Origin of the sequence: Kitasatospora sp. NPDC047058 (genome assembly GCF_040643935.1) — a bacterium.
Taxonomy (GTDB): domain Bacteria; phylum Actinomycetota; class Actinomycetes; order Streptomycetales; family Streptomycetaceae; genus Kitasatospora.
In genome coordinates this window covers 1-51,873 of the sequence record NZ_JBEYVJ010000019.1, presented here as the reverse complement: position 1 = coordinate 51,873, position 51,873 = coordinate 1, and the positions used below count along the sequence as shown (strand labels likewise).

General features: G+C 74.6%; 47 protein-coding genes, 1 tRNA gene and 1 pseudogene. 19 read left to right on the top strand and 30 right to left on the bottom strand.

Going from position 1 to position 51,873, the window contains the following annotated elements; all coding sequences use genetic code 11:
* From ABZ885_RS05020 to ABZ885_RS05010, 3 genes are all read right to left on the bottom strand, one after another.
* Nucleotides 1-1,932 (bottom strand): prolyl oligopeptidase family serine peptidase (locus ABZ885_RS05020; protein ID WP_360183468.1); only part of this gene is annotated, 1,932 nt, incomplete at its 3' end.
* A 143-nt stretch (nt 1,933-2,075) separates the two neighbouring features.
* Nucleotides 2,076-3,506: an MFS transporter gene (locus ABZ885_RS05015; protein WP_360183466.1), complete on the bottom strand. Its 1,431-nt coding sequence runs from the start codon at nt 3,504-3,506 to the stop codon at nt 2,076-2,078.
* A gap of 159 nt (nt 3,507-3,665) precedes the next feature.
* Nucleotides 3,666-4,058: a nuclear transport factor 2 family protein gene (locus ABZ885_RS05010; RefSeq protein WP_360183464.1), complete on the bottom strand. Its 393-nt coding sequence runs from the start codon at nt 4,056-4,058 to the stop codon at nt 3,666-3,668.
* Nucleotides 4,059-4,215: 157 nt separating this feature from the next.
* Between ABZ885_RS05010 and ABZ885_RS05005 the strand changes: the two genes are divergently transcribed.
* The gene (locus ABZ885_RS05005; protein ID WP_360183462.1) at nt 4,216-7,050 is read left to right on the top strand and encodes an AAA family ATPase; all 2,835 of its coding nucleotides are present in this window, start codon (nt 4,216-4,218) and stop codon (nt 7,048-7,050) included.
* Nucleotides 7,051-7,381: 331 nt separating this feature from the next.
* On the top strand, nt 7,382-8,692 hold the full coding sequence (locus ABZ885_RS05000) for a hypothetical protein (protein ID WP_360183461.1): 1,311 nt from the start codon (nt 7,382-7,384) through the stop codon (nt 8,690-8,692).
* A 221-nt stretch (nt 8,693-8,913) separates the two neighbouring features.
* Here ABZ885_RS05000 and ABZ885_RS04995 read toward each other — a convergent pair.
* From ABZ885_RS04995 to ABZ885_RS04980, 4 genes are all read right to left on the bottom strand, one after another.
* Nucleotides 8,914-8,987 (bottom strand) — tRNA-Pro (locus ABZ885_RS04995).
* Nucleotides 8,988-9,087: 100 nt separating this feature from the next.
* Nucleotides 9,088-10,029, bottom strand: coding sequence for a metallophosphoesterase (locus ABZ885_RS04990; RefSeq protein WP_360183459.1), 942 nt, complete (start codon nt 10,027-10,029; stop codon nt 9,088-9,090).
* Nucleotides 10,030-10,152: 123 nt separating this feature from the next.
* Complete coding sequence (locus tag ABZ885_RS04985) at nt 10,153-10,584, bottom strand: SRPBCC domain-containing protein (RefSeq protein ID WP_360183457.1); 432 nt, start codon at nt 10,582-10,584, stop codon at nt 10,153-10,155.
* Nucleotides 10,585-10,589: 5 nt separating this feature from the next.
* Nucleotides 10,590-11,321 (bottom strand): CGNR zinc finger domain-containing protein, encoded by a 732-nt coding sequence (locus tag ABZ885_RS04980; protein ID WP_360183455.1) that lies wholly within the window; start codon nt 11,319-11,321, stop codon nt 10,590-10,592.
* Nucleotides 11,322-11,410: 89 nt separating this feature from the next.
* On the opposite strand from ABZ885_RS04980, the gene ABZ885_RS04975 reads away from it, so the two are divergent.
* The gene (locus tag ABZ885_RS04975; protein WP_360183453.1) at nt 11,411-11,866 is read left to right on the top strand and encodes a GatB/YqeY domain-containing protein; all 456 of its coding nucleotides are present in this window, start codon (nt 11,411-11,413) and stop codon (nt 11,864-11,866) included.
* A gap of 147 nt (nt 11,867-12,013) precedes the next feature.
* On the opposite strand, the gene ABZ885_RS04970 is transcribed toward ABZ885_RS04975, so the two are convergent.
* Nucleotides 12,014-14,233, bottom strand: a complete 2,220-nt coding sequence (locus tag ABZ885_RS04970) for a transglycosylase domain-containing protein (RefSeq protein ID WP_360183451.1) — start codon at nt 14,231-14,233, stop codon at nt 12,014-12,016.
* A 522-nt stretch (nt 14,234-14,755) separates the two neighbouring features.
* On the opposite strand from ABZ885_RS04970, the gene ABZ885_RS04965 reads away from it, so the two are divergent.
* Complete coding sequence (locus tag ABZ885_RS04965; RefSeq protein ID WP_030240986.1) at nt 14,756-15,079, top strand: WhiB family transcriptional regulator; 324 nt, start codon at nt 14,756-14,758, stop codon at nt 15,077-15,079.
* Between the two features lie 170 nt (nt 15,080-15,249).
* Here ABZ885_RS04965 and ABZ885_RS04960 read toward each other — a convergent pair whose 3' ends face one another.
* Both ABZ885_RS04960 and ABZ885_RS04955 read right to left on the bottom strand, forming a co-directional pair.
* The gene (locus ABZ885_RS04960) at nt 15,250-16,431 is read right to left on the bottom strand and encodes an ArsA family ATPase (protein ID WP_360183470.1); all 1,182 of its coding nucleotides are present in this window, start codon (nt 16,429-16,431) and stop codon (nt 15,250-15,252) included.
* Between the two features lie 26 nt (nt 16,432-16,457).
* A complete protein-coding gene (locus ABZ885_RS04955) occupies nt 16,458-17,588 on the bottom strand; it encodes an ArsA-related P-loop ATPase (RefSeq protein ID WP_360183449.1) in 1,131 nt (376 codons plus the stop codon).
* A 233-nt stretch (nt 17,589-17,821) separates the two neighbouring features.
* Here ABZ885_RS04955 and ABZ885_RS04950 point away from each other — a divergent pair, with 233 nt between their 5' ends.
* The 5 genes from ABZ885_RS04950 to ABZ885_RS04930 all read left to right on the top strand — a co-directional run bounded on the left by ABZ885_RS04950 (nt 17,822) and on the right by ABZ885_RS04930 (nt 20,541).
* Nucleotides 17,822-17,980 (top strand): DUF4177 domain-containing protein, encoded by a 159-nt coding sequence (locus tag ABZ885_RS04950; RefSeq protein WP_094743074.1) that lies wholly within the window; start codon nt 17,822-17,824, stop codon nt 17,978-17,980.
* Complete coding sequence (locus ABZ885_RS04945) at nt 17,977-18,447, top strand: RidA family protein (protein ID WP_360183447.1); 471 nt, start codon at nt 17,977-17,979, stop codon at nt 18,445-18,447. Before ABZ885_RS04950 ends, ABZ885_RS04945 begins: the two co-directional genes overlap by 4 nt.
* Before the next feature lie 116 nt (nt 18,448-18,563).
* Nucleotides 18,564-19,430, top strand: a complete 867-nt coding sequence (locus ABZ885_RS04940; protein WP_360183445.1) for an NUDIX hydrolase — start codon at nt 18,564-18,566, stop codon at nt 19,428-19,430.
* A 116-nt stretch (nt 19,431-19,546) separates the two neighbouring features.
* A complete protein-coding gene (locus ABZ885_RS04935; RefSeq protein WP_360183443.1) occupies nt 19,547-19,723 on the top strand; it encodes a hypothetical protein in 177 nt (58 codons plus the stop codon).
* Nucleotides 19,720-20,541 (top strand): MBL fold metallo-hydrolase, encoded by an 822-nt coding sequence (locus tag ABZ885_RS04930; protein ID WP_360183441.1) that lies wholly within the window; start codon nt 19,720-19,722, stop codon nt 20,539-20,541. Before ABZ885_RS04935 ends, ABZ885_RS04930 begins: the two co-directional genes overlap by 4 nt.
* Nucleotides 20,542-20,645: 104 nt before the next feature.
* Here ABZ885_RS04930 and ABZ885_RS04925 read toward each other — a convergent pair whose 3' ends face one another.
* Nucleotides 20,646-21,320 (bottom strand): Crp/Fnr family transcriptional regulator, encoded by a 675-nt coding sequence (locus ABZ885_RS04925; protein ID WP_030240972.1) that lies wholly within the window; start codon nt 21,318-21,320, stop codon nt 20,646-20,648.
* Between the two features lie 198 nt (nt 21,321-21,518).
* Nucleotides 21,519-22,538 (bottom strand): DUF5937 family protein, encoded by a 1,020-nt coding sequence (locus ABZ885_RS04920; RefSeq protein ID WP_360183439.1) that lies wholly within the window; start codon nt 22,536-22,538, stop codon nt 21,519-21,521.
* A gap of 240 nt (nt 22,539-22,778) precedes the next feature.
* Here ABZ885_RS04920 and ABZ885_RS04915 point away from each other — a divergent pair, with 240 nt between their 5' ends.
* Nucleotides 22,779-23,663 carry an isocitrate lyase/phosphoenolpyruvate mutase family protein gene (locus tag ABZ885_RS04915; protein WP_360183437.1) on the top strand — a complete coding sequence of 295 codons (885 nt, stop codon included), beginning with the start codon at nt 22,779-22,781 and terminating at the stop codon, nt 23,661-23,663.
* Nucleotides 23,664-23,748: 85 nt separating this feature from the next.
* On the opposite strand, the gene ABZ885_RS04910 is transcribed toward ABZ885_RS04915, so the two are convergent.
* Nucleotides 23,749-24,414 carry a TetR/AcrR family transcriptional regulator gene (locus tag ABZ885_RS04910; RefSeq protein ID WP_360183435.1) on the bottom strand — a complete coding sequence of 222 codons (666 nt, stop codon included), beginning with the start codon at nt 24,412-24,414 and terminating at the stop codon, nt 23,749-23,751.
* Between the two features lie 92 nt (nt 24,415-24,506).
* Here ABZ885_RS04910 and ABZ885_RS04905 point away from each other — a divergent pair, with 92 nt between their 5' ends.
* Nucleotides 24,507-25,448 carry a beta-ketoacyl-ACP synthase III gene (locus ABZ885_RS04905; protein WP_360183433.1) on the top strand — a complete coding sequence of 314 codons (942 nt, stop codon included), beginning with the start codon at nt 24,507-24,509 and terminating at the stop codon, nt 25,446-25,448.
* Between the two features lie 73 nt (nt 25,449-25,521).
* Here ABZ885_RS04905 and ABZ885_RS04900 read toward each other — a convergent pair whose 3' ends face one another.
* The 13 genes from ABZ885_RS04900 to ABZ885_RS04840 form a co-directional block, all read right to left on the bottom strand.
* The gene (locus ABZ885_RS04900) at nt 25,522-26,478 is read right to left on the bottom strand and encodes a DUF2332 domain-containing protein (RefSeq protein WP_360183431.1); all 957 of its coding nucleotides are present in this window, start codon (nt 26,476-26,478) and stop codon (nt 25,522-25,524) included.
* 114 nt (nt 26,479-26,592) lie between these two features.
* Nucleotides 26,593-27,900 carry an ATP-grasp domain-containing protein gene (locus tag ABZ885_RS04895; RefSeq protein ID WP_360183429.1) on the bottom strand — a complete coding sequence of 436 codons (1,308 nt, stop codon included), beginning with the start codon at nt 27,898-27,900 and terminating at the stop codon, nt 26,593-26,595.
* Nucleotides 27,901-27,996: 96 nt separating this feature from the next.
* Nucleotides 27,997-28,827, bottom strand: coding sequence for a phytanoyl-CoA dioxygenase family protein (locus ABZ885_RS04890; RefSeq protein ID WP_360183427.1), 831 nt, complete (start codon nt 28,825-28,827; stop codon nt 27,997-27,999).
* An 18-nt stretch (nt 28,828-28,845) separates the two neighbouring features.
* Entirely contained in the window at nt 28,846-30,099 is a 1,254-nt protein-coding gene (locus ABZ885_RS04885; RefSeq protein ID WP_360183425.1) for a hypothetical protein, read from the bottom strand.
* A gap of 102 nt (nt 30,100-30,201) precedes the next feature.
* Complete coding sequence (locus ABZ885_RS04880) at nt 30,202-31,170, bottom strand: peptidogalycan biosysnthesis protein (RefSeq protein ID WP_360183423.1); 969 nt, start codon at nt 31,168-31,170, stop codon at nt 30,202-30,204.
* The gene (locus ABZ885_RS04875; RefSeq protein WP_360183421.1) at nt 31,167-32,396 is read right to left on the bottom strand and encodes an MFS transporter; all 1,230 of its coding nucleotides are present in this window, start codon (nt 32,394-32,396) and stop codon (nt 31,167-31,169) included. The genes ABZ885_RS04880 and ABZ885_RS04875 overlap by 4 nt, the downstream gene beginning before the upstream one ends.
* Nucleotides 32,397-32,504: 108 nt before the next feature.
* Nucleotides 32,505-33,599: a Gfo/Idh/MocA family oxidoreductase gene (locus tag ABZ885_RS04870; protein ID WP_360183419.1), complete on the bottom strand. Its 1,095-nt coding sequence runs from the start codon at nt 33,597-33,599 to the stop codon at nt 32,505-32,507.
* A gap of 1 nt (nt 33,600) precedes the next feature.
* On the bottom strand, nt 33,601-34,581 hold the full coding sequence (locus ABZ885_RS04865) for an aldo/keto reductase (protein ID WP_360183417.1): 981 nt from the start codon (nt 34,579-34,581) through the stop codon (nt 33,601-33,603).
* Nucleotides 34,578-35,402: an SDR family oxidoreductase gene (locus ABZ885_RS04860; protein ID WP_360183415.1), complete on the bottom strand. Its 825-nt coding sequence runs from the start codon at nt 35,400-35,402 to the stop codon at nt 34,578-34,580. The genes ABZ885_RS04865 and ABZ885_RS04860 overlap by 4 nt, the downstream gene beginning before the upstream one ends.
* On the bottom strand, nt 35,389-36,072 hold the full coding sequence (locus tag ABZ885_RS04855) for a hypothetical protein (RefSeq protein WP_360183413.1): 684 nt from the start codon (nt 36,070-36,072) through the stop codon (nt 35,389-35,391). The genes ABZ885_RS04860 and ABZ885_RS04855 overlap by 14 nt, the downstream gene beginning before the upstream one ends.
* Before the next feature lie 170 nt (nt 36,073-36,242).
* Nucleotides 36,243-37,682: an aldehyde dehydrogenase family protein gene (locus ABZ885_RS04850; RefSeq protein ID WP_360183411.1), complete on the bottom strand. Its 1,440-nt coding sequence runs from the start codon at nt 37,680-37,682 to the stop codon at nt 36,243-36,245.
* Between the two features lie 69 nt (nt 37,683-37,751).
* The gene (locus tag ABZ885_RS04845) at nt 37,752-37,925 is read right to left on the bottom strand and encodes a hypothetical protein (RefSeq protein WP_360183409.1); all 174 of its coding nucleotides are present in this window, start codon (nt 37,923-37,925) and stop codon (nt 37,752-37,754) included.
* Between the two features lie 253 nt (nt 37,926-38,178).
* The gene (locus ABZ885_RS04840) at nt 38,179-39,318 is read right to left on the bottom strand and encodes a helix-turn-helix transcriptional regulator (RefSeq protein ID WP_360183407.1); all 1,140 of its coding nucleotides are present in this window, start codon (nt 39,316-39,318) and stop codon (nt 38,179-38,181) included.
* Nucleotides 39,319-39,545: 227 nt separating this feature from the next.
* Between ABZ885_RS04840 and ABZ885_RS04835 the strand changes: the two genes are divergently transcribed.
* The 7 genes from ABZ885_RS04835 (at nt 39,546) to ABZ885_RS04805 (ending at nt 47,272) form a co-directional block, all read left to right on the top strand.
* The gene (locus ABZ885_RS04835; RefSeq protein ID WP_360183405.1) at nt 39,546-40,847 is read left to right on the top strand and encodes a DUF4147 domain-containing protein; all 1,302 of its coding nucleotides are present in this window, start codon (nt 39,546-39,548) and stop codon (nt 40,845-40,847) included.
* A complete protein-coding gene (locus ABZ885_RS04830) occupies nt 40,844-41,761 on the top strand; it encodes an ornithine cyclodeaminase family protein (protein ID WP_360183403.1) in 918 nt (305 codons plus the stop codon). Before ABZ885_RS04835 ends, ABZ885_RS04830 begins: the two co-directional genes overlap by 4 nt.
* The gene (locus tag ABZ885_RS04825; protein WP_360183401.1) at nt 41,758-42,810 is read left to right on the top strand and encodes an HAD-IIA family hydrolase; all 1,053 of its coding nucleotides are present in this window, start codon (nt 41,758-41,760) and stop codon (nt 42,808-42,810) included. Before ABZ885_RS04830 ends, ABZ885_RS04825 begins: the two co-directional genes overlap by 4 nt.
* 117 nt (nt 42,811-42,927) lie before the next feature.
* The gene (locus ABZ885_RS04820; protein ID WP_360183399.1) at nt 42,928-44,055 is read left to right on the top strand and encodes a citrate synthase 2; all 1,128 of its coding nucleotides are present in this window, start codon (nt 42,928-42,930) and stop codon (nt 44,053-44,055) included.
* Nucleotides 44,056-44,182: 127 nt separating this feature from the next.
* A complete protein-coding gene (nth, locus tag ABZ885_RS04815; RefSeq protein ID WP_360183397.1) occupies nt 44,183-45,160 on the top strand; it encodes an endonuclease III in 978 nt (325 codons plus the stop codon).
* A complete protein-coding gene (locus ABZ885_RS04810) occupies nt 45,157-45,891 on the top strand; it encodes a CoA pyrophosphatase (RefSeq protein ID WP_360183395.1) in 735 nt (244 codons plus the stop codon). The genes nth and ABZ885_RS04810 overlap by 4 nt, the downstream gene beginning before the upstream one ends.
* Nucleotides 45,892-46,087: 196 nt before the next feature.
* Nucleotides 46,088-47,272 carry a MarP family serine protease gene (locus ABZ885_RS04805; RefSeq protein ID WP_360183394.1) on the top strand — a complete coding sequence of 395 codons (1,185 nt, stop codon included), beginning with the start codon at nt 46,088-46,090 and terminating at the stop codon, nt 47,270-47,272.
* Nucleotides 47,273-47,405: 133 nt separating this feature from the next.
* Here the strand turns inward: ABZ885_RS04805 and ABZ885_RS04800 are convergent, their stop codons facing one another.
* The 4 genes from ABZ885_RS04800 to nhaA form a co-directional block, all read right to left on the bottom strand.
* Nucleotides 47,406-47,615 (bottom strand): hypothetical protein, encoded by a 210-nt coding sequence (locus ABZ885_RS04800; protein WP_360183392.1) that lies wholly within the window; start codon nt 47,613-47,615, stop codon nt 47,406-47,408.
* Between the two features lie 213 nt (nt 47,616-47,828).
* Nucleotides 47,829-48,893: an alpha/beta hydrolase gene (locus tag ABZ885_RS04795; RefSeq protein ID WP_360183390.1), complete on the bottom strand. Its 1,065-nt coding sequence runs from the start codon at nt 48,891-48,893 to the stop codon at nt 47,829-47,831.
* Nucleotides 48,894-49,093: 200 nt separating this feature from the next.
* Complete coding sequence (locus ABZ885_RS04790) at nt 49,094-49,570, bottom strand: phage holin family protein (protein ID WP_360183388.1); 477 nt, start codon at nt 49,568-49,570, stop codon at nt 49,094-49,096.
* A gap of 184 nt (nt 49,571-49,754) precedes the next feature.
* Nucleotides 49,755-51,155 carry a Na+/H+ antiporter NhaA gene (nhaA, locus tag ABZ885_RS04785; protein WP_360183386.1) on the bottom strand — a complete coding sequence of 467 codons (1,401 nt, stop codon included), beginning with the start codon at nt 51,153-51,155 and terminating at the stop codon, nt 49,755-49,757.
* 311 nt (nt 51,156-51,466) lie between these two features.
* Here nhaA and ABZ885_RS04780 point away from each other — a divergent pair.
* Nucleotides 51,467-51,873 (top strand): annotated as a pseudogene (locus tag ABZ885_RS04780) (hypothetical protein); the annotation flags it as partial.

The window sequence follows — 51,873 nt, the reverse complement described above, 5'->3', positions numbered from 1 at the left end:
GCCCGTTCCGGTCACCGGGTCACTCGCCGTCGTCACCATGATCCGCTTCGCCCTCCCCGTCGAACGCTCCGTGCCGAGCGCCGCGTCGTACGCCCCGCCGCCGCCCGTACCGAGGTGCCGCCGGACGAAGTCGATCTCCAGCCGGAGCTGCTTGATCCGCTCCTCCACCACCAGCGAGCCGTGCCCCGCGTCGTAGCGGTAGACCTCGTGCGGCTTGCCGAGCCGCTCCAGCCGCTCGACGTAGTTCTCGATCTGCCGGATCGGGCAGCGCGGGTCGTTGACGCCGGCGCTGATGTACACCGGCACCCGCACCCGCTCGACGTAGGTGAGCGGCGAGGAGGCGGTCCAGCGCTCGGGCACCTCCTCGGGCGTGCCGCCGAAGAGCGTGCGGTCGAGCGACTTCAGCGCCTCCATCTCGTCGTCGTACGCGGTCAGGTAGTCCGCGACGGGGACGGCGGCGACGCCGAGCGTCCAGTGCTCCGGCTGCACGCCGACGCCGAGCAGGGTGAGGTAGCCGCCCCAGGAGCCGCCGGTGAGGACCAGCCGGTCCGGGTCGGCCAGGCCGCTCGCCACCGCCCACTCCCGGACCGCGCCGATGTCCTCCAGCTCGATCAGGCCGACGCGTTCGCGCAGCGCGTCCGTCCAGGCCTGCCCGTAGCCGGTGGAGCCGCGGTAGTTCACCCGGACCACCGCGAAGCCGTGGTCGAGCCAGGCGGCCGGGCCGGCGGCGAAGGAGTCGCTGTCGTGGTGGGTCGGCCCGCCGTGGATCTCGAAGACGGTCGGGAACGGCCCGTCGCCGGCCGGCCGCTGGACCAGCGCGTGCACCCGCCCGCCGGGGCCGTCCACCCAGACGTCCTCGACCGGCACCGAGCCCGGCGGCACCGTGCCGGGGGCCCGCAGCACCACCGTGCCGGCGGTGGAGCGGACGGCGGACGGCTCGGCGGCGGAGGACCAGAGGAACTCCACGGTGCCGTCCGGGCGGGCGGTCGCGCCGCCGACGGTGCCGCGCGGGGTGTCCAGCCGGGTCAGCACGCCCGTGTCCAGCGCGTACGAGAACAGCTCGCTGCGCGCCTCGTACTCGTGCTCGACCAGCAGTGCCCGGGCGCCGGGACGCCACTGCGCCGAGACGTCGCCGGGCAGTTCGCGGCCCTGCTCGTCGCGGAGCGGCAGCGCGGTCTCGGCACCGGTGGCGACGTCCCAGATCATCGGCTCCCAGCGGCCGGTGCGTTGGTGGGCGACCAGCAGCCGGGTGTCGCCGTCGACCGGGGCGAAGCCCAGGCAGGCGACGCCGCGCGGCTCGGCGCAGCCGGTGACCTCGTCCAGCTCGGCGACGGTCGCGCCGTCCGAGAGCCGGACGACCCGGATCGCCGCGTGCATCGCGTCGCCGTGCTCGGTGTGGTCGACGGCGAGCAGCGTGCTGTCGTAGCTGAGGTCGCCGACGCCGCCGTACTCCTCGTGCCGGTAGATCTCCACGGCCTCGTCCGCGCCCGCGCGGCGCAGGTGGAGGGTGGTGCCGTGCTCGTCGGTGGAGCGGCCGACCACCACCGTGCCGTCCCGGCCGAGGGCCAGGCCCGCCGAGTAGGAGGGGGCGAGGCCGGGCACGGCCTCCTCGTCGGGGCCCTCGGCGCCGTCGGGCCGGCCGGCGAAGGGCTGGCGGCGCCAGACGCCGAACTCGTCGCCGTCGTTGTCGTCGAACCACCAGACCCAGGCGCCGTCCGGGGACAGCTCGGCGTCGGTGGTGCCGTTCGGGCGGTCGGTGACCCGGCGGTGGGTGTCGTCGGCGCGGTCCCAGGCGTACACCTCGTAGGTGCCGGTCGCGTTGGACACGTACAGCGCCCGGTCGGGGGCGTCCTCCGCCCAGTCCGGCAGCGAAACGCGTGCCGCCCGGAACCGCTGCTCCCACGCCGGTACGGCGCTCTTCTCCTCGCTCATCCACCCATCCAACCCGATCGGGGGGAGCGAGCGGAACGGGCGGGTGGGGGCCGACCCCCACCCGCCCGTCCCGCCCGGTGCGGGAACCCGTCCCCGAGCCCCGCGCCCCGGTCCCCGCGCCCCTGCCGGGCCGGCTCCGGCGCTCAGCCCCGGGCCGCCCGGCGGGGCAGCAGCTGCACCAGACCCACCAGCAGCAGCTCCAGCACCGCCAGTACCACGACGCTCCGGCCGAACGCGGACACCGGGTCGGCGGCGCCGTAGTAGACGATGCCGATCAGCGCGATCCCGAGCGCCCCGGCGACCTGCTGGACGGTGGCCAGCAGCCCGGCCGCCGAACCGACCAGCTGCGGCCTGACCCCGGCCAGGACCACGGAGGTCACCGGCGCGATCACCAGGCCCATGCCGAGCCCGTCCACGAAGAGGCCCGGGGCCAGCCACCAGACGCTGCCCGCCGTCCCGGCCGCGTGCACGGCGAGGCCGAGCAGGCCCAGCCCGGCCGCCATCAGCAGCCCGCCGAGCGCGACCACCTGCCGGCCCAGCCGCTCGGCGAAGCGGTGCGCGGTGGTGGAGGTGAGCAGGTAGCCGAGGCCGATCGCGGTGAAGACCAGGCCGGCGCCGAGCGCGTCCAGCCCGCGGCCCAGCTGCAGGTGCAGGGCGAGCACCAGGAAGAAGGAGGCCTGGCCGAGCCAGAAGGCGAGCTGGGCGAGCAGGCCGGTGGCGAAGGCCCGGTCCCGGAACAGCCGGGTGTCGACCAGCGGCGAGCCGGTGGCGCGGGTGCGGTGCTGGTGCACGAGGAAGCCGGCGAGCAGCGTGACCGAGCCGGCCAGGCAGAGCCAGGTCCAGAGCGGCCAGCCCTGCTCGCGGCCCTGGATCAGCGGCAGCACCAGGCCGGTCAGTGCGACGGTGACCAGCAGGACGCCCACCGGGTCCAGGCCGGGCCGCTGCGGAGCGCGGGACTCCGGCAGGCAGCGGCGGACCAGCGCCAGGGCGGCCAGGCCGACCGGCAGGTTGATCAGGAAGCAGCTGCGCCAGTCCAGCCCGAACAGGTCGGCGCGGATCAGCACGCCGCCGATCAGCTGGCCGAACACCGCGCCGACGCCCATGGTCAGCCCGTACATCGAGAACGCCCGGGCCTGCGCCGCACCGCTGAACGCCGTCCGCAGGATCGCCAGCACCTGCGGGCCCATCAGGGCCGCCCCGGCGCCCTGCGCGACCCGTGCGCCGATCAGGGCGGCGGCCGTCGGGGCCAGGCCGCAGCCGGCCGAGGCGAGCGTGAACAGGCCCAGGCCGAGGGCGAACACCCGGCGGCGGCCGTAGCGGTCGCCGAGCCGGCCGGCGGTGACCAGGCCGACGGCGAGCGCCAGGCCGAAGCCGGCGATCACCCACTGGACGGCGGACGGTCCGGCTCTGAGGTCGGCCTGGACGGAGGGGACGGCGACGTTGACGACGAAGACGTCGAGCGAGGTCATGAAGGTCGCGGCCAGGATGATCGACAGCAGGCCCCGGGTACCGGGTTCCGAGGGCTCGGTGTCCGCTGCCACCGGGGCCGGGCGGGTGCGCAGGGCGGTGCTCATCTCGGGTTCCTCCGGGGAGTCGCTGGGGTGCGGGGCGAGGTGGGGCGGGGCGGGTGCGAGGGGCGCGCGCGGTGCGAGGTGGCGTGGGGCGGTGCGGAGTGGGGCGGGGCGGAGTGGGGGCGGGCCCGGTCGGCCCGCCCCCGGGTCGTGCGGGTGGGCTCAGGCGCCCGGGACGCGGTCCAGGAAGCCGTACACCGAGGCGATCCGCCCGTCCGGGCCCGCCACCAGCACGTCGAAGCCGACCACCAGCGGCTCCGCGCCGGCCGGGCCGAGGTTCCACGTGAAGCGGGCGATGTCGTGGTGCGCGTCGACCGCGCCGAGGGTGAACTCCAGCCCGGGGAACTGCGCCTGGGCCGCGCCGATCAGGGCGTCCACGCCCTCCCGGCCGGTGACCGCGGCCAGCGGGTCGGTGTAGCTGCCGTCCTCGGCCCACGCCTCGTCGATCAGCTTGCGGCGGGCGGCCGGGTCCGTCTCGTTCCAGGCGGCGAGGTAGCGCTCGGCGAGCTGCTGGAGGTCGGCCGGCAGGAGGTTGGTCGGCTGGATCTCGGTCATCGTCTTCTCCCTTGTGGTGAAAGGTGGTTGGCGGTACTTCCGCGCTTCGTCCCGGCGGCTCGTTCCCGCTGCTCATGAAGGTACGGATCGCGCGCGGCGGGCGAATCCGTCACGGATAGGTAGGGGTGTACGTAGCCCCGCCGGTTAGGGTCGGGGGATGGGGATGCTCTACGGGCGGGAACAGGAGCAGGCCGCCGTCGGCGCACTGCTCGACGGGGCGAGGGACGGCCGCAGCGGGGTGCTGGTGCTGCGCGGCGAGCCCGGGATCGGCAAGACGGCGCTGCTGGACCACGCCGCGGCCGCGGCCGCCGGGTTCCGGGTGGTGCGGGCGACCGGGGTCGAGTACGAGGCCGAACTCCCTTTCGCCGGGCTCAGCCTGCTGCTCGCCCCCGGCCTGGACCGGCTCGCGGCTCTGCCCGGGCCGCAACGGCGGGCCCTGGAGGCCGCGTTCGGGCTCGGCGAGGAGCCGGCCGGGGCATCCGCCGCCACGTCCGCCGCAGCGCCCGCCGACCGGCTGCTCACCGGTCTCGCCGTGCTCGGCCTGCTCGCCGAACTGGCCTCGGAACAGCCGTTGTTGTGCATCGTGGACGACATCCAGTGGCTCGACCGGGCCTCGCTGGACGCGCTGCTGATCGCCGCCCGCCGGCTCCAGGCGGAGGGCGTCGCCCTGGTGCTCGGCCTCCGGGACGCCGGCCCGTCCGGAGGTGCCGGCCCGTCCGGCGGCGCCGGCCCGTCCGGCGGCGCCGGGGAGGGCCTGCCGCTCGCCGGCCTCCCCGAACTCCGGCTGGCCGGACTCGCCGAGCCGGACGCCGCCCGGCTCCTCGACGCCCGCGCCGCCGCGGGGCTCGCCGGTGACGTCCGCCGCCGGCTGCTCACCGAGGCGGCCGGCAACCCGCTGGCGCTCACCGAGCTGCCGGTCTCGGCCGGGCGGCCCGCCGACGAGGCCGCCGCCGCACCCGGCGTCCTGCCGCTCACCAGTCGCCTGCAGATCGCCTTCCACGGCCAGGTCACCGGCCTGCCGCCGGCCACCCAGAACCTGCTGCTGGTCGCCGCCGCCGAGGAGAACGGCGACCTCGACGTCGTCCTCGCGGCCGCCGCCGCCCTCGGCGCCGCCGCCGAACACCTCACCCCCGCCGAGGAGTCGGGCCTGGTCACCGTCGACGCGGACCGCCGGATCGCGTTCCGGCACCCGCTGCTCCGGGCCGCCATCCTGCAACGGGCTCCCCTGCAGCAGCGGTTGGCGGTCCACCGGGCGATCGGCGGGGCGCTGGACGACGGCGACCGCCGCACCTGGCACCTGGCCCTCGCCGCCACCGCTCCCGACGCCGCACTCGCCGACGCCCTGGAACGCACCGCCGTCCGCGCCGAGGCCCGCGGCGGCCACGGGGGCGCCGCCGCCGCGTACGAACGCGCCGCCCGGCTCACCCCCGACCGCGACGGCGCCACCCGCCGGCTCGTCCTGGCCGCCGAAGCCGCCACCGAGGAGGGCAAGCTGGCGCAGGCCGAAGCGCTCGCCGAACGGGCCGGCGCCCGGACCGACAGCGTCTTCGTGCACGCGCTGCTCGACCACGTCCGGGCCACCGCGCACTTCTGGCGCGGCTCCTACCCGGCCGCGTACCGCCTGCTGCTGGACGCCGCGGCCACGGACATCGAGGCGCCGCACGCCGCCCGGATGCTGCTCCAGGCCTTCCACGCCGCCTGGTACGCGGGCGAGGAGCCGGTGGTCGCCGTCCTGGACCGGCTTGCCGAGGTCCTGGCCGCGCTGCCCGAGGGCGACCCGCTCACCCCGCTGGCCCGGCACCTGCCGGCCGCCGTCCTGCCCGCCCTCGGCCACCCGGCCCCGCCGCTGCCCGCCGCCCGGGACACCGCGGCGGCGGCCCGCCGGGCGGGCGCCGACACCCCGCGCGACCTGGTCCAGCTCTGCGGCGCGACGCTGATCCTCGGGCGGGACGCCGAAACCGTCGAACTGGCCGCCGAACTCGCCGCCGAGGCCCGGGCCAAGGGCGCCGTCGGCGTGCTGCCCACCGTGCAGTTCTTCCTCGCCGAGGCGGAGCTGTTCCACGGCCGCCACCGCGACGCCGAGGTCACCGCCACCGAGGCCCTCGCCCTCGCCCGCGACACCGGGCAGCACCAGTGGGTGAGCCAGCTCAGCGCGCTGCTCGCCTGCCTGGCCGCGCTCGCCGGCGACACGGAGCAGGTCGCGGCGTTCACCACGACGGCCCGCACGGCGACGGCGCTGACCGGCGGACCGTCGGGCGCACCCGCCCCCGCCCCCGGCGAGCCCTGGACGCAGTGGGCGCTCGGCCTGCTCGACCTCGGCCACGGCCGCGTCGCCGACGCCGCCGACCGCCTCCAGGCCCTCGCCACCGGCCCCTACCGGCACCACGTCAGCGGAACCCGGGCGATCCCCGACCTGGTCGAGGCCGCCGTCCGCCTCGGCACCCCCGAGCGGGCCGCCGAACCGTACGAACGGTTCGACCGCTGGGCCCGCGCCGCCGCCGTGCCGTGGGCCGAGGCCGTGCGGCTGCGCTGCCAGGCCCTGCTCGGCCCCGACGAGCTCGCCGAAGCCGCCTACCGCACCGCCCTCGGCCTCCACGACGGCACCCACCGCCCGTTCGAACAGGCCCGCACGGCCCTCCTCTACGGCGAGTGGCTGCGCCGGGAGCGCCGCCGGACCGACGCCCGCCCCCACCTGCGCGCCGCGCTGGAGACCTTCGAACTGCTCGGCGCCCGCCCCTGGGCCGACCGCGCCCGCACCGAACTCACCGCCACCGGCACCGCCGCGCCCGCCCCGGCCGACGCCCCCGCCGGCGCGCTCACCGCCCTCACCCCGCAGGAGCTCCAGATCGCCCGCCTGGCCGCCCAGGGCCTCACCAACCGGGACATCGCCGCCCAGCTCTTCCTCAGCCCCCGTACCGTGGGCCACCACCTCTACAAGGCCTATCCCAAGCTCGGGATCACCTCCCGGACGGATCTCGTCACCCTCTTCTGACACCCGGCGGGTGCCCGTCCGCGCCCGACGAGGCGGGGCGGGCACCGGCACAGGGCCGGTGACCTGCGGTGGAGCGCTGCGGGTCCCGGCTTGGGCGAGTGGTGCAAAAAGATTTTCGGATCGACCTGCAACCTCGGCGGGTGCCGCACGTCCATGTCAGTGAGGGGCACGGAAGGGGGCCACCTTCCGAAGGCGGGGGGATCCTCCGTCCGTGACCCGGCAGGTTCACGTGCCGTCTCGGCCGCTCACTCGCTCGTCCCGTCGCTTCCCGTGCCGCCGCACAAGGCTGCTATCGGCATGTCCACAACAACACTGTTTCCTGGGGGGAACCATGTCCAGCACCATCCGCATCCGCCGTTCGCGCCGCACCGTCGCCGCCGCTGCCGCCCTCGGCATCCTCGCGCTCGGCGGCTCGCTCGCCCTGCCGGCGCAGGCCGCCCTCGCCGACGGAGGAGGGGAGGGGACGCTGAGCGTCCAGGCGCCGGCGTCGGTCGGCTTCGCCGGGCAGCCGGTCGCGTTCACCGAGACCGTCACCAACACCGGCACCGAGACCACCACCTACTCGCTCGGGCTGGACACCACGACCGAGGTGGGAACGCCGCCGAACGCGATCACGATCGACTACAAGGACCCCGCGAACGGCCGGTGGACGTCGGTGCCGCTGGAGTTCCACGCGGGCGCCGAGTCGGCCACCTACCAGGGCATGGTGCACGGCATCACGGTTGCGCCCGGCAAGAGCGTGAAGGTGGACCTGCGCATCGGCGCCCCGATGGGCCTGCCGCACCAGGGCGCGACCAACGGCGGTTTCCCTTCCATCAACCTGCGGGCCGGTCTGACCGTGCCGGGTTCGTGGGTGAAGCTGGACGAGCACTTCGAGACGATCAAGGTCGAGTCCATCGGCAGCTCGCTCGCCCACGTGCCCGCCACGGCGGTCGCCGGCGGCGATCCGATCGAGTTCGACGCGGTGCTGGCCAACCCCACCCCCTCCGGCTACGTCAACCTCGGCAACGTGCTCTTCACCGACACCCACGCCACCGTCCAGGTCCGCACGGCGGACGGCACGTGGACCACGCTGAAGCAGGTGTCCGGCGGGGCCGAGGACCCGCAGCCCGGCGTCTACCTCCAGGGCCGCAACTCCGCCATCGGCGCCGGGAAGACCAAGGTGACCCGGGTGCGGGTGTCCTACGACGGGACCACGCCGCCGGGGGCGACGAAGATCAACCCGTGCGTCTTCGTCAACGAGGGCGACGCGCCCTTCCGAGGGACCACCATGTGCAGCCAGGGCGCCACCGTCACCGTGGTCGCTCCCGCCGAGACCGCTCCTGCCAAGCCCGCCGCTCCTGCCAAGCCCGTCACTCCTGTCGAGCCGGCCGCAGCGAAGCCCGCCGCCCCCGCCGGGCCGGCCGCAGCGAAGCCCGCCGTGGCGAAGCCCGCCGCCGACGTGCAGCCGGTGGCCGAGGCCGCGCCGGTCACCGAGCCGAAGCCGGTGGCCGCCGCCCCGGTGGCCGTCACCCCGGTGGCGGGCGAACTCGCCGCCACCGGCACCGAGTCCGACGTGGTCCCGGCCGCCGCGGCCGCGGCGCTCGCCACCCTCGGCGCCGGCGTGGTCCTCTTCGCCCGCCGCCTGCGCCGCCGGTCCTGAGGCGCCCGTTTCGCCGGCCCGCCCGGTGACGGCGAAACGGGGAAGGTGAAAAGGGGAAGGCCTCGGAGAGATCGCTCTCCGGGGCCTTCCCGTGCGGCGCCTTGCTGAGGGGCGGTCAGTGGGACCTCGGGGGATCACCCGGACTTCTCCCGAAGCCCCCGGAAAACCAGTCAGGGCCGGTCTCCCTTGCGGGAGACCGGCCCTGAGCTGGTCTTACTGGGTCGGGGTGGCGGGATTTGAACCCACGGCCTCTTCGTCCCGAACGAAGCGCGCTACCAAGCTGCGCCACACCCCGGTCTTTCTGTTTGTCGCTCCGTCTCCTTCGCGACGAGTAGAACTCTACCGGACGCTCGCCGAGAGACGAAATCCGATTCCCGGCGGGCGTCCGATGCAGGTCAGCGGGCGGGGGTGAGGGTGAGGAGGGTGGCCTCGGGAGGGCAGGCGAAGCGGACCGGGGTGTAGCGGTTGGTGCCGCAGCCCGCGGAGACGTGGAGGTAGGAGCGGTGGCCGCCGGCCTGGTGGGTGGAGAGGCCCTTGACCCGCTTGGCGTCGAGGTCGCAGTTGGTGACCAGGGCGCCGTAGAAGGGGATGCAGAGCTGGCCGCCGTGGGTGTGGCCGGCCAGGATCAGCGGGTAGCGGTCGGCGGCGAAGGCGTCCAGGACGCGCAGGTAGGGCGCGTGGACGACGGCGAGCGAGAGGTCGGCGTCGGCGGACGGGCCGCCGGCGACGTCGCTGTAGCGGTCGCGGCGGATGTGCGGGTCGTCCAGGCCGGTGAACTCGATGTCGAGGCCGGCGATGTCCAGCCGGCCCCGGGTGTTGGTGAGGTCCAGCCAGCCGGCCGCGTCGAAGCCGTCGCGCAGCTTCTGCCACGGGTTGTGGACGGCGCCGGTGATGCCGCGCCGCGCGCTGCCGTCGGGATTGTTCATGCCGTGGATGCCGCTGCGCATCGCCTGGAGGTAGCGGGCCGGGTTCTTGCGGGCCGGGCCGTAGTAGTCGTTCGAGCCGAAGACGTAGACGCCGGGGAAGTCCATCAGCGGCCCGAGCGCGTCGAGGGTGGCGGGGACGCCGAGCGGGTCGGAGAGGTTGTCGCCGGTGTTGACCACCAGGTCGGGGCGGAGGCCGGCCAGGCTCTGCAGCCAGCGCTGCTTCTTGCCCTGTCCGCTCACCATGTGGATGTCGGAGACCTGCAGTACCCGGATCGGGCGGGCGCCCCGGGGCAGGACGGGGACGTCGATCCGGCGGAGCCGGAAGGAACGGACCTCGTACCCGGCGGAGTAGGCGAGGCAGGCGGCGCCGGTGGCGGCGATGCCGAGGGGGACGGAGTACAGCGGTCGCATCGCTCCATGCTCTCAGACGGCGGATCAGCTGGTGAACGTCCGGCGGGTGCGCCGGGACACGCCGTCGTACTCCGGGTGCGCACGGTACGGCGGCCCCCGTCCGCCGGCTCCGGTGCGGCGGCCTCAGCGTGTTGCCAGCCCGGCGGCGACGGCGTCCATCACGGCCCGCCAGTGCTCGCGCTGCCGGGAGCGCTCCGCGGGGTCGTCGAGCCGCTCCTGGTGGAACCGGAGCACGGTGCCGCCGTGGCCGGGGGTGACCGTGACCTGCACGGTGGTGGCGCGGTCCCGGCCGGGCGGCTGCCAGGTGAGCCGGATCCGCGAGCCGGGGTGGAGGCTGCGCAGTTCTCCGGAGGAGCCGTCGGCGGCGCTGACCGGTCCGCCGACCCGGTCGGCGAGGCGGGCGCCGGGGCCGAGCCAGAGCGCGGCGCCCTCGGGCGAGGTCAGCAGTGACCAGACGGCCTCCGGAGGATGCGACAGCGTCCGCGAGACGCCGATCTGGAAGCCGGCGTCCCGGGTGAGGCCCACCGGGCGGGGGCCGGAGGTACGGTCGGGCATGGGGATCACTCCTCGGTCGGGGCGTTCTGGCCTGCGGGGCCTGCGGGGCCGTCCGTCCGGTCGCGCCGGGCGCGCAGGGCCCGGACCTTGTGGCGGTTGCCGCACCGCTCCATCGAGCACCACCGCCGCCGTCCGGGGCGCGAGGTGTCCACGAAGAGCAGGGAGCAGTCGTGGGCGCCGCACTCGCGGATCCGGTCCGCGTACGGGCCGGTGAGCAGGGCGATCGCGTCGCGGGCGAGGGTCGAGGCGAGCTGGTCCCCGTCGGCGGGCAGCGGCGGCGCGGCGGCGCCGTCCAGGGCGATCTGCGGTACCAGCGGCGGGTGGGCGGCGGCCCGGTTGAGTACGGCGTAGTCCTCGGCCGCCCCGGCCTCGCCGTGGGCCCGCGCCGCGGTGAGCCGCCAGAGCGCGTCCCTCAGGGTCCGGACGGCGGCCAGCTGGCCGGGGCTGATGCCGATACCGGCCGCACCCGATCCCGATCCCGATCCCGAGCCCGAACCCGGGCCCGCGCCCGTACCGGGGCCCGAGCCGGCGCCGTCGGCGGCGGGCAGCCGCAGCCGGGACTGCCTGAGCCACTCGGCCAGGTCCCCGGGCTCGTGCAGGACCTCGTACCGGGCGTAGTCGCCGGGCCCGCCGGTGGTGAGCAGTTCCAGGCAGAGCGCACCGGGGTCGAAGAGGTACCGCGTCCCCCCGGGCGAGTGCAGGACCAGCCCTGCGGACGGTTCCTCGATGGCGATCATGTAACCACTATAAGAAGTTACCGGTGCCCCGAGAAGCCCCCGGTGTTAATGCCGGGCGGCCGAACGCGCCAGGTGGGAGACTCGGGGCCATGACCACGCTCAAGGCGCAGCTGCAGGAGGACCTCACGGCTGCCATCAAGGACCGGGACGAGCTGCGCTCGTCCACCATCCGGCTCACCCTCGCCGCCGTCACCAGCGAGGAGGTGGCGGGCAAGGAGAAGCGGGAGCTCTCCGACGACGAGGTGCTGAAGGTGCTCGCCCGCGAGGCGAAGAAGCGCCGGGAGGCCGCCGAGGCGTTCGACGGCGCGGGCCGGACCGACCAGGCCGCGCGGGAGCGGGCGGAGGGCGAGGTGCTGGCGGGCTACCTGCCCAAGCAGCTCACCGACGAGGAGCTGACGGCGATCGTGGCCGCCGCCGTCGCCGAGAGCGGTGCGACCGGCCCGCAGGGCATGGGCGCCGTGATGAAGCTGGTGAAGCCGAAGGTGGACGGCCTGGCCGAGGGCGGCCGGGTGGCCGCCGCGGTGAAGGCCGCGCTCGCCGGCTGACCGGACGGCACGCCGGAGGACGCGGCGAGGCCCCGGGAACGGCAAGGCCCGGAAGCGGCAAGGCCCGGGAGCAGCAGGCACGTAAAAGAGGGGCGCCCCCCGAGCAGTCGCTCGGGGGGCGCCCCTTCCGTCCACCGGGTCCGGCTCCTAGTGCCGGCCCCCGTTGCCGTTGCCCTGACCGCGGTCGTTCCCGCCGCCGATGATGCCCGGCGGGAGGGTGAACCCGCCGCCGATCATCCCGCCGGGGTTGCCGCCCGGGTTCCCGCCGGGGTTCCCGCCCGCGGTGGCCGCGTCACCGCCCGGCGGCGTGGCCGGCTGGGTCGCGTTCGGGTCCGGCTTCGGGGCCGGGTCCGGGATGTTCGCGGTCTGGATCGGCTCCTTCGGCGAGCCCTTGAGGGCCTGGTTCATCGCCATCTGCCAGATCGGGCCGGGGCCGTCGGCACCGAACACCTCCTGGTAGTACTTGCCGCCGATGGTGATGTTCTTCATCTTCACGCCGCCGGCCGGGCCGCCGAGCCAGACCGAGGTGGCGAGCGAGGGGGTGTAGCCGCTGAACCAGGCGGCCTTCTTCTCGTCGGTGGTGCCGGTCTTGCCGGCGATCTGCCGGCCGTCGTCGAGGCCGAGCGCGGCCGCGGTGCCCTTCTCGGTCACGTTCAGCAGGACGGTGTTCAGGTTGTCCGCGGTGCTCTCGGAGAAGGCCTGGCTGCAGGACGTCTGCGGGACCTTGACGTCCTTGCCGTCCACCGTGGTGATCTTGTTGATCGCGACCGGGGTGCAGTACTTGCCGCGGGCGGCGAAGGTCGCGTAGACGTTCGCCATGGTCAGCGGGCTGAGCTCCAGGGTGCCGAGGACCATCGAGGGCACCTCCTGGAACGCGTCGCCCTTCGCCGACTGGGTGATGCCGAGCTTGTTGGCCATCTGCTTCATCGCGCAGAGGCCGACCTGCTGCTCCATCTGCACGAAGTAGGTGTTGACCGACAGCGCCATGGCCTGCTTGAGCTCGTACGGTCCGATCTCCTTCTCGGACTCGTTCTTCACCGTGGCCTTGGGCTTGTCGGTGTTCTTCCAGGTGCCCGAGCAGGTGGACATCGACGGGTAGTCGATCTTGTTCTCGGACGGGAACGGCTGGGTGGGCGCCATGCCCGACTCCAGCGCGGCCGCCGCCAGGATCGGCTTGAACGTCGAACCGGTCTGGAAACCGTTGCCGCCGCCCATCGAGGCGTCGACGTTGAGGTTGACCACGGTCTGGTTCTTGTTCGGGTCCAGGCCGTACGGGCGGGTCTGGGCCATCGCGAGGATCTTGCCGGTGCCCGGCTCCATCATGGTGGCGGCGGCCGACACCTGGTCGGTGACCTTCACCTTGCTGGTGACGGCGTTCTGCGCGGCGGCCTGCTTGTCCGGGTCGAGGGTGGTGTAGATGTTCAGACCGCCCTGGTCCCAGAACTTCTTCCGCTCGGCGGCGGTCTTGCCGAAGACCGGGTCCTGCTTGATCACGTGGCGGACGTAGTCGCAGAAGAAGCCCATGCCCGCGTTGGCGGTGATGCAGCCGTTCTGCGGGTCCTTGAACTTCAGGCCCAGCGGGGCGGCCTTGGCCTCCTTGGCCTGGTCCGCGGTGATGTGCTTGGCCTCGAGCATCTTGTCGATCACGACGTTGCGCCGCTTGACCGTGTTCTCGGGGTAGCGCACCGCGTCGTACTGCGACGGGTTCTGCACCATGCCGGCCAGGGTGGCGGCCTCGGCGATGGTCAGGTCCTTGTTGCTCTTGCTGAAGTACCGCTGGGCGGCGGCCTCGACCCCGTAGGCCTGGTGGCCGTAGAAGGTGATGTTCAGGTAGTTGGTGAGGATCTGATCCTTGGTCAGTTCCTCTTCCAGCTTGATCGCGACCTTCAGCTCCTGGATCTTGCGGCCCAGGGTCTTGCGCTGGGCCTCCAGGACGGCGGCCTGGTCGTCGCCGGCCTTCTCCACGTTGACGTTCTTCACGTACTGCTGGGTCAGCGTCGACGCGCCCTGGGCGGCGGTGCCGCTCTCCGCGTTCTTGCCGACCGCGCGCAGCACGCCCTTGAGGTCGACGGCGCCGTGCTCGTAGAAGCGGGCGTCCTCGATGTCGACCTGAGCCTGCCGCATGTACGGCGACATCTGGTCGGCGGCCAGGACGGTGCGGTCGCGCTCGTAGACCTTGGCCATCAGCTGGCCCTTGGCGTCGAAGATCTGGGTCGCCTGGGTCAGCGGCGGCGTCTTGAAGTCGCCGGGGATGTCCTCGAAGCTCTCCGCGGTGTCCTTGGCCGTCAGCCCGATGGCGCCGACGGCGGGCAGCGCGAGACCGGCCAGCAGGACTCCGGAGAGCACGCTGACCCCCAGGAACTTCACTCCGTGTCCCGCCATGTCCAGCGGTGACCCGCGGCGCTGGCCGCGCGGAGCTCCGGTGTTGCCTGGGGGCTGGGGTGCCTGGGGGCGCGTCGGTGCCATGGGGAGAACCCTACGTTGCCGAATCGCCTCCAACGGGGCAGGTGTTCGCCTAGGCTTGTCACAAGCTTGCGACAGCTTCGGTGCGTCAGCATGACTCACTCTTGTGAGTGATGAGGATTGCCCGAATTGCCCCTTTGTGTGGCGTTTTTGAGGTAGCTGTTGCCAGCTGTACCCCTGTTTTTGGTAGCACTCCGTGACGGCTTGCGTGGCGAGAGTGGCGTCCGTGTTCTTGGCAAGGCTTGCGACCTGCGATCACTCCAACGAGTGAGCTGACCGATACCCATAGTCCAATCGGGTCATTCGAGATTGAGCCCGAAGGGGCTGTTGCAAGCTGTCGTTCTTCCGTAACGTCCTCAACTGGCAACGGTGAATATGCCGTTGCCGCCGTGGGGGAGCCTCGATTCGGGAGAGGACGGCGCCGGCATGGGCTGGGTAGACGACTGGAGTGCGCAGGCCGCCTGCCGCACTAGTGATCCGGACGAACTTTTCGTCCAGGGGGCGGCGCAGAACCGCGCCAAGGCGGTGTGCAGCGGGTGCCCCGTACGCACGGAGTGCCTGGCCGACGCGCTGGACAACCGGGTGGAATTCGGGGTCTGGGGCGGGATGACGGAGCGGGAGCGCCGGGCGCTGCTGCGCCGCCGGCCGACGGTGATCTCGTGGCGGCGGCTGCTGGAGACGGCCCGCACCGAGTACGAGGAGTCCCTCGCCACCGGTGTGATACTGACGGACTACGCCCAGGCCGGCTGACCGTCCCGGGCGGTACGACCGCCCCTGGTGCACCGGGCGTCCCACGCACGCCGGGTCGCCCGATGACGGCCGGTACGCCCCACGTCCGGCCGGTGGAACGCAGCACTTCTCCTCAGCGGCACCGCGTCCACGGCACTGCGCCGGACGGCACCGGGCCGGACGGCACCGCGTCAGACGGCACCGTTCCCGCTGAGACGTTCACCGATGGCGCGCAGCCCGTCCAGGTCGTGGACGTCCCCGGGCAGTGCGGCGACCTCGACGATCGGCACGTCCGGGTAGACCGAGACGAAGCGGTCACGGGTACGGCGCTCCCGAGACATGATCTGCATCCGCTCCGCGTGCAGCCGCAGCAGTCCGGCGGCGAGCAGCTCCGCCTCGGGGGACGAGTTCTCCGAGCCGTTCTCCTCCAGGGCCTCGGCCGCCGCCAGCGCCCGCTCCGCGGTGAGCTGCGGCGCGCCCGTCCCGTGCACCCGGTTGAGCACCAGCCCGGCCAGCGGCATCCGGTCGGCCGCCAGCCGGTCGACGAAGTACGCCGCCTCGCGCAGCGCGTCCCGCTCCGGCGCGGCCACCACCAGGAACGCCGTGCCCGGGGCCTTCAGCAGCTGGTACGTCCGGTCGGCGCGCTCGCGGAAGCCACCGAACATCGAGTCCATCGCGCTGACGAAGGTCTGCACGTCGGTCAGCAGCTGGGCGCCGAAGATCTTGCCCAGGGTGCCGGTGAACAGGCCCATGCCGACGTTCAGGAACTTCATCGCGCTGCGCCCGCCGACCTTCGCCGGTGCGGTCAGGATCCGGATCACCTTGCCGTCCAGGAAGGACCCGAGCCGGTTCGGCGCGTCCAGGAAGTCCAGCGCGGAGCGGGACGGCGGGGTGTCGACGACGATGAGGTCCCACTCCTCGGCCGCGCGGAGCTGGCCGAGCTTCTCCATCGCCATGTACTCCTGGGTGCCCGCGAAACCGGCCGACAGCGACTGGTAGAACGGGTTCTCCATGATCGCCCGGGCGCGTTCGGGCTCGGCGTGGGCCAGCACGACCTCGTCGAAGGTCCGCTTCATGTCGAGCATCATGGCCTGGAGCTCCCCGTCGCCGGTGACGCCCTTGACCACCCGCGGGGTGTTGTCCAGTTCGCTCAGGCCCATCGACTGGGCCAGCCGGCGGGCAGGGTCGATGGTCAGCACGACGACCTTGCGGCCGCGCTCGGCGGCCCGCAGTCCGAGCGCCGCGGCGGTGGTGGTCTTGCCGACTCCGCCCGAGCCGCAGCAGACGATGATCCTGGTTTTCGGATCGTCGATCAGCCCGTCCACGCCGAGCCCGCGCCCGCTGCCCCGCACCCCGCTCCCGTCGCCGGCCACGCCTCCGCCGCTCACGCCTCCGCTGCTCACGCCGCCCCCTGACGCTTCAGTTCGGCCGCCAGCCGGTACAGCCCGCCGAGGTCCACACCCTCGCCCAGCAGCGGCAGTTCGTAGGTGGGGAGCTTCAGCTGCTGGACGTCGGCGCGCTGCTCGCGCTCCAGCTCCACCCGCTCCGCGTGCTCCCTGGCCTGCTCCAGCAGCGGGTCGAGCAGCGGGTCCACCGCCGCCCGGACGGTGTCCGGCTTGCGGGAGCGCCCGCCGAGGCCCGCCTCGCCGAGGGCCAGTGCGACCTCCTCGCGGTGGTTCCCGTCCACCGCGGCCACGGCGGCCGCGTCCAGGACCGGCGGCCGGACCATGTTCACCATCACCCCGCCCACCGGGAGGGCGGCCTCGCGCAGCTCGGCGATGCCGTCGACCGTCTCCTGCACCGGCATCTCCTCCAGCAGGGTGACCAGGTGCACCGCGGTCTCCGGCGACTTCAGCACCCGCATCACGGCCTGCGCCTGGGTGTGTATCGGCCCGATCCGGGCCAGCCCGGCGACCTCGGAGTTCACGTTCAGGAACCGGGTGAGCCGCCCGGTCGGCGGCGCGTCCATCACCACCGCGTCGTACGCCCGGTTCCCGTCCGGGCCCTTGCGCCGGGCGGCCTCGCAGGCCTTGCCGGTGAGCAGCACGTCCCGCACGCCGGGGGCGATGGTGGTGGCGAAGTCGACGAAGCCGACCTTCTGCAGCGCCTTGCCGGCCCGCCCGAGCTTGTAGAACATCTCCAGGTACTCGAGCAGCGCCTGCTCGGTGTCGATGGCGAGCGCGAAGACCTCTCCGCTGCCGGACTCGCCGGCACCCGCCCCGCCCGACGGCCCGCCGTCCGGGGGCCCGTCGTCCGACCGTCCGCCGGCCGGCAGCCCCAGCTGGGCGCGCGAGACGGAGGCGATCCGCCGCTCCTCGTACGGCAGGGCGGCGATCCCGAACAGCTCCGCGATGCCCTGGCGGCCCTCCACCTCGATCAGCAGGGTCCGCCTGCCCTCGGCGGCGAGGGCCAGCGCCAGTGCCGCCGCCAGGGTGGTCTTCCCGGTGCCGCCCTTGCCGCTGACCACGTGCAGCCGGACGCCCTCCCAGTCGGGATCGCGCCGGGCCGCCTGGCCGGGGGTGCGTGCCACGCTCCGTCTCCGTCCGTTTCCGGGGGCCGACCGCGGGCCGGCACCGCCCAGGTGCCCTCCCGCAGATGCCCGCCCGCGAGCAGGTGCTCTCCCCGCGAGCGTAACCAGGGACCGGGCCGGATGCCGGGAGCATCGGGTGGACCGGGCCTGAATCATGCCCGGTTTGTGGGCCACCTCACACGAGCGCCCGCGGGCCGCGCGGCTCGCGGGGGCCGCTCGTCTAGAGTCTGGCCATGACCAAGTGGGAATACATGACGGCGCCGCTGCTCGTGCACGCGACCAAGCAGATCCTGGACAACTTCGGCGAGGACGGCTGGGAGCTCGTCCAGGTCGTGCCCGGCCCGAACCCGGAGCAGCTGGTGGCCTACTTCAAGCGGGAGAAGAACGCATGAGCAAGGTCGAGGAGAAGCTCGCCGAGCTGGGTCTGACCCTGCCGCCGGTCGCCGCGCCGGTCGCCGCCTACGTGCCGGCCCTGCGGTCGGGCGAGTTCGTCTTCACCTCCGGCCAGCTGCCCGTGGTGGGCGGCAAGCTGCCGAGCACCGGCAAGGTCGGCGCCGAGGTGTCCCCGGAGGAGGCCAAGGAGCTCGCGCAGATCTGCGCGCTGAACGCCCTGGCCGCCGTGAAGTCCGTGATCGGTGACCTGGACAACATCGAGCGGGTCGTGAAGGTCGTCGGCTTCGTCGCCTCCGCCGCCGACTTCACCGGCCAGCCCGGCGTCGTCAACGGTGCCAGCGAGCTGCTCGGCCAGGTGCTGGGCGAGGCGGGCGTGCACGCCCGCAGCGCGGTCGGCGTCACCGTGCTGCCGCTGGACGCGCCGGTCGAGGTCGAGCTGCAGGTCCGGGTGAAGACCGGGGCCTGAGCCGGCCGTCCCCGGGTGGCCCCGGCGCCCCCGGAGGGGGCTCCGGAGCACTTCGGACCACCGCGAGGCGGGGTTGGGCCTGTCCAACCCCGCCTTCGTGCGCTTAGCATCCGGGCATGGACCATCGAGCAACGACGCTCCCGATGCCGCCCGGCTGGCCTGCCCGGATCCGGGCGGTCGAGTCCGGCGTGGTGACCCCGCCGGTGCCCAGGCCCGCGGCCACCGTGGTGCTGCTGCGGGACACGGCCGACGGGCCGGAGGCCTACCTGCTGCGCCGTCGCACGTCGATGGCCTTCGCCGGCGGCATGTACGCGTACCCGGGCGGCGGGGTGGACCGGCGCGACGCCGAGGCCGAACTCGGCTGGGCCGGGCCCGGACCGGAGGAGTGGGCCGCGCGGCTGGGGGTGGACCCGCGGACCGCCCAGGCGGTGGTCTGCGCCGCGGTCCGCGAGACCTTCGAGGAGGCCGGCGTCCTGCTGGCCGGACCGGCCGGCGGCGGCACCGCCGAGCCCCGGGACTGGAGCGCCGAGCGCGCCGCCCTGGAGGCCCGCGAACTCTCCTTCGCCGACTTCCTCCGCGAGCACGGGCTGCTGCTCCGCAGCGACCTGCTGGCCGGCTGGGCCCGCTGGGTGACGCCGGAGTTCGAGGAGCGCCGGTACGACACCTGGTTCTTCGTCGCCGCCCTGCCGCCCGGCCAGCGCGCGGCGCTGGAGGTCGGCGAAGCCGACCGGGTCACCTGGCTGACCCCGGCCGAGGCGGTCCGCGGGTACGAGGAGGGCCGGTTCGGCATGCTGCCGCCCACCGTCTCGGTGCTGCGCGAGCTGCTGCCGGTGCGCAGCGCGGCCGAGGCGCTGGACGCCGCCGCGCGCCGCTCGCTGGATCCGGTCCTCGGCAAGGCCGAGGTCCGGGGTGATCGAATGACGGTTCGATGGTCCGGGTATGAAGAGCTGACCATCGACGGAAACTTTCCCGAATCCGGCTGATCGGCCGGTCAGCCGGCCGACCGCCCGGCTGACCGGACAGCCGACCGGCGCCGCGACGGCACCGGCCCACGACCACCGAGCTCCACCACACCAACCCGAGGAAGGACCGACGCCCGATGACCCACAACGACGTGGCTCGCCGGACGGCACACGAGATGCCCGCCCGCAGCCTGCAGCCCCGTGTCCCCGCCTGCGAGAGCGGCCCCGTCCCCTTCCCCGAAGTCGTGCAGCGCGCCCTCGTGCGGGTCCTCCCCCTGCGCGCGCTGCATCGCGACGGCGGGGGCGGCCGGTGAGCGGACTCCTCCCGGGTGACCCCGCCGCCACCATCGGCGGCGAGGCCACCCCCCGGGCGCTCTGCGTGCTGGCGCCGAACCCGTCCCCGATGACGCTGGACGGCACCAACACCTGGCTGCTCTCCGAGCCCGGCTCGGACCTCGCGGTGGTCGTCGACCCGGGCCCGCTCGACGAGGGCCACCTGCGCCGGGTCATCGAGACCGCCGAGCGGCAGGGCAAGCGCGTCGCGCTCACCCTGCTCACCCACGGTCACGCCGACCACTCCGAGGGCGCGGCCCGGTTCGCCGAGCTCACCCGGACCGAGGTCCGCGCCCTGGACCCGGCGTACCGGCTGGGCTCCGAGGGGCTGACCGACGGGCAGCGGCTGGACGTCGGCGGCCTGGACCTGCGGGTGGTCGCCACCCCCGGTCACACCTCGGACTCGCTGACCTTCCACCTGCCCGCCGACGGCGCGGTGCTCACCGGCGACACCGTCCTCGGCCGCGGCACCACGATGGTCGCCCACCCCGACGGCCGGCTCGGGGACTACCTGGACTCGCTGCGCCACCTGCACACGATGGCCTCCGAGCACGGCGTACGGACCGTTCTGCCCGGCCACGGGCCGGTGCTCGCGGACGCGCTCGGCGCCGTCGACTACTACCTGGCACACCGCGCCGGGCGGCTCGCGCAGGTGGAGACGGCCGCCGAGGCCGGCCTGCGGACGGCGCCCGAGGTGGTCGCGCGGGTCTACGCGGACGTGGACCGCGCGCTCTGGCCGGCCGCCGAGCTGTCGGTGCTGGCCCAGCTGGAGTACCTGGAGGAGCACGGGCTGATCTGAGCCGCCCGGCAAGCGCGAGGGCCCGGACACCAGGCGGTGTCCGGGCCCTTCGGCGTCGACGCGGGTGTCGGGACGCGGGCGTTCCGGCGCGGGCGTCGACCGGGTCAGCGCGAGCGGCGCGACAGCCGCTCGACGTCCATCAGGACGACGGCGCGGGCCTCCAGCTTCAGCCAGCCGCGGCCGGCGAAGTCGGCGAGCGCCTTGTTGACCGTCTCGCGGGAGGCGCCGACCAGCTGGGCCAGCTCCTCCTGGGTGAGGTCGTGGGCGACGTGGATGCCCTCCTCGGACTGCACGCCGAAGCGGCGGGAGAGGTCGAGCAGGGCCTTGGCCACGCGCCCGGGCACGTCGGAGAAGACCAGGTCGGACATCACGTCGTTGGTCCGGCGCAGGCGGCGGGCGATGGCGCGCAGCAGCGCGATCGAGACCTCGGGCCGGGCGTGCAGCCAGGGCTGGAGGTCGCCGTGGCCGAGGCCGAGCAGCTTGACCTCGGTCAGCGCGCTCGCGGTGGCGGTGCGCGGGCCCGGGTCGAACAGCGACAGCTCGCCGATCATCTCGCTGGGGCCGAGGACGGCGAGCATGTTCTCGCGGCCGTCCGGCGAGGCGCGGTGCAGCTTGACCTTGCCCTCGGCGACGACGTACAGCCGGTCGCCCGGGTCGCCCTCGTGGAACAGCGACTCACCGCGGGCGAGGGTGACCTCGGTCATGGAAGCGCGCAGCTCGCCGGCCTGTTCGTCGTCGAGTGCCGCGAAGAGTGCGGCGCGCCGCAGAACGTCGTCCACGTGCTTCCTCCTTCTCGGCCGGGCCGGCGGTCAAGCCGGTCGGCGCAAGTTCCGTACAGTGCTCTGCATCACCAAGCATGGCGCATGTCGCTCCGATCATATGAGGAGGGGGTGTGCCGAGGGGTGCTGCGCGGGGCCATTCGTACCGCGGGGCCGGGCGGTGGGCGGTGCCGCGGAGCCGGCCGGGGTCAGGGGCTTTCAGGCGGTGCCCGGGCCTGCCGCACCCGCCGGGGCGGCCGGGTCGAGCAGCAGGTCGGCGACGGCGGTGCGGGCGTGGAACACGCTGTGGCCGGCCCGGTGGGCGCTGGTCAGCCCGGCCGTGCGCAGGGCGGTGAGGTGCTGGGAGACCGCGGCGGCGGACAGGCCGGTGCGGCGGGCGAGCTCGGTGGTGGAGGCGGGGGAGTCCAGTTCGGCGAGCAGCCGGGCCCGGCTCTTCCCGACCACGGCGGCGAGCGCGTCGGTGCCGGAGCCGGGGCGGGGCTCCCACAGGGTGGCGGTGCCGCGGGCCGGGTAGGCGAGCTGCGGCGGTTCGGGCGGCAGGACCCGGGTGAGCACCCGTGGCCAGGCGAAGGCGGAGGGGAGCAGCAGGAGACCGCCGCCGGCGTTCAGCCGGTCGACCGCGCAGTGCCGGTGCTCCAGCCGCAGCGACTCGCCGTCCCAGTGCACCGTCTCGTGCAGGTCGTCCAGCACCCGGGCCGTCCCGTGCTCGGCGGCCTGCCGGGTCCGGTGGAACACGTCCGCCTCCAGCAGGGCCCGGATCCGGGCCCAGTACGGGGCGAGGGCGACCTGCCAGTACGCCTCGATCTCGGCGGCGAGCAGGGCGAGCCGGGCGGGCGGGTCCCGGTACAGCGGCTCCAGCAGGGCCGGCAGCCGGCCGCCGCGCTCGGCGGCCAGGAGGTCGAGGTCGGCCCGGACCTGGGCGGTGCCGGTGGCGGTGATCGCGGCCAGTTCCTCGGCGAGCGCCGGGGAGGGGCCCGCGGGGGCCGGGTTGAGGAAGTCGGGCAGGTGGCCGGCGGGCGGGACCATCGTGGCCAGCGGGCCGCGGTCGAGCCCGGCGGCGGCCAGCCGGGGGCGGACCTGGTCGGCCCAGCGGCGGTGCAGGGCGGGGACGGGGGTGTGGGCCAGGGCGCGCAGGCTCGTGACCACCTCCTGCATCGGGGAGACGGCGAAGCGGGTCAGTGCCACGTCGCTCGCCGAGAACGTCAGCGCCGTTCGCACCCGGGCCCCCTCCCTGAAGATTCGGCCTCAGCTTAATCACTGGAGGGCCGCCCGGGCCGGGCCGCACGATACCGACGGCACCCGCCACAGCACCCACCCGCCACAGCACTCCCCCCGCCACAGCACCTCCCCGCCCGGTACGCGCCACGAGGCCCGTCACCGCCGTGCGGGACGGCACGACTGCGGCACGACACGACCGCGGCACGGGAACGACCACGGCACGGAAGACGGAGACCCCGCATGTCCACCGAGACCACCACCATCGGCACCACCTCCGGCACCACCCCCGCCGCGCTCCGCGAGCGGGCCCTGCGGCTGCGGGCACTCGTCGCCGAGGGGGAGGACGGCCGGGTGCTCGTCCTGCCGAACGCCTGGGACGCCGGCAGTGCCGCCGTGATCGCCTCGGCCGGTGCGGCCGCCGTCGCCACCACCAGCGGGGGCGTCTCCTGGTCGCTCGGGCACGGGGACGGGCAGCGGCTCGGCCGGGCGGAGATGGTGGCGGCGGCCCGCCGGGTCGTCGCGGCCGTCGGCCTGCCGGTCACCGTCGACGCCGAGGGCGGCTACGGCCCGAAGCCGGACGACGTCGCCGAGACCGTCCGCGAGCTGGTCGGCGCGGGTGCGGTGGGCGTGAACCTGGAGGACTCGGCGGCCGCCGGCGGGCCGCTCTTCCCGGTCGCCGAGCAGGCCGCGCGGCTGCGCGCCGCCCGGGAGGCGGCCGCCGCGGCGGGCCTGCCGGAGCTGGTGCTCAACGCGCGGACGGACGTCTTCCTGTTCGGGATCGGCCCGGCCGAGGGCCGGCTGGACGAGGTGCTGGCCCGGGCGGCGGCGTACGCGGAGGCCGGCGCGGACGGCCTCTTCGTCCCCGGCCTGCTGGACCTCGACGCGCTCGCCCGGCTCTGCGCGGCCTCCCCGCTGCCGGTGAACGCGATGGCGGTGCCGGGCGGGCCGGCCGTTGCCGAGCTCGCCGCCGCCGGGGTGCGGCGGATCAGCGTGGGCACCGGGCTGGCCCAGGCCGCCTACACCGCCGCCCGCCGGGCCGCTGCCGAGCTGCTCGGCGCGGGCACGCTGACCGGGCTCGACGGCGCGCTGGGGTTCGGCGAGCTGGACGCGTTGTTCCAGCGCTGAGCGGGGATCGGCGGCGGGGCTTGGGCTCGCGGCGGGCGGGTGCCGTCGGTGGTGCGGGGCCCGCGGCGGGCGGGCCCCGTCGGCCTCAGTGCTCCCCGGGCTCCGGCAGCTCGGCCAGCCCGGGCCGCCCGTCGGTCGCGGCGGGGAGTCCGAGCAGCCGCCGCACCGCGCGCCGGGCGCGGTCGCCGGCGGTCCGGTCCCGGTACAGCCGCCGGGCGTGGTTGAGCGCGAGCACCTGGCCGGTCAGCTCGAACACCACCTGCTCGGCGTCCGGCTCCGCGGGCAGCTGCCCGGCGGCGATGGCGAGCTCGGTCTGGCGCCGCAGCTCGCGCTGCCAGACCGCGTTCTTGACGGCCACGGCCGACCGGACCGGTCCGCTCTCCCGGTCGTCGAACTCGGCGGTGACGGTGGTGAAGAAGCAGCCGCCGGGCAGCAGGTCGCGCTCCAGGTAGGAGATCCACGCCTCGCACTCGACGAGCAGCCGGGGCAGTCCGGGGGCGGCGTCGGCGGCGGCCGCGCGCCGGACCACCTCGCGGGCGAACAGCTCCACCCCCTCGTCCACGACGGCGAGCTGCAGGCTCTCCTTGGTGCCGAAGTGGCCGAGGACGCCGGACTTGCTCATCGACAGCTCGGTGGCGAGCCGGCCGATGGTCAGCCCCTCCAGCCCCTCGACGGAGGCGAGGTCCAGGCCCCGCCGCACGATCGCGGTGCGGGTCCGGCGGGCGTCGGCGACGGATCTTCTCGGGCTCACCGTGCCAGTGTAGCCAGCGGAAGCTCTTTAGAGTCCGACCGTTCGGACGCTATAGTCCCGGCGTGACGTCCCATCACCACGGAGGAGCAGCCATGCCGGGATCGCGGATCACCGCCCTGGGCCACCACCAGCCCGCCAAGGTCCTCACCAACGACGACCTCGCGCGGCTGGTCGACACCAGCGACGAGTGGATCCGGCAGCGGACCGGCATCGTCACCCGGCGGATCGCCGACACCGAGTCGGTCACCGACCTGGCCTCCGCCGCCGCCGGGAAGGCGCTCGCCTCGGCGGGCCTGGAGCCCGGACAGATCGACATGGTGGTGGTCGCCACCTGCTCGGCGATGGACCGCTGCCCGAACATCGCCACCCAGGTGGCCGGCCGGCTCGGCATTCCCGCCGCCGTCGGTTTCGACGTCAACAACGGCTGCGCGGGCTTCTGCACCGCGCTGGCCACCGCGGACCACGCCGTCCGGGCCGGTGCCGCCCGGCACGCGCTGGTGATCGGCGCCGAGCGGATGAGCGACGTCACCGACTGGACCGACCGTTCCACCTGCGTCCTGCTCGGTGACGGCGCGGGCGCGGCCGTGCTCGCCGCGGACCCGTCGGGGACGGGCGTCGGCCCGGTGGTCTGGGGCTCCGACCCGACCCGCGGCCACGCCGTCCGGCTGGACGACGGCTGGCAGCCGAAGTTCCGTCAGGAGGGCCAGACCGTCTTCCGCTGGGCCACCACGGCCCTGGCCCCGCTCGCCGAGGAGGCCTGCCGCCGGGCCGGGATCACGCCCGCCGACCTGGGCGCCGTGGTCACCCACCAGGCCAACCTGCGGATCATCGAGGCCGTGGTCAAGCGGCTCGGCGCCGACCGGGCGGTCATCGCCCGCGACGTCGTGGAGTCGGGCAACACCTCGGCCGCCTCCGTCCCGCTGGCGCTGGCCAAGCTGGTCGAGCGCGGCGAGGTGCCCGGCGGTGCGCCCGCGCTGCTGCTCGGCTTCGGCGGCGGCCTCTCCTGGGCCGGCCAGGTGGTCCGCTGCCCCTGACGCGCCCCGAGGCACCCTGACGCACCACGACGCCCCGGACGCCTGCCGGCGCCCCGGCGCCCCCGGACCCGCCTCAGGCCAGCCATTCCAGGGACTGGCCGTGCGGGCCGGTGCGGGCCAGCGGGCGCTCGTCCAGCGCGAGGGTGAACAGCAGTTGGTCGGAGGAGGGGCCCGGCGGGAGCAGGCGGTCCACCGCGGGGAGCACGCCCGGCGCCTCGTTGGAGATCCAGTGGCAGCCCAGCTCCCGCATGGTGGCGGCGAAGGCCTCGCGTTCCCCGGGCGGCAGGTAGGCGATGACCGCGCTGTGCAGGACCACCGGGGTGGCGCCCGCGGGGGCGGCGGCGACCAGGTCGCGGACCGTCCCGTTGAGGTCGCCGCGGACCAGCACCGGGGGCTCGGCGCGCGCGATCCGCACGGCGTCCCGCAGCCGGGCCAGCCGCTGCCGCTGTTCGGGCCAGACCAGGCACTCCAGCCAGTGCACGTCCTCCGGATCGGCAACGTCGAGCGGGTTCAGGTCGACGCCGGCCCGCCAGGCGACGTCCGGCAGCCGGGCGGGCAGCGGTACGGCACCCGTCGTGCCGCACTCCAGGACGACCGGGCTCCCGGCCGGGCCGAACGCGGCCCCGCCGTCGTAGCGGTAGCGGTAGCGGTCCGGGTAGAGGCAGAGCCCGGCCGAGGCGCCGACCTCGATGAGCGCCAGCGGCCCGGGCAGCCGGGCCAGCACCGGGAGCAGGACGGCGCACCGGCCCGCCTCGTTGGTCTGGGTCCGCCGCTCCAGCATCGTGCCGCGCACCGCGTCCCAGTGCGTGACGGTCCAGTCGCGGAAGGCGGCGTAGTCGCCGATCGGGCCGTCCAGGAAGCGCACCGCGGCCAGCAGCAGATTGGGCTGCCGCTTGGCGGGCGGGAGTTCGTCGATCAGCGCGATCAGCGCGCGGTCCTCGGCGATCGCCCCGGTCAGCCGCTCGTACGCCGGGGAGTGCCCGCGCGCCTCCATCGTCGTGAACCGCCGGTACCGCCCCGCTGTGTCCACCGCCGCGCCCCTTTCCGATGGCCGAGCGGCAGCTTAGGCGGACCTCGCGAACCCCGCCACCGGGCCCGGGTGTTGCCCGGGTCCGGTGGCGGGGTGATGGGGCTTGCGCGCCGGTCAGGGCCGGGCGGTCAGCTCGCCGAGCGGCAGGAAGGAGAGGTCCTCCCGGCGGCGCTCCCGGAAGGCCCGGCGCAGGGTGCTGGCCGCGGCCCGCGGGTCGGTCAGCGCCGAGGCGAAGAGGTAGTCCGTGACCAGCGGCTTCGCGCGGCCGTAGGACTCCCAGTAGGCCCGGGCCAGCGTGCCCCAGCCGATCGTCCGGCCGCCGCGCAGGCCGACGGTCCGGCGGTGGCGGGCGAAGCTCTCCACGGCCAGCAGGTCCTCCACCGGGGAGACCGCCGCCCCGGACTCCGGACGATGGGCCGGGCCCTCGTAGCGGCCCTCGCCCTCCCAGGCGGCGACGAAGTGCTCGATCGCCCGGTACCCCTGGCGGCGCAACAGCGGCAGCAGCATCCGCGAGTTGGCTCCCCACCGGGTGTTGGACTCGATGAACAGGTGCTCCCCGGTGAGCGGGTTCTCCCGGACCTGGATCGCGGCGAAGCCGACCGCCCCCACCGCGTCCAGGAACCTCAGCGCGGCCGCGGTCTCGGGCAGCTCCGGGACGATCCGGATGCAGGTCGAGACCGAGGTGTTGAGGTAGCGCTGCTTGCGGAGCGACAGCACCAGGCGGAAGCCGCCGCCGGCGTCCCGGATCGCGTTGATCGAGGGCTCGCGCTCGCCGGGCACGTACTCCTGGGCCATCGCCGGGCTGCCGGCGAAGTCCGCGTACGCCCGGTCGAGTTGGGCTGCCGAGCGGATCACCCGGACGCCCTTGCTGCCGGACGAGACCCGCTTCTTGAAGACGAACGGGTACCCCTGGTCGGCCGCGAACGTGCGCAGGGCGGCGAGGTCGTCGATGCGTTCGGTGCGCGGGGTGGGGATCCCGGCCCCGGCCGCGGCGGTGACGGCCAGGTACTTGTCCATCATGGTCCGCGCGGTGGCCATGGCCGGTACGGTGCAGAGGACACCCGCGTCGGTGAACTCCTCCCGGTGGCTCGCCAGCGCCACCACCTCGTCGTCGTCGGTGGGGATCACCACGTCCGCCCCGATCCGCCGGGCGAGGCCTAGCACCGCGGTGGCGAACGGGTCCGGCAGCACCGCGGAGCCCTCCGCGGTGAGGTGGTCGTACGCGCGGCGCGGTGGTGGCACCGGGTGCGCGCCGGCGATCAGCCGGGACACCGCCACGTCCTGGGCGCGCTCGGAGTGTGCGACGTGGACCTGCGCGCCGGACTCCACCAGGGACCGGACGATGCCGTAGGCGCTCTCGTACGTGCCGTTGGCGACGAGCACCCGCCGTGGGCGGCTGCGGGTGGATGGGTCGTGGTTCACCTGGGACTCCCGTCGGTGGCCGGTGTGGCCGGTGTGGCCGGTGTGGCTGGCGCGGTGTGGCCGGCGTGGTGCGAGTGGGCCGCTGGGGCCGGCCGCTCAGAACGAGGCGAAGTGGACACCGGCCTCGTCGGCGCGCGCCCGCACCCGGTCGGGGTAGCTCTCCGGGTACCGGATGTCCAGGACCTGCCCGTGCCGCTCGTAGACGACCGGCTTGCCGTCCTCCAACTGGACCCGCTTGGAGGTGAGGTGGGAGAGGAAGCGGTTGTTCTCGTACGCGTCGTGCCGGCCGGCGCTGAAGAACAGGCCCAGCTTGGTGGGGGCGTCGGTCTCCTCCGGCAGGGCGGCGGGGGTGCTGGCGTGCATCAGCCGTGCGTGCCAGAGCACCAGGTCGCCGGCCTTGCTGTCGACCCGCACCGGGGCGCGGCCGGCCGGCGGGTTGGCCAGGGCCGTGTCGTAGTCCGGGCGGGACCGGCCGTAGCCGTCGACCGAGGCGAGGTGGGAGCCGGGCAGCACGTCGATCCCGCCGCCGCTGCGCCCGTCGTTGTCCTGGAGGTAGATCGCCCCCTGGACGTGGGCGAACCCCGGCGTCCAGACGTACTCCCGGCCGGCGCCGGCGAAGGCCTCGTCGATGTGCCAGCCGATGTAGAGGCTCTTGCGGATCGTCAGGTTCGGGTAGAACGCCACCCGCGGCCCGAGCACCTGCGCCAGCGCGCCGGTGATCTCGTCGCGCAGCAGCACGTCGGTCAGGCCGGGGGTCTCCAGGAAGGTGCGCGGCAGCAGCTCCTGCCGGCCCGCGCCGGTCAGCAGCCGGCCGCAGAGCTCCCGCAGGCCGGTCACCGCCCCGGCGTCCAGGACGCCGGGCACGACGGCGTAGCCGTCCCGGGCGAACGCCCCGGCGAGGGACTCCTGTGCGATCGGTTCCGTCATGTCGTTGCGTCTCCTGTCCTAGGGGCGGGCCGCGCCCGCCGTCGGCCGGCCGGGACGGGTGGGGCCGTCCTCGATCCGGATGGTGAACCTCCGGCGGATCCGGTCCAGCAGGCCGGGGATCTCGTCCGTCCGGTCGGTGCGGCCGACGATCAGGCCCGCCATGGAGGTCGAGTAGAGCGTCCCGGTGACGGTGTCACCGGGGGCCACGGCCATCTCGACGTGCAGCACGCCGGGGAGGTCGCGGAAGTCGTCGGCGGTGGACACCTCGGCCACCGTCCCGTGCCGCACCGGCAGCACGCACCAGTAGTGGACGCCGTCGGCGGTCCGGACCCGGTGGTCGAGCGGCCGGCCGAGGGCGGAGGCGAGGAAGAGGGCGCGGGTGTCGATGCCGTACTTGCGGGCGAGCACGTGCGGCACCCCGCCGCCGCCGGGCCGGCAGGCGATCTCGCCGACCAGGAAGCGGCCGCAGGTGGTGCGCAGCACCTCCAGGTGGGTCACTCCGTCGCGCAGGCCGAGCGCCGCGACCGCCCGCTCGTTCAGCGACCGGACCACCGGCACCTCGGGCGCCTCCTCCGGCACTGTGTGCGAGCCGAAGAGCGCTCCGAGCGAGCGCAGCACCGGCTGGAAGTACCGGGAGACGGAGGCGAAGACGACCGTCCCGTCCACCACCAGGGCGTCGCAGTGGTACTCGTCGGCGACGTCCAGGTACTCCTCCACGACGAACGGCCCGGGCGCAGCGTCGAGCGAGGTGCGCAGCGGGGCACCGGTCAGTTCCGCGGCATCGGCCACCCGGTGGGTGAAGGCGGTGCCGTTGCCGAAGGCGGGCTTGACCACCACCGGCAGGCCGGTGCTGCGGGCGGCCCCGGGCAACTCGGTGACGGTCGGCGCGAGGGCGCCAGCCGCGACCGGGATGCCGTGCGCCCGCAGCCGGGCCTTCATCGCGTACTTGTTGCAGAACAGGTTCGCGGTGTCGAAGGGCAGCCCGGGCAGGCCGAGGTAGGAGCGGAGGTACCCGCCGGTCGGCAGGGACCGCTCGGACGGGGCGACCACAGCGTCCACCGGCCCGCGGGCGGCGATGATGCCCAGCGCGGCGGTGCGGACCTGCTTCAGGTCGCCGATGTCGTCGACGGTGGTGACGTGGCCGAGGCCGGGGTAGAGGTGCCGGTGGCCGGGTTCGGTGATCATCGAGATCTGCAGCCCCCGCTCCTGCCGGAGCAGTTCGACCGGCTCGACCTTCCCGCCGTTGACCACCAGTACGTGTTCGTGGGCCATCGTGATGACCGCCTCCTGTCTGTTTCGGCTTGTTGGCTCAGCGCGCTCCGTGAGCTCTGGGGACTCGGTGAGCTCGGTGAGCTCTGCGGGCCGGGGTAGGGCTCAGCGACTCCGGTCGCCGACGGCCGGCCGGACCGGGTGGAGGGCCACACCGGCGAGGAAGTCCGCCCGGTACTGCGTCACGTCCGGGCCCGGCGCGTCGGCCGCCCGGGCGGCGCCGTCGTCGGTCAGCACCAGCAGCCGCAGCGGCGCTGCCGGGTCCGGCGCGGAGTACGCCAGCAGCAGTGACGGGTCGGACAGCCCCCGCAGCCCGAGGAACAGGTCCGCCTCGTCCCCGCCGACGCCCGGGTCGACCAGGTGCGAGGGCGTCGGGGTGAAGCCCGACCGGGCCTTGAACCGGAACAGGCCGGTCCCGGCCACGTGCCCGTACAGGGACGGGTCGTTGCCCAGCGACATCACCGCCAGGCGGCGCTCGCGCGCCGCCCGCATCGCCGCCAGGTACAGCGCGCGCTGCAGCCGGGCCTGGCGTTCCTGCGGCGCGGCGGCCGCGAAGCGCAGCTGCAACACCGACTCCGCGGGCCGGACCAGGCAGAGGCAGCCCGCCACCAGGGTGCCGCCCCGGTGGGCGTACACGGCGACGTGCTCCGCGCGCCGCTCCCACAACTGCTCCTGCTGGCGCCGGGCGTAGGCGACGCCGTGCGGCATGGCCGCGATCTGTGCGTCGTACACCGTCAGGAAGGCGTCCAGCTCGTGCGCGGTCAGGCCGTCCCGGACGACCACTTCGACGTCCTGCTCCTCGGCGAACCGTCGGCCGAGCCGGAAGTTGCGGCGCTCCGAGGCGGGCAGCGCGGCCAGGTACTCCTCCTCGGAGGCCCCCAGCGGCGCCCGCCAGTTCACCCAGCCGGGCTTCACCACGAAGCCCGCCCGTTCCAGCTCCGGCCAGCGGGCGCGGTCGGGCCGTTTGACCCGGACCACGTCGGCGGCGGGAGGAGCGGCCCGCCAGTCGTGGGCCAGGGCCTCCTCGGTCCCGGCCACGGCGACCCGCAGCCCGTCCCGGTCCTCGATGTTCATGCCCGCTGCTCCTCGCTCCGGCCGGTGGCGCCGAACGGCTCCGGTCGCACGGCCGCCCAGGCCGCACAGGCGGCGGCCGCGCCGATCAGCGCCGGCGCGAGGCGCAGCAGCTGGTCGGAGAGGTCCACCGACCACCCGAGCAGCACCGAGGAGAGCACCGTGGCCCCGACGATGAACGCCCGCATGATGGAGTTGACCCGGCCGGTCAGCGCGTCCGGGATCGCCCGGAACCGGTACTCGTTGGTGGTCACGTTCATGCCGCCCTCACCGGCCATCAGGGCGAAGAACCCGAGGACGGTGAGCGCCGGCCACGGCGGCACCAGCAGGGCGCAGGCCACCGTGCAGACGCCGAACCAGCAGCCGACCCGCCGCGCGGTCGACGCCCCGGCGAGCACCCGCGGGCCGAGCCAGGCACCGAGCGCGCTGCCCGCCGCGCCGGCCGCGAGCACCAGCCCGGCCTGCCCGGACGACCAGTGCCAGGCGTCCTTGGCGAGCACCACCACGATCGCCGGCATGCTGCCCGCGCCGAGGTTGTAGAGCGCCAGCACCACGGTGAGCCGGACCACGCCGGGCAGCCGGCGGAAGCTCCGGAAGCCCTCCGACAGCATGGTCAGGAAGCCAGCCGCCGCCGGGGCGGGCGGCTGCTTCGGCAGGGTGACCGCGACCGCGGCGGTGACCAGGAAGGTGGCCGCGTCGATCCACAGCGCCCAGGCGGGGCCCGTCGTGGCGAGGACGGCACCGGCGACCGCCGGCCCGACGCAGCGCGCCACCGAGACGGTCGAGGCGTACGCGCTGTACGCCTCGGCCAGCCGGGCCGGCGGGGAGAGCGCGGGCACCAGGCTGAAGTCGCTGGTCAGGTTGGACACCACGCTCGCGCAGCCCACCACCAGCAGCAGCACCAGGATCCCGGCGATCTGACGGGAGGCCAGCAGCAGCGGGATGAGGGCCACCGCCACGCCCTGGACCAGTTCGGAGACCAGGAAGACCCTGCGGCGCTCGTACCGGTCGATCAGGCCGCCCAGCAGAGGCGAGGCGACGTACGGCAGGTTCTGCACCCCGAGGCTCAGGGCGGCCAGCAGCGGCGAGCCGGTGTCGGCCAGCAGGGTCCACGGCATGGCCAGGTTCAGGAAGGTGTTGCCGAGCTTGGAGACGGCGGCGGCGAGGGTGAGCAGCCAGAACCTGTGCATGGTGGCGGCGGGTGGCGGTGACGGTGGGGTGCCGTCCACGGGACTCCTCTCGGAGCGGGCGGGCGCGGGGTGGCGGGGTCGCGGGGCGGGTGCGGTCGCGGGGAGCGCGCGGGCGGTGCGGGCGGGGGGCCCGCACCGCCCGGTGGCTCAGCGGGCCGCGGCGAACAGCTTGTCGAGCGGGTGCTCGCGGTTGACCAGCGGGAACGCGACGGGGCCGCCGGCCAGTTCCGACTGGTACGCCGCGTGGATCATCTCCAGCGCGGCCAGGCCGTCCTCCCCGCTGCAGGCCGGTGGCCGGCCCTCCAGCACCGCGTCGACGAAGTCGGTCGCCGCGAGCTGGTGGTAGCGCCCGTAGAACGGGATCTCCTCGGTGTCCAGCCGCTCCCACCCGGGGCCGCCGGGGACGACCTCGGGCAGCGGGTAGTACCAGAGCGAGTGGTCGGCGTAGGGGGCGCGGACCGTCAGGATGCCCTCGGTGCCCCGGATCTCCAGCCGGTACGGCTGGAGCGGGCGCTCCTCGATGCCCACCCGCCAGGACTCGATCGTGCCGATGCGCCGGCCGCCGAACCCGTACGAGGCGTGGATGGCGTCCCCCGCCACCAGGCCGGCCGCCTCCGGGCCGGACTCGACGTGCTCGGGGGAGAGCGGACGCCCGCCGGCCGAGACCCGGGCGAAGCAGTCGACCGGGTCGCCCGCCAGTCGGCGCAGCATGTCGGCGAAGTGCACGCCGAGGATGAGGAAGTCCTGCCCGCCGCCGCGGTGGTCCCACTTGCACACCGCGCGGTACTGCACCACGTCGCCGATCCGGCCGGACTCCAGGATCTCCCTGACCTGCCGGAACCGCGGCTCGTGGACGAAGGGCAGCGCGTTGCCGAGCCGCAGGCCGGCCTGCTGCGCGGCCTCCACCATGGTGTCGGCCTGGGCCAGGCTCTGCGCGATGGGCTTCTCGCAGTAGACGTGGGCGCCCGCGGCGAGGGAGTCCAGCACCAGCTCCTGGTGGCAGTCCAGGTGCCGGGGCGCGACCACGACGATGTCGGGGCGCTCCTGCTCCAGCATCCGGCGGTGGTCGGTGTAGTGCTGCGGTGCGCCGAGTTCGGCGGCCTTCTCGCGGCCGGCCGCCTCGTCGGCGTCGGCGACCGCGACGATCCGCGCCCGCGGTTCCACGGCGAACGCCCGGTCGAGCTGGTGGCCGTAGTTCCCGCCGCCGGTGCGGCCGATCACTGCTACCCGGAGTTCGGTCACGTCAGGCCTCCCACGAGCCGGGCTCGATCGCGCGCAGGCCGGCGATCTCCTTGAGCAGCGCCTCCTCGAGCGGCGGCTTGGCGGCCCACTCGACGTTCTGCTCCAGCTCCCGCACGTTGCGCGGGCCGACCATGACGGTGTGCACCCGCGGCTGGGACAGCAGCCAGCGCAGCCCCAGTTCGGGCATGGAGAGCCCGGCCCCGGCTGCGATCCGCTCCGCCTCCTCGATCCGCCGGACGATCCCCGGGGGAACCGAGGCGCGGCGCTCGGCGCGCAACCGGGCCGCCTGCTCGGGGCCGCCGCCGAGCAGCAGGCCCTGGCGGTACGGGGCGCCGATCGCGACGCCCATGTCCTGGGCCTCGGCGTGCGGGAGGATCCCGTCCACCGACTCCTGCCAGACCAGGTTGCAGTAGTGCACGTAGAGGATCGAGTCGAACCGGCCGGTGTCGCAGAGCCGCCTGGTCTCCTCCGGCTTGCGGGCGGACAGGCCGACGCCGCCGATCCGGCCCTCGGCCTTCAGCTCGTCCACGAGTTCCATGACCGGCCCGCGGGCCGTGGCGAGGTCCTCCCACCATTCGGCCCAGTCACTCTCGTGCAGCAGCAGCATGTCGAGCCGGTCGCGGCCGAGCAGACGCATGCTGTGCTCGAACTGGGCCCGGATCAGTTCCTTGGAGCTGTAGCAGGAGTCGCCGTGGCGGGCGAGGATGCTCTTCTCGAACCGGCCGACCTTGTTGATCAGGAAGACCTCGTCCCCGACCGGGCGCAGCGCCTCGCCGACGATGAACTCCGCCTCGCCGAGTCCGTACAGCGGGGCGGTGTCGATCGCGGTCACGCCGAGCCGGACGGCCTCGCGGACCATCGCCACGGCCTCGTCGTGCGGCACCGAGCGGTCGGACGTCAGGTGGTAGGTGCCCAGGCCGATCCGGCTGACGGCGGCTCCGGCCCGGCCGAAGCGGCTCTTGGGCAGGACGGTTGCGTTCACGTGTTCATCTCCGTAGTCATCGTGGTGGGCGGGGCCAGGGACGAGCCGCCGTCGACCCGGATCACCTGGCCGGTCAGGTAGCCGGCCGGGGCGCCGCACAGGTAGGCGATCAGCGAGGCGACGTCGTCCGGCTCGCCGATCCGGCGCAGCGGGACGGCGGCGGCCTGCCGGCTCAGCGACTCGGGCGTCCGGCGGCCGCCGCGAAGGGCCCGGGGGGTGGCCACCTGGCTGGGCGCGACGGCGTTCGCGGTGATGCCGTACGGCCCGAGTTCCAGGGCGAGTTGGGCGACCAGCCCGTGCAGGGCGGCTTTGGCGGCGGCGTACGAGGCGCTGCGGCCGAAGGTGCCGCGGAAGGCCGCGCTGGAGGAGACCAGGACGATCCGGCCGGATCCACGTCCGATCATGCCGGGGGCCACCAGGCCCACGCCGTTCAGCGCGCCGCCGAGGACCGGCTCCACGTTCCCGCGCCAGTCCTCGGGGGACAACAGGTGGACCGGCCGGTGCGGCAGCGAGGGTGCCGCGTTGTGGACGAAGGCGTCCACCGGGCGGCCGGCCAGTGCGGCGTGCAGCCCGTCGCGGTCGGTGACGTCCGCGACGAGGGGTTCGGCGCTGCCGCCGGCGGCCCGGATCGCGGCGGCGAGCTCTTCGAGGGCGGGGCGGTGCCGGGGTGCGCCGTTCAGCAGGACGTGGTGCGTTCGGGCCAGGCGGTGCGCGACGGCGGTGCCGACGCCGCCGCCGCCGGCGCCGGTGACCAGCGCCGTCCGCGGGGCCGCTGGGACACCCCCGGCAGTGCCGCCCGCCGGGGGGCTACTCGAAGGCATAGCCGCGCTGCTTCAGCTCGTCCACGACGTCGAACGGTTCGTAGCCGGTCCACGACCCGCGCACCTCGCGCTCGGCGGCCAGCTTCGCCGCCACCTCGTGCCGGATCTCCGGGGCCAGCGCGCGCGGCACCACGACCACGCCGTCGTCGTCGCCGAGGATCAGGTCGCCGGGCTCGACGGGAACGCCGCCGCAGACCACCGGGACGTTGACGGCGCCCTCCTCGGCCTCCATCGGGTAGTGGTAGTTGCGCGGGGTGACACCGAGGCAGAAGGTCGGGAAGCCGAGCTCGCGCAGTCCGGCCGCGTCGCGGACCGCGCCGTCCACCACCGCTCCGGCCATGGACTTCATGGTCATCCGCTGGGCGGTGCCGTCGCCGAAGCAGGCGCGGTCGCGGATCCCGCCGGCGGCCACCACCAGGACGTCGCCGGGCTCGGCCAGGTCGATCGCCATCCGGCGGATCGACAGGTCGGCCCCGAAGCAGGTGACGGCCGGGCCGCAGACCCTGGTGCCGGGGGCGAGCGGGGCGAGGCCGACGTCCATGGCGCCGCTCTTGCGCATCGAGTCGAGGACGATGCCGGTGTAGTAGCCGGCGAAGGCGGCGACGACCTCGGCGTCGGGCCGCTCGATGCGCTGGACGATCCGGCCGGCGGCGAGTCGGTACTGGCTCATGCTGTGTGGTCTCCGTGTTCGGGCGGGCCGTGGCCCGTGGCGGCCGGAGCGGGCCACGGACACGGTCGGACGGGCAGGTCGGTGCACCGGGCCGGCCGGTGACGGGCCGTCCGGGTGTCGGGCGGCGCCGGTTGCCGGCCGGTGCGGTGGTGGTCCGGCCGGTGAGCGGGTCACCAGCCGGTGCGGGGGAAGTGGATGGCCTTGGGCGCCATGAACTCCTCGACCCCGCGGCGGCCGCCCTCGCTGCCGAAGCCGGAGGCGCGGCGGCCTCCGGAGGCCAGCGGGATGGCGTCGATGCGGTGGTAGGAGTTGAGGTAGACGGTGCCGACGGTCAGCTGGTCCCAGATGCGTTCGGCCCGCTCGACGTCGCCGGTCCACAGGCCTGCCGCCAGGCCGTGGTCGCTGTCCTCGACGGCGGCGACGAGTTCGTCCTCGTCGTCGAACGGGACCACCACCGCCACCGGGGTGAAGAGTTCGCGACGGGCGAGTGGGACGTCCGCCGTCCGCCCGGCGGTGATCAGGGCGGGTGCACGGTAGCTGCCGGTCCGGCCGGCGACCTCGACGCGCTCCCCGCCGGTCACCGTGACGCCGGCCTGCAGCCGGCTCCCGGCGAGGACGGTGTCCATGGTGGCGGCGAGCTCCGCGTGGCGCAGCGCGCCGATCTCGGGGCCGGCCGTGTACGGGTCGCCGACCTGCAGGTTCTTCACCGCGCGGGACAGCCGCTCGACGACCTCGTCGTACGCCTGGCGCTGGATCAGGATGCGGGTGGCGGCAGTGCACACGGCGCCCTGGTTGCGGGTGAAGCCCGCCACCAGGCCGTCCACGACCCGGTCCATCGGGGCGTCGGCGAACACCGCGTTGGCGCTCTTGCCGCCGAGTTCCAGGACGACCTTCTTCAGACCGTCGGAGGCGGCCGCCATGATCTCCCGGCCGGCCGCGTCGCCGCCGGTGAAGGAGACCACCCGGACCTCGGGGTGGGCGAGCAGCGCCCGGGCGGTGTCCGCGCCGCCGTGCAGGACGGAGAGCACGCCGTGCGGCAGTCCGGCGGCGTACAGCGCGTCCGCGAGGCCCTGGACCGCCGCGGCGGCCAGCGGGGACGGCTTGAGGACGGCGGTGCAGCCGGCCGTGAGGGCGGCGCCCACCTTGTGCGCGGCGAGCTGCAGGGGGACGTTCCAGGCGCTGACCAGGGCCGCCACGCCGAGCGGCTCGGCGACCTCGACTCCCCACACGCGGGGGGAGGAGCGGTTGATCACGCGGCCGGACTCCGCCAGGTCCACCTGCGCGTACTGGTCGAGGATCCGGGCGGCGCCGTCGACCTCGCGGACCGCCTGGCCGGCGACCCGGCCGGTCTCCCGGACGAGCAGGGCGCCGAGTTCCCCGCGGCGCTCCCGCAGCCGGGCGGCGGCGCCGCGGAGCACGGCCGCCCGTTCCGCCTGTGTCGAACGCCGCCAGGACCGGAAGGCCCCGGCCGCCAGACCGGCCGCCCGGTCGATCTCGGCGTCCGTCGCCTCGGGCACTTCGTAGAGCGGCCGGGCATCGGGGGCGTCCAGCACCTCCCGGTGCCCGGTGCCCCCGGCCGGCCGGCCGCCGATGTCGTGTCGGAGACGCACGTCATGTCCTTTCCTGTTGCGACGGGTGGAATGACGGGTGCGGAACGCCTCGGTTCCGCGAGCGCCGGCTCAGCCCCAACCGAGGTCGTCGTCGGCGTTCGCTCCGCTCGTCGGGGAGACGGCCGCGGTGACGGAGGCGCCCGCCGGGTGGCCGGAGCCGGCCGCGAGAGCGGCAACGGGAATTGCCAGCGCGAACAGCAGGGCGGTGAGCTTGGGGACGACGGAAAAGTGCTTTGTGTGCATCGTGTGTTCTCTCTGTACGGGCTCGGTGGGGCGAACTCCGGGGTGCACGAGAACTCTGCACCGTGGATAGGGAGAGCCGAATGCATTCGAGGTGTCGCAGGTATGACTGGCGCAACTGCGCGGGGGGAGAAAACACCCATCCGGGATTTCTGTGGCACCTCGGCGGGGAAAACGGAGGAGGCCGGTCCGCGTTGCGGACCGGCCTCGGGGCGAAGGGGGCGGGCGAATCAGCCCGCGCTGTCCGGCCGCAGGTTCACCGGGGCCGGGGAATTCCGGATCGCCCCGCCGGCACCGGTTCCGACGGCTGCGCGGCCGCCCCGGCCTGCACCGGCCGGCCGGGCTGTTCGGACTGCTCCAGCTGTTCGGCCTTGTGCAGCAGGTAGCCGGCGTGCGCCCGGCTCCTGGCGCCGATCCGCCGCATCACCTCGGAGAGGTGGCGCTGGTAGGTGCGCAGGGAGATGCCCAGGCGCTTGGCGATGACCCGGTCCTCGTACCCCTCCACCAGCAGGCGGACCAGCGCCTGCTTCACCTCGTCCGAGGTCTTGACCACGTTGTCGCGCTCGTAGGCGGTGGGGAACTCGGTGGCCTCGGCCCAGGCGCGCTCGAAGGACTGCACCGCGAAGTCGACGATGCTCGGTTCGCGCACCACCAGCGCTCCCTGCGGATGGTTGTGCAGGGAGAGGATGGCGGTTTCCCGGTCGAACACGATGAGCCGCATGAAGGCGTCGCTGACGGTGCGGACCTCGGCGCCGAGCTCGGCCAGCATCCGCACGTGCTCGATGGTGGGCGGGCTGAACTGCGCGGCGTGCTGGTACAGCGTGCGCATCCGCACCCCGCGTCCGAGCAGCGTGGTGGTGCGTTCGACGGCCTCGGCCAGCTCCGGCTCGGGCCGGGCGCCGCCGGGCTGGGAGGTGAGCACCTCGCTGCCGGCCCGGGCCGACAGTCCGGTGATGATCTGGCGTACCGCCGCCAGGTCGGTGACGTACTGCATCCGCTGGTTCTCGAAGCTGCCGAGGGTGTTGTCCTCGTACACCGCCATCAGGGTGGTGAGTTCGGAGTAGACCCGGCTGATCTCCTGCTGGCGGTCGTGCAGTTCGCGGATCGCGGGGATCAGCACCTGGGCGCCCGCGGTGGCCGGCGGAACCGCGACCAGCCGGTCGGCGCTCTCCACCGTCGCCCGCAACAGTCTCAGGTCCAGCAGCTGGGCGACGGCGGCCCGGGCCTCGTGCTCGGGCCCCCCGGCCACCATCACGAGTTCGTCGAGCGCGACCGAGTCCCGGCCGACGGCGTACGCGTAGAGCGCGGTGCCGATGCTCTTCTCCGCCCAGGAGCCGGCCGGACCGGTTCCCTCGTTCTTGTCCGAGTTTGTACCCCTCGCGATTGCGCCAGGCACGAACACGACCCCCTTGTTCTGTTCTGGACCGCCGGTGGTTTTGGCAGGCTTCAGCGCAGTGCACGACGTCGGCTGCGTTCGGACCGGTCGGACGAAATGCACTCGCTTTGCCAGCAAATCTAGCCCGCCCCCCGGTCCCGCCTTCAGTCGATTTCCTGTGACCTGGGGCACAGGGGGTTCGAATTCACTCCGCGCCGTAATTCGGCGCTATGCCGCCGGGAGGACGCGTGACCACGGTCGATCTGGCGCCGGCGGACTCGCTGGGCATCGCCGAAGCGGGACTGACCGCCGCACACGGCGGCCGGCTGGTCCGGGAGGCGCTGCGCCGCGGGCCCGCGGCCGGGCTGCTTGCACGGGCCGGCCGGGTGCACGTGGTGGCCGTAGGCAAGGCTGCGGTGGAGATGGGCACGGCCGTCCGGTCCGCCGCCGGGGCCGCCTTCCGCTCCGGGGTGGCGGTGCCCGCGGCGCCGGCCGGGCCGGTCGCCGGGTTCACCGTCGTCCCGGGGGACCACCCGGTGCCCGGCCCGGGCAGCCTGCGGGCCGGCCTGGCCGTCCGGGAGTACCTGCGCGGCCGGGACTTCGACGAGCGGGACCTGGTCGTCCTCGCCGTCTCCGGCGGCGGTTCGGCGCTGGTGAGCCGGCCGTCCGCGCCGCTGGGCCTGGACGACCTCGGGCTGCTGACCACCGCCCTGCTCCGGGCCGGGATCGACGTCACCCGGATCAACGAGCTGCGCAAGGCGGTCTCCGGCATCCACGCCGGGGCGCTGCTGCCGATGGCCGGCCGGGCCCGCCTGCTGGGGCTGGTGCTCTCCGACAACGTGCAGCTGGGAGCCCGGGCGGTGGCCTCGGGGCTCTCCTACCCGGGCTCGGTGCACTACGCCCGGGCCGCCGAGGTGCTCGCCGAGGTCGCCCCGGCCCTGCCGCCCGCCGTGGTGGACCGGGTCCGCGCCGCCCTGGCCCGCCGCGCCGCGACGGCCCAGGCCGACCCGGCGATCCTCAACGTCGAGGTCGGCGGCCCGCAAACCGCACTGGACGCCGCCCTGGCAGCCGCCCGCGCCCAGGGCTACCGGGCGTTCAGCCTCGGCGACAGCGTCCAGGGCGAGGCCCGCGAGGTGGCCCGCCGGATCGGTGCGGCGGCCCGTCGGCTCGCCGAGCGCACGCCCGGACCGGTCTGTCTGGTGGGCGCGGGCGAGGTCACCGTCTCGGTCCGCGGCCCCGGCCGCGGCGGGCGCTGCCAGGAGCTCGCCTGGGCGATGCTGCCGGAGCTCCCCGGCCTCCCCGACGCCTCGTTCACCGCCCTCGCCACCGACGGCCAGGACTTCCTGCCCGGCGTGATGGGCGCCCGGGTCACCGGGGAGTCGCTCGGGCTCGCAGCCGGCCTCGGCCTGGACTGGCGCGCGCTGCTCGACCGCAACGACACCCACGCCGCACTGTCCGCGATCGGCGGCTGCCTGCCGGGCCGGGTCACCGGCACCAACGTGTGCGACGTCTACGCGCTCTCCTGGGGCAACGGGGCGGTGCCCCGGTGAACCCCGCCCCGCGCCTGCTGACCGACCGCGACGTCCTGGCGACCGCCCCGCTCATGGCGGTCGAGGTGATGCACGGGGCCCTGACCGCGCACGCCGAGGGCCGGCTGCACGCCCCGCCCCGGGTGCGGCTGCCGCTGGCCGACGGGGACCTGGTGGTCACCGCGGGCCGGCTCGCCGGGTCCGTCCACGGCTGCCGGATCTACGACACCGTCGCCGACGGCGACCAGCTGACGGCCGTCTGGGACGGCGGACGGCTCACCACCCTGGTGCACGGCCGGGCGCTCGGCCCGCTGCGCACCGGCGCGATCGGTGCCGTCGCCGCCCGCGCCCTGGCCCGGCCGGACAGCGCCGTGCTCGGCGTGATCGGGACGGGCGAGCAGGCCTGGGCGCAGGCGCGCTGCCTCGCCGCCGTGCTGCCGCTGCGGTCGGTGCTCGTGCACGGCCGCACCCCGGCCGCGCGCGAGGCGTTCGTTGCCCGGACCAGCCGGGAGCTGGGGCTCGCCGCCACGGCGGTGGCCGACGCGCGGGCCGCGGCCGAGCCCTGCGACGTCCTGGTGGTGGCCACCTCCAGCACCACCCCCGTCCTGGACGGCGCCTGGGTCCGTCCCGGCACGCACGTCAACGCCGTCGGCCCCAAGGGCCCGGGCCGGTCCGAACTCCCCCGCACGCTGTTCGAACGGGCCGCGCCGGTGGTGACCGACGCCCCGGAGCAGGCTCACGACCAGCCCGGCGGCCTCGTGGTCGCACCGGAACGGCTGCTCGGCCTCGGGGCGGTGCTGACCGGCCGCGCAGCCGGCCGCACCGCCTCCGGGCAGCTCAGCGTCTTCTGCTCGCTCGGCCTGGCCGGCACCGAGGTGCTGCTCGCCCGGGCCGTCGCCGCCGCCTCCCCCTCGTCCCCCCGGAGCCCGGAATGACCGCCCCCGCCCTCCCCGCCCATCTCCGGCCGGCCGGCTGCCCCCGCGCCCCGGCCGAGGAGTACGACACCGCCCTGCTGGACCTGGACGGCGTCGTCTACGCCGGCCCCGAGGCCGTACCGCACGCCGTCGACGCGTTGAACCGGGCCGGCCGGGCCGGGATGCGCCTGGCGTACGTCACCAACAACGCCTCGCGCACCCCCGCCGATGTCGCCGGCCACCTCACCCGGCTCGGCGTGCCGACCTGCGCCGACGACGTGGTCACCTCGGCCCAGGCGGCGGCCCGGCTGATCGCCGAGCAGGTGCCGGCCGGATCGGCCGTCCTGGTCGTGGGCGGACGCGGGCTCGACGAGGCGCTGCGCGAGCACGGGCTCCGGCCGGTCGGCTCGCTCGCCGACGGCCCGGCCGCGGTGGTCCAGGGCTTCGACCCGGGGGTCGGCTGGCCGCAGCTCGCCGAGGCCTCCTACGCCGTCGCGGCCGGACTGCCCTGGATCGCCTCCAACACCGACCTCAGCCTGCCGACCGAGCGCGGCCGGGCGCCCGGCAACGGCGCCCTGGTCGGCGTGGTGCGGGCCGCGACCGGCGCGCGGCCGCAGGTCGCCGGCAAGCCGATGCCCGTGATGCACCGCGAGTCGATGCTCCGGACGGCCGCCCGCCGGCCGCTGGTGGTCGGGGACCGCCTGGACACCGACATCGCGGGCGCCGTCAACGGCGGCGTGGACAGCCTGCTGGTGCTCACCGGCGTCACGACGGCCCGGCAACTGCTCGCCGCCGCGCCCGGGGAGCGCCCCACCTACGTCGCCGCCGACCTGCGGGGCCTGCTCGCCCCGCAGTCGGAGGTCACGGCCGGGGACGACGCGTTCCACTGCAGGGGCTGGCTGGCCCGGACCGCGGACGGGCTGCTGCTGCTGGAGGGTCACGGCCCCGACCCGGTGGACGCCCTGCGGGCGCTCTGCGCGGCGGCCTGGACGGCCCGGGACCGCACTGGCGAGATCCCGGCGCTCGACCCGGCCGCCGCGGCGGCCGAGGTCCTGCTCCGCACACCCTAGACGCCCGCGCCCGTAAGCGGGGCCCTCAGATCTCCGGCGGCCGCCCCGACCCAACGGCGGACGGCCGTCGCCACCCACCACGTTGAATCCGAATCAGCGCATGCGAGGAGCAACACCATGGCAGATGTCAACCCGGGACTCGCGGGCGTCGTAGCCTTCGACACCCAGATCGCCGAGCCGGACCGCGACGGCGGCATCCTCCGCTACCGCGGCATCGACGTCGAGGACCTCGTCGACAAGGTCTCCTACGGCGACATCTGGGGGCTGCTGGTCGACGGCGACTTCGACCGTGGTCTGCCGTCCGCCGAGCCGTTCCCGATCCCGGTGCACTCCGGCAACCTCCGTGCCGACGTCCAGGCCGCGATCGCCACCATGACCCCGTACTGGGGCACCCAGCAGCTGATCGACATCGACGACGCGCAGGCCCGTGAGGACCTGGCCCGGACCTCGGTGATGATCCTCTCCTTCGTCGCCCAGGCCGCCCGCGGCCTCGGCCGGCCCGCGGTGTCGCAGCGCGAGATCGACCGCTCGGATAACATCGTCGAGCGGTTCATGATCCGCTGGCGCGGCGAGCCGGACCCCCGGCACGTCAAGGCGGTCGACACGTACTGGATGTCCGCGGCCGAGCACGGCATGAACGCCTCCACCTTCACCGGCCGTGTCGTGGCCAGCACCGGCGCCGACGTCCCGGCCTGCCTCTCCGCCGCCATCGGCGCCATGTCCGGCCCGCTGCACGGCGGCGCCCCGTCCCGGGTGCTGCACATGTTGGACGAGGTCGAGGAGGCCGGCGACGCGCGTCGCTACGTCAAGAACCTGCTGGACGGCGGCAAGCGGCTGATGGGCTTCGGCCACCCGGTCTACCGGGCCGAGGACCCGCGCGCCCGGCTGCTGCGCCGCACCGCGAAGGAGCTCGACGCGCCGCGCTACGAGGCCGCCGCCGCCCTGGAGGCCGCCGCGCTCGCCGAGCTGCAGGAGCGCAAGCCCGACCGGGTGCTCGCCACCAACGTCGAGTTCTGGGCGGCCGTCGTGCTCGACTTCGCCGAGATCCCCGCCGAGCTGTTCACGCCGATGTTCACCTGCGCCCGCACTGCGGGCTGGAGCGCGCACATCCTGGAGCAGAAGCGTCTCGGCAAGATCATCCGCCCCTCGGCCGCCTACGTGGGCGAGATCGGCGTCCGGCCCGACGGGCTCTCCGGCTGGAACCAGGCCCTGAAGCGCCAGGACGGCCGCATCTTCCGCGGCTGAGCCCGCCGCGCCCTGTCCGGGGGCGCTCGTCCGTCCGGGGCGGGCGGCTCCCGGGCGCGTCCGCACCGGCGTCCGGGCGGTGGGCGAAAGCGGCCATCGGGTGGGCTGTTCGGCGTAGCCTTCGGGCATGGCAGAGAGCAAGGTCCGGAAGGCCGCGGCCGAGCCGGCGGTGGCGGCGGCCGCGAAGAAGCCGGCGGTGAAGAAGCCGGCGGCGAAGAAAACGGCCGTCAAGGCGGCGGCGGGGAGGCCGGCCGAGAAGAAGCCGGTCGAGAAGAAGCCGGCGGCGGTGAAGCCGCGGAAGCCGGAGTCGCAGCTGGCGATGGTGCGGCGGGCCCGGAGGATCAACCGGGAGCTGGCGGAGCTGTACCCGTACGCGCACCCCGAGCTGGACTTCGAGAACCCGTTCGAGCTGCTGGTGGCCACCGTGCTGTCGGCGCAGACGACCGACCTGCGGGTGAACCAGACGACGCCCGCACTGTTCGCGAAGTACCCGACGCCGGAGGACATGGCGGCGGCGGTGCCGGAGGAGCTGGAGGAGATCATCCGGCCGACCGGCTTCTTCCGGGCCAAGGCGAGGTCGCTGATCGGCCTCTCGATCGCGCTGCGGGACGACTTCGGCGGCGAGGTGCCCGGTCGGCTGGCCGACCTGGTGACCCTCCCGGGTGTCGGCCGCAAGACCGCCAACGTGGTGCTGGGCAACGCGTTCGGCGTGCCGGGGATCACCGTCGACACCCACTTCGGGCGGCTGGCGCGCCGCTTCGGGTGGACGGCGGAGGAGGACCCGGAGAAGGTCGAGGCGGCGGTCGCGGAGATCTTCCCGAAGTCGGACTGGACGATGCTCTCGCACCGGGTGGTCTTCCACGGCCGGCGGATCTGCCACTCCCGCAAGCCGGCCTGCGGGGCCTGCCCGGTCGCGCCGCTCTGCCCGTCGTACGGGGAGGGCGAGACCGACCCGGAGAAGGCGAAGAAGCTGCTGAAGTACGAGATGGGCGGGCAGCCCGGCCAGCGGCTGCGGCCGCCCGCCGACTATCCGGGCGAGGCGGCGGCGCGGGCCGACGCCGCCGCGCACCAGGGGCACGTCGCGGACCTGGCGGTGGCCGGATGACCGCGGTGATCGAACGGGACGGCCTGCCGGCCTGGCTGGAGCCGGTCCGGGACGCCGCCGAGCGGGTGCTGCCCGAGCAGCTGAGCCGCTTCCTGCCGCCCGCCGAGGGCGGGCGCGCCGCCGCCGTCCTGATGCTCTTCGGCGAGGGCGCGGACGGCCCGGACCTGCTGCTGATCGAGCGGGCCCGGTCGCTGCGCTCGCACGCCGGTCAGCCGTCCTTCCCCGGCGGCGCGCTGGACCCGGAGGACGGCGACCCGGCCGGGCCCGGTCCGGTCGCGGCGGCGCTGCGCGAGGCCTGGGAGGAGACCGGCCTCGACCCCGCCGGCGTGCAGGTCTTCGCCGCGCTGCCCGCCCTGTACATCCCGGTCAGCCGGTTCGTGGTGACCCCGGTGCTCGGCTGGTGGCGCACCGAGTCGCCGGTCCGGCCGGTGGACGCGGGCGAGACCGGCGCGGTCTTCCGGGTGCCGATCTCCGAGCTGACCGACCCGGCCAACCGGGCCCGGCTGCGTCACCCGTCCGGCCACCTCGGCCCGGCCTTCGCCGTCGGCGGCCGGCTGGTCTGGGGCTTCACCGCCGGGGTGATCGACCGGGTGCTGCACCACAGCGGCCTGGAGCTGCCCTGGGACACCACCCGGACCGTCGACCTCTCGGAGGACGCGATCGAGCTGGCCCAGGGCGGCGAGCGCGACCGCTTCCGGGCGCTGCTGGGCGGCGAGGCCGGGAAGACGTGACGGGCGGGCCGGGCGGGCCGGGCGGGCCGGGTGGTACGGGTGGTACGGGTTGGCCGGGCGGTACGGACGGGCGTCGGCAGGACCGCCCGTCCGGGCGTCCGCGCGGACGCCCGGGCAGCCGCCCGCCCGGTGGTCCGCACAGGCGCCCACCAGGCCGTTTGCGTAGAGGCCGGGGGGGTCGTGGGAGGGTGTCGGAGTGAACGTCCTGGATCTGCTGCTGATCGCCGCCGCCGTCGGGTTCGCCGTGTCGGGTTACCGCCAGGGGTTCGTGGTCGGCGTCATGTCGGTCCTCGGCTTCCTCGGCGGCGGCCTGATCGCCGTCCAACTGCTGCCGCTGCTGCTCGACCACCTCAGCCCCGGCACCACCGCCTCGGTGATCGCCGTGGTGGTGGTCATCGTGCTGGCGGCCGTCGGCCAGGCGATCACCACGCACTTCGGCTGGAAGCTGCGCGGTCACATCGACAAACGACCGGCCAAGGCGTTGGATGCGGCCGGCGGCGCCGTGGTCAACGTGATCTCGATGCTGCTGGTGGCCTGGCTGATCGGTTCGGCCCTCGCCGGAACGTCCCTGCCGACCGTCTCCAAGCAGGTCCGCAGCTCCGGGGTGCTCGGGGCCGTCCAGGACACCCTGCCCTCGGACGCGCCCAACTGGTTCTCCGACTTCTCCAAGGTGCTCGCCCGCAACGGCTTCCCGCAGGTCTTCAACCCCTTCGAGCACGAGCCGATCACCCAGGTCGACCTGCCCGACCCGGCGCTGGCCGCCAGCCCGGCGGTGGCCAGGGCGAAGCAGAGCCTGGTCAAGGTGGTCGGCGCCGCGACCGCCTGCGGCAAGACCCTGGAGGGCAGCGGCTTCGTCTACGCCCCGCACCGGGTGATGACCAACGCCCACGTGGTCGGCGGCGTGAACGAACCCACCGTGCAGATCGGCGGCGCCGGCCAGCTGTACGACGCGACCGTCGTCCGCTACGACTGGCAACGCGACATCGCGATCCTGGACGTGCCCAAGCTCAACGCGCCCGCGCTCGCCTTCGCGGGCGAGGCCAAGACCAACGACAACGCGATCGTGGCGGGCTTCCCCGAGAACGGTGCCTTCAACGTCCAGCCGGCCCGCATCCGCGGCCGGATCCAGGCCAACGGCCCGGACATCTACCACCGCGGCGCGGTGGTCCGCGACGTCTACTCGGTGCGCTCGCTGGTCCGCCAGGGCAACAGCGGCGGGCCGCTGCTCACCCCGGACGGCCAGGTGTTCGGCGTGGTCTTCGCGAAGTCGCTGGACAGCGCGGACACCGGCTACGTGCTGACCGCCGCCGAGGTGCGCGAGGACGCCGTCCAGGGGAGCACCGCGACCGGCCGGGTGGACACCCAGGGCTGCGCGCTCTGACCGAGCCCTCGGGGGTCAAGCCCTCGGGGATCAGGCCCTCGGGGATCAGGCCTCGGGGATCAAGCCCGCTGGGACCGAGCCCGCGAGGCTCAGGCCCTCGGGGCGGGCTCGGAGCCCGGAACGGCGCGCGCCCTCAGGTCTCGCGCCGCAGCCGTGCGCCCACCCAACGGGCGCGCCGGCCGAGGATGTGCGGGATGCCGAGCTGCCGCCGCGCCGAGCGTTGACGGCGGTCCACGCCGTCGTACCCCAGGTCGTCCGCCCAGTCGGGGCGGTGGCCGGACCTCTGCGAGCTGTTGTGGCGTCGGCCGCGCGGGGCGCTGCCGCGATCGGGCATCCAGGTCATACCGCAATGGATGCCCCTGGGCCGGTCGGCGTAACCGCTTCGACGGGCGGCAACTTGTCCTATGCGTTTGTCATATGAGCAATCCGTCAAGGGAGTTGGGTCCCTGGTCCCGGGTCTCAGGTCCGAAGTCCCGGCCAGCCGGACGGCCCCGGGTCCGGCCGCCCCCGGGTCCGCCGGGCTGACCGGGTCCGCCGGGCCGCCCCGGGCCGGGGCTCAGTCCTTGTGCCGGCCGATCCAGTCCAGCAGCTCGGCGGTGAACTCCTCCGGCGCCTCCTCGTGCGGGAAGTGCCCGACCCCCGGCATGAGCCGCCAGCGGTACGGTGCCGCCACGTACTCCCCGCCGCCGAGCGCGGTGTGCGACAGCAGCACCGGGTCCGAGGCGCCCTGGACGTGCAGGGTCGGCGCGGTGATCGGCTTCTTCATCCGGCGGGCGAACTGGATGCCGTCCGGACGGGCCATCGACCGCAGCAGCCAGCGGTACGGCTCGATCGAGCAGTGCGCGGTGCTGGGGATCTGGATCGCCTGCCGGTACGCGGCCACCGCCGCCCGGTCCAGCTGGTTGCGGCCGGTCCAGGCGTCCAGGTAGCGGCCGACCAGCGCGGCGTCGTCGGCCACCAGGCGGCGTTCCGGTATCCACGGCCGCTGGAAGCCCAGCACGTGCTCGAAGGCGGCCATCTGGCGGCGGTCGGTCAGGAGCGCCCGGCGCAGGTCGCGCGGGTGCGCGGCGGAGACCACGGTGAGGCTCTGGATCACCGACGGCCGCATCACGGCCGCCACCCAGGACAGCGTCCCGCCGGAGGCGTGCCCGACCAGGTGCGCCCGGTTCTCGCCGAGCGAGCGGATCACACCGGTGATGTCCAGCGCGAGGTTGCCGGGGTCGTAGCCGCGCGGGGTGCGGTCGCTGCCGCCGATGCCCCGCAGGTCGAGCGCGACGGCCCGGTAGCCGGCCTCGGCGAGCGCGGTCAGCTGGTGGCGCCAGGCCCACCAGTACTCGGGCCAGCCGTGCACCAGCAGGACCAGCGGGCCCGAGCCCAGCTCGGCGATGTGGAACCGGGCGCCGTTGGCCGCGAGGTCGCGGTGCGTCCAGGGGCCCGCCTGCCGGATGTCCCAGGCGGCCGGCCCGGCCGCTGCCCGGGCGGCGTCCCCGGATTCCCCGGCGATCCCGGTCGCGCCCTCGGCGGTGCCGGCGGTCTCGCCGACGGCGTCCTGACCGTCCGTGCGGTCGGGGTCGGAGCCGGCGGACGGCTGCGCGGGCAGGGGCTTCTGGTCGAGCGGCATACCGAGAGCGTGTCACATCCGTTCGCCGGAGACGCGCCCGGCACTCGTTCTCGGTGCGTCCGGCCGCCCGCGGGGCTGCCGCCCGGCGCACCGTCCGGCGTACTGCCCGATGGCGTCCCCCGGGCCGCGGTGCGGACCGGGGGACGCCGTGGTGCGGATTGTCGGGCGTCGCGGTGGGAACCGACGGAAGCCGCGGTGGACTACGGGATGCGGCCCAGGGCGCGGTCGATCTCCTCCTGGGTGGCGGGGCGCGGACGGGCGTTCTTCAGCACGTCGGCGGTCTTCTGGGCGCCCTCGATGGTGCGGACCGGCTTCTCGATCTTCTTGAACGAGTGCAGCGCCAGCAGTCCGAGGATCGCCGCGAGCAGCAGGTACCCGCCGGCCACGATCAGGAACGACCAGCCGAGCGAGAGTCCCAGCGCGTGGATCCCGTACGCCGCAGCGGCGCTCAGCATCGGCACGGAGGCCAGCGCCACCACACCGGCGACCGTCAGCGAGACACCGCCCGAGACGCCGCGCTTGACGTCCGCGCGCAGCTCGGCCTTGGCGAGCGCGATCTCGTCGTGGACCAGGGCGGACAGGTCGGCGGTGGCCGCGGCGAACAGCTGCCCCACCGAACGCTCGCCCTCGTAGGGCGCCCGGCCGTTGCTGGACGGGTCTGCGGCTCCTGCGGGCATCAGCTGTTCTCCTCTGCGGCTGTGCGGCGTGACGCCGCCGTGCGGTGTGGTTCCGGGTGCCGGAGGGGGCCCGGAGGCGTCAGTGGACTGTCGACAGCTCAGAATCATGCCCCCAGCGGTCAGTCGCACACCACTCCGGGGGCCCCGCCGGAGGGATGTGTTCCCGTGCGGAGGGGCCGTGCCGTCAGCGGTTCGTGTCGGAGGCGGGGCCGTCCGGGCCGTCCGTGGCACGGTTCGCCGGGTGGTTGACCGGCTTCGCCGTCCGGGCCCGCCAGGCCGGGTCGTCCTGCTGGTAGACGTCGGGGACGCCGTCGTCGTCGAGGTCGCGGTCCTCCTCCTCGCACAGCTCGCGGTAGTGCCGGTTCCGCAGCTTCAGCAGCACGGTGGCGAGCAGCGCGCAGAGCAGTGAGCCCACCAGCACGGCCGCCTTGGAGCGGTCGGCCAGTGCCGGGTCGTCCGCAAAGGCCAGCTCGCTGATCAGCAGTGAGACGGTGAAGCCGATGCCGGCCAGCACCGAGAGGGCGAACATGTCGGCCCACTTGAGCTGCGGGTTCAGCTCGGCGCGGGTGAAGCGGGCGACCAGCCAGGTGCCGCCGAAGATGCCGACGGTCTTGCCGACCAGCAGGCCGAGGATGATCCCGAGCGGGGTGGCCTGGGTGAACACCTCGCCCAGCGCCGGCCCCGAGACGGTCACCCCGGCGGCGAACAGCGCGAAGACGGGAACGGCCAGCCCGGCCGAGAGCGGGCGGACCTGGTGCTCGATGTGTTCGCCGGGGGACTGCTCCTCGTCGCCGACGCGGTGGCAGCGCAGGATCAGGCCCATCGCGACGCCCGCCACCGTGGCGTGCACACCGCTCTCGTGCATCAGCGCCCAGATCAGGAAGGCCAGCGGCACGTACAGGTACCAGCCGTGCACGCCGCGCCGGTGCAGGAACCAGAACAGCACCAGGCCGGCGAGGGCCAGCCCGAGTGCCCAGAGCTTGATGCCGGAGCTGTAGAAGATCGCGATGATCAGGATCGCGATCAGGTCGTCCACCACGGCGAGGGTCAGCAGGAAGGCCCGCAGCGCGGACGGCAGGTGACTGCCCACCACGGCCAGCACACCGAGCGCGAAGGCGATGTCGGTCGCGGTCGGGATCGCCCAGCCGCCCAGGTGTCCGCCGCTGCCGGAGTTGGTCACGGCGAACAGGACCGCCGGCAGCGCCACGCCGCAGACCGCGGCTATGACGGGCAGTACGGCGGCGCTCGGGCTGCGCAGCTCGCCCGCCACGAACTCGCGCTTGAGCTCGATGCCTGCCACGAAGAAGAAGATCGTCAGCAGGCCTTCCGTGGCCCAGGCCTCCAGGGTCAGGTCCAGGTGGAGCGGCGTGGACGGTCCGACGGTGTGGTCGAGGACGGTCTCGTACGCCTCCGGCCAGACGTTGGCCCAGATCAGCGCCGCCACGGCGGCGACGAGCAGCAGGACGCCGCCGACCGTCTCGGTGCGCAGCGCGTCGGTGATGAAGGTGCGCTCGGGGAGGGGCAGCCTGCCGAAGAGCTGGCGGCGTCGGGTCGTCGGCTCGTTGACTGGCGGCTGGCTGGCCACGCGTGACCTCCTGGGGCGGGGAACGGCGTACGGATGCACCTGTGGTGCAGTGCCGACCAGACTTCCCGGCGCGCCCTGTGACGCGGGACCTCGCGAGACCTCAAGGGGGCTTGACGGGTTCGCGGGATCTTGATGCGTCTTTGACATTCTAGCCGGTTGCGCGGGAAGACATCCTGATTGCCATATTTCAGGACTTAAGCCTCGGCGGCTTCTGCTGCCTCCCCACGTGGCACCCGGCGGTACCCGAATGGAGCCGGCCGCGTGCAGACGGGTGAACGCCTCCCGGATTCCTCCGCGCGCCGGACCCGGGCGCGCAGGTGCGCTACTCCAGCCTCGGCTGCGGGCTGCGGGCTGCGGGCCTGCTGCCGGCGGACGCGGCCGGACAGCGGTATGACGATCTGCTGGAGGCCAGGGTCCGCGGGCCGCTCGGCTTGGTGGACACCTCCTGCGATCCCGGGCGGGAGGACGCCGCCGGCTACCGCCGCGGGCAGCGGAGCGCCGGGAGCCCGTGGCGGTCTGACCGGCGCCGCGTCCGCCGTGGCCAGGTCGGCGTGACGACGTCGACGGACACCGACGGACGCCGACGGACGCCCATGGACGCCCACGGACACCGTGGACGGCCGTGCCCCGGGTGGTCGCGACCACCCGGGGCACGGTGCTGTCCGGGTGTCAGCCCTGGCTGCCCGCGGGCGGGAGCTGGGACTGGATCAGGTTCATC

Bases quoted from the DNA above. Each gene is read 5' to 3' on its own strand.
- nth (WP_360183397.1), top strand. From the start codon at position 44,183: ATGGCAGAGAGCAAGGTCCGGAAGGCCGCGGCCGAGCCGGCGGTGGCG.
- ABZ885_RS04990 (WP_360183459.1), bottom strand. From the start codon at position 10,029: ATGCGACCGCTGTACTCCGTCCCCCTCGGCATCGCCGCCACCGGCGCC.
- ABZ885_RS04905 (WP_360183433.1), top strand. From the start codon at position 24,507: ATGCCGGGATCGCGGATCACCGCCCTGGGCCACCACCAGCCCGCCAAG.
- ABZ885_RS04915 (WP_360183437.1), top strand. From the start codon at position 22,779: ATGTCCACCGAGACCACCACCATCGGCACCACCTCCGGCACCACCCCC.
- ABZ885_RS04945 (WP_360183447.1), top strand. From the start codon at position 17,977: ATGAGCAAGGTCGAGGAGAAGCTCGCCGAGCTGGGTCTGACCCTGCCG.
- ABZ885_RS04810 (WP_360183395.1), top strand. From the start codon at position 45,157: ATGACCGCGGTGATCGAACGGGACGGCCTGCCGGCCTGGCTGGAGCCG.
- ABZ885_RS04935 (WP_360183443.1), top strand. From the start codon at position 19,547: ATGACCCACAACGACGTGGCTCGCCGGACGGCACACGAGATGCCCGCC.
- ABZ885_RS05010 (WP_360183464.1), bottom strand. From the start codon at position 4,058: ATGACCGAGATCCAGCCGACCAACCTCCTGCCGGCCGACCTCCAGCAG.
- ABZ885_RS04790 (WP_360183388.1), bottom strand. From the start codon at position 49,570: ATGCCCGCAGGAGCCGCAGACCCGTCCAGCAACGGCCGGGCGCCCTAC.
- ABZ885_RS05015 (WP_360183466.1), bottom strand. From the start codon at position 3,506: ATGAGCACCGCCCTGCGCACCCGCCCGGCCCCGGTGGCAGCGGACACC.
- ABZ885_RS04940 (WP_360183445.1), top strand. From the start codon at position 18,564: ATGGACCATCGAGCAACGACGCTCCCGATGCCGCCCGGCTGGCCTGCC.
- ABZ885_RS04975 (WP_360183453.1), top strand. From the start codon at position 11,411: ATGACCACGCTCAAGGCGCAGCTGCAGGAGGACCTCACGGCTGCCATC.
- ABZ885_RS04980 (WP_360183455.1), bottom strand. From the start codon at position 11,321: ATGATCGCCATCGAGGAACCGTCCGCAGGGCTGGTCCTGCACTCGCCC.
- ABZ885_RS04880 (WP_360183423.1), bottom strand. From the start codon at position 31,170: ATGAACATCGAGGACCGGGACGGGCTGCGGGTCGCCGTGGCCGGGACC.
- ABZ885_RS04820 (WP_360183399.1), top strand. From the start codon at position 42,928: ATGGCAGATGTCAACCCGGGACTCGCGGGCGTCGTAGCCTTCGACACC.
- ABZ885_RS04845 (WP_360183409.1), bottom strand. From the start codon at position 37,925: ATGCACACAAAGCACTTTTCCGTCGTCCCCAAGCTCACCGCCCTGCTG.
- ABZ885_RS05005 (WP_360183462.1), top strand. From the start codon at position 4,216: ATGGGGATGCTCTACGGGCGGGAACAGGAGCAGGCCGCCGTCGGCGCA.
- ABZ885_RS05000 (WP_360183461.1), top strand. From the start codon at position 7,382: ATGTCCAGCACCATCCGCATCCGCCGTTCGCGCCGCACCGTCGCCGCC.
- ABZ885_RS04855 (WP_360183413.1), bottom strand. From the start codon at position 36,072: ATGAGCCAGTACCGACTCGCCGCCGGCCGGATCGTCCAGCGCATCGAG.
- ABZ885_RS04890 (WP_360183427.1), bottom strand. From the start codon at position 28,827: ATGACGGAACCGATCGCACAGGAGTCCCTCGCCGGGGCGTTCGCCCGG.
- ABZ885_RS04950 (WP_094743074.1), top strand. From the start codon at position 17,822: ATGACCAAGTGGGAATACATGACGGCGCCGCTGCTCGTGCACGCGACC.
- ABZ885_RS04965 (WP_030240986.1), top strand. From the start codon at position 14,756: ATGGGCTGGGTAGACGACTGGAGTGCGCAGGCCGCCTGCCGCACTAGT.
- ABZ885_RS04860 (WP_360183415.1), bottom strand. From the start codon at position 35,402: ATGCCTTCGAGTAGCCCCCCGGCGGGCGGCACTGCCGGGGGTGTCCCA.
- ABZ885_RS04885 (WP_360183425.1), bottom strand. From the start codon at position 30,099: ATGGCCCACGAACACGTACTGGTGGTCAACGGCGGGAAGGTCGAGCCG.
- ABZ885_RS04825 (WP_360183401.1), top strand. From the start codon at position 41,758: ATGACCGCCCCCGCCCTCCCCGCCCATCTCCGGCCGGCCGGCTGCCCC.
- ABZ885_RS04795 (WP_360183390.1), bottom strand. From the start codon at position 48,893: ATGCCGCTCGACCAGAAGCCCCTGCCCGCGCAGCCGTCCGCCGGCTCC.
- ABZ885_RS04985 (WP_360183457.1), bottom strand. From the start codon at position 10,584: ATGCCCGACCGTACCTCCGGCCCCCGCCCGGTGGGCCTCACCCGGGAC.
- ABZ885_RS04800 (WP_360183392.1), bottom strand. From the start codon at position 47,615: ATGACCTGGATGCCCGATCGCGGCAGCGCCCCGCGCGGCCGACGCCAC.